The following is a 57,671-nucleotide window of genomic DNA, read 5'->3' as shown; positions in this document are numbered from 1 at the left end:
GGCTGAGCGAGTCGGAGGGATGGCGGGCGCAGGATCCCGAACGCACGGGCCGCGTACTGGAGTACGGCATCCACTCGCTCATCGCCGCTCCGCTTCGCGCACGGGGCGTGCTGCTCGGCGTGGTCAACTTCTGGCGTTCGGAAAGGCCCGAGCCGTTCGAGGACGACGACGTCTCGCTCGCCTCCGAACTGGCCGCCCGCGCCGCCGTGTCCATCGACAACGCCCGTCGCTACACCCGCGAGCACGGCATGGCCGTCGCGCTCCAGCGCAGCCTGCTGCCGCGTGCGCTGCCCGAGCAGAGCGCGGTCGAGGTCGCGTCGCGCTATCTGCCGGCGCAGGCGGGGGTCGGCGGCGACTGGTTCGACGTCATCCCGCTGCCGGGGGCGCGCGTCGCGCTCGCCGTCGGGGACGTCGTCGGTCACGGGCTGCACGCGGCGGCCACCATGGGACGGCTGCGCACCGCGGTGCACAACTTCTCCGCCCTCGATCTGCCGCCCGACGAACTCCTCAGCCACCTCGACGAGTTGGCCTCCCGCGTGGACCAGGACGCGATCGAGGCGGGCGACGAGACCGCCATCACCGGCGCCACCTGCCTCTACGCGGTCTACGACCCGGCCTCCCGCACGTGCGTGATCGCGCGGGCGGGCCATCCGACGCCCGCGCTGGCCCGCCCGGACGGCACGGTGGAGTTCCCGGACGTGCCGTCCGGACTGCCGCTGGGCATCGGCGGACTGCCCTTCGAATCCCTGGAGTTGAAGCTGGAGGAGGGCAGCAGGCTCGTCCTCTACACCGACGGGCTGGTCGAGCGCCGCGACCAGGACATCGACGCCGGACTGCGGCTGCTGCGCGAGGCGGTGGCGCACGCGGGCCAGTCGCCGGAGGAGAGCTGCGACGCGGTGCTGGACGCGCTGCTCCCGCCCCGGCAGGGCGACGACATCGCGCTGCTCGTCGCCCGCACCCAGGTGCTGAGCGCCGACCGGGTCGCCGAGTGGGACGTGGCCTCGGACCCGTCCGCCGTGTCCGGTGTACGGGCCGCCGTCAACTCGCAGCTCGCCGAATGGGGCCTGGAGGAACAGGGATACGTCACGGAGCTGATCCTCAGCGAGCTGATCACCAACGCCATCCGCCACGCCGCCGGTCCCATCAGGGTGCGGCTGCTGCGTGACCGCTCGCTGATCTGCGAGGTCGCCGACCACAGCAGCACCTCGCCGCATCTGCGCCACGCGGCGACGACGGACGAGGGCGGGCGGGGGCTCTTCCTGGTGGCGCAGTTCGCGGACCGCTGGGGCACCCGCTACACCAAGGACGGCAAGGTCATCTGGACGGAACAGTCCCTCTCCGGCTCGTTCTGACGGCGCCCGCCACCGGCGACCGCGCCCGCCGCCCCTGACCGCGCCCGCCGCCCGGGCCACCGCTCACGCCCCTGACCGCCATCTGTTCCGGGCCGCCGCGTCGAGGCCCGAAGTGCCCCATCCCGGCGCTGAGTTCGCACCCCGCTCCGCGATCCCGGCCGTACGCACCACCGGTGAACCCGGCGCACCTGGTGCGCCCCGGGCGGTGAAGCGCCTGGTCATCCCGGAAGACGGCCGCACGACGGCTCCGATGAACTATGCACTCGATGTATACGTCGCGTGTATAGTGCCGAGTCGTGCAAGTGAGGGCGCGGATCCGGACCGCTGCCGACCGCCACCGCGGCGGCCGACCCGGCGCGGCCACCTCGGCGCCGGCTCGGCTCAACCGAGCCGCGGCCCGGGCCGTCACTTCAGTCAGCCGTCGCCTCACGTCCGCAGACCGGAGACCGGAGACCGGAGACCGTCCATGGCCCACACGTACCTGCTGCCGATCAAGACGGCCGCGGCGCTCTTCCCGCTGCTCGCGCTCTTACTCCTGCTCCCCACGGCCGTCGCCCTCTACCGGCGGCACGGCGTGCTGACCTCGGGCCGCTTCCTGTCGCTCTTCGGCTTCGGCCAGTACCTGTTCACGGCCGCGTGCATGACCGTCGTACCGCTGCCGAGCGGAGCGGTGGACGTGTGCACCGAGTACGCGCAGATGGCCGCGCCGCAGCTCACACCGGGCAACACCTTCGGCGACATATGGAAGGAGGCCCACCACCGGATCGGGCTGGGCCCGCTCGTGATCCACAACCCTGCCGTCGCCGGCGCGGTCTTCAACCTGCTGCTGCTCCTACCGCTGGGCGTCTTCCTCCGCTACCACTTCCTCCGCGGCCTGCGCGGCACCGCCTGCGCCGGGTTCGGCCTCTCCCTCGCCTTCGAACTGACGCAGTGGACGGGCGTCTGGGGCCTCTACGACTGCCCCTACCGGCTCTTCGACGTCGACGACCTGGCGGTCAACACCTCCGGAGCGGTGCTCGGTTGGGCGCTGACCGGGCCCGCCGCCCGGCTGCTGCCGGCCCTCGACGCGCTGGACGGCAGGGCGCTCTCCCGCGCGCCCGTGCCCTTCGGCCGGCGGCTGACCGCGCTGCTCGTCGACCTGATCGGGGTGTCGCTGACCGGTCTCTTCTGCGTGCTGGTGGTCGCGTACGGCGGCTACTCCGACGGGCCCGACGAACTGCTGGCGGTGCTGGTCGCGGTGTGCGCGGTCTGGTTCGTCGTTCTGCCGTACGCGACGGGCGGTACGCCCGGGAAGCGGCTGCTGCGCCTGCGCCTCGTCACGGAGCGCCGCGGGCCGCAGGTGGTGTGGCGGCTCGCGCTGCGGGCGGGACTGCTGGGCGGCGTGCTGCTGCCGCTGTTCTCCCTGCTGTTCGTCGCCGCGGTGACGCTCGACCAGCACCCCTGGCCCTTCGTACCGGCGACCGCGGTCCGGCCCGGCGGCCTCGGGGAGGCGGCGGTGCTGGCGGAGGAGTACGCCGGTGAGATCGCCGTGGCCGGTGTCGCGGCCTGCCTCAGCGTGCTGCTTCCGCTGACGTTGCTGCGCCGCCCGACGGGGGCGGGTCTGCACGAGCGGCTCTCCGGCGTACGGAACGCGGCGCTGCCGCCGACGCGGGCGGCCGTGCGGGGCGGGTCCGGGACCGTGGCGCCGGAGCCTCAACAGCCGCTGCCCGTAACGCCGTTGGTGCCCGTGTGGTCCGTACGGTCCCGGCCGTCCGTTCAGCTACAGGCCCGGCCGTCCGTACCGCCCTGGCCGTCCGTATGGTCCCAGCCGTCCGTGTGGTCCCGGCCCGGACCGCGCAGGCAGCCCCGTCACGCGCGCCCGAGGCCGCTGACGCTGAACGTGCCGCCGACGCCACCCGGCGCCCCCCGCCCCTGGCACCGCGCGCCCGCACCGGTACCGGATATGGCCCAGCCCGTACCGGACACGGCGACGCCCGTACCGGGCCCGGCTCAGCCCGCGCGCGACATGGCGCAGCCGGTACCGGACCGCGTCTGAGACGGCGCCCGCGGCGCCCGTGAGCCTCCGCCCGAGCCGGTCCGCCGGCGCCCCGTACACCGCCGTGCGAGGAGTACGGTCGGTAGAGGAAGCCTTTCAGCACGTCCCCACGCTGCTTCGGAGGCGGTCATGACGGTGGAGGCGGAGCGGCTGCCGGTCGAGCAGTCGGAATTCACCATCTCGGACCCCGGCATCGCGGAAGCCGTGAGCGCTGACATGTTCGGTGCGTTCCGTCCGCGTCAGGTACCGACCGAGGGGTTCACGTTCGGGGGGCGGCGCACGACGGCCGGAGACATGACGCTGGACCATCTCGTGCATTCCAGGATGAGCATCGAGTGCGCGCCTCTCGACTATCTGATGTGCACCTTCGTCACGGGCGGCACCCTGACCTTCGCGACGGGCGACACGGAGGCGCGGCTGGGCATCGGCGACACGGCGGTGTGCCCGGTGGGCGTGCCGATGACGATCAGCTGGGACCGGCTCAGCAAAGAGGTCATATCGGTGCCGGAGAAGGCGGTGCAGGACGCCGCGGCCGAGTACGGCATGGAGGAGGGTCTGCGCTTCGTCGGGATGACGCCGGTGTCCTCCGCGATGGACCGCTTCTGGCGCTCGACGGTCGGCTACGTCGCGGGCCAGCTGGAGTCCTCCGACAGCCCGCTCCGCGAGCCCCTGGTCTATGCGCAGACGCTGAACCTGCTCGCCACGGCCGCGGTGAAGACGTTCCCCAACAACACCATGACGGCCGACTACCGGCCCGGCCCGGGCGAGGTGTCGACGGCCGTGCTGCGCAGGGCGGTCGAGTTCATCGAGGCGAACGCCCACCGGCCCCTCGTCCTCGCCGACATCGCCGCCGCGGTGTCCGTCTCCCCGCGCGCCCTCCGGCACGGCTTCGTCCGCCAGTACGGCACGAGCCCCCTCGGCTACCTGCACCGCGTACGCCTGGAGCGCGCACGCCGCGACCTCCAGACCGCGGACCCCCCGGCGGGCCCGGCGGTCGGCTCCGTGGCGGCCGGCTGGGGCTTCCCCGATCCGGAGCGCTTCTCCGACGCCTACCAGCGGCAGTACGGCCAGCTCCCCGGCCCGACCCTGCGCACCTGACGGGCGGGCGGGACGGTCAGTCCCCGGCGGTTCCCGACGGGTCGGGCCGCTTCCGCATGGGCGGTGGCTCCTCGCCGAACACCCATGGCGCGAGGACGAGTTCACGTCCGTCGGGATCGGCGAAGGTCACCGCTTCGTTGAGTTCCCAGTAGCGGTACTGGCGTACGGGCTCGTACCCCGCGTCCGCGATACGGCCTGCCACGACGTCCCGCGCGGGCCCGCCCGCGAAATAGAGCACTAGCTCTTCGTGGCGGTCGACCGGCACCGGTTCGAGCGCCTCGACCAGTTCGAACGTGGCCGCGGTGCCCGGCAGTCCGAAGATCGCGACGCGGAAGCCGTCCGGGCCCTTCTCCGAGGAGCGGTACACCAGAGGCAGCCCGACCACGTCACGGTAGAAGGCGACGCACTCGTCGTAGCTGTTGCAGCGTCTGCCGATCCGGGTGGCGCCGACCGCCAGGCCCTCGGGCCAGCCGTCCTGCTCGTTCATCCGCGAACGCTTCATGACTTCCCCCCGTCGACCGTCCCCGTCGAATGTGCTGTTTGCGTCCGAAGTGACCGTAGACGAGGGGGAGTCGGGGACGGAACGGGGAGTCGGGGACGGAACCGGCTTCCGTCATGACCGCGCAACCGAAGGGGTCGGGGCCCGTCCGTGACGCCGTACGGCACGCCCCCTCCGTGAGACCGGAGACGCGAGACGCGAGACGTGACGCGGGTGCCCGCGTGCCGCGTGCCTAGGCCAGCAGCCCGACGAGCCTGTCGTCCACGTCCTCCCTGCCCTCCGCCCGGCTCGGCACCAGACGGTCCTGATCGCGCGGGTCCCGGGACAGCACGTGCAGCCGCCCGTCGCTGCGGGCGAGGACCAGGTCGGTGCTGTCCTCCGCGACCTCGGCCGAGCCCTGCGCGGTGTAGCGGGTGACGGTGACGAGCGCGGAGCGTTCCGCCGCGGCGAGCATGCCGTCCACGTCCACGGCCTCGTCGGGGTCCGCCGAACGGCCTTGCGGCAGCCAGTCGGTGAGCATACGGAGCGCCTCGTCGAGCTTGTACAGGCCGATCTGGTGTACGCCGAGCGCGTCGATGCGCACCATCATGCAGATCCGCTCGGGCTGGGGGAGCAGCAGGATCCGCCACGGCTCGCCGGGGCCCGTACCGGTGGTACGGGCGTCGAGCACCTTACGGGCCCTGCGCTGGAACGCCACGATGATCCCCAGGTCGCCCCGCACCTGCACCTGCTCGCCCGAGGAGCCCGCCAGCAGCAACTGGCGTGCGGCCAGGGAGCGTACGGCCTCGGCGAGCACGTCGTCCGGCGGGCGGGCCTCGAGAAAGTCCACGATGGCGTCCACGGCGGTGAGTTCGGCGACGGTGTACGCGCCGAGCAGTACCGGGCCCGTGCCGACCAGATGCTCCACGGCCGAGACCAGCCCCTCCGGGACGGACGCGTCCCCCATCTCCCCCACGTCGGTCGGCGGTCCGGGCGGCGGCTGCTGTCCCGAAGGCCGCCCCGAGCGCTGTCCCGGCTGCTGTCCCGGCTGCTGTCCCGGCTGCTGTTCCCAGCGCTCTTCCGGCCGTTGTCCTGGCTGCTGTCCCGAGTGCTGCCGCTCCGGCGAACGCCGGTCGCGCCGGTGGTCGTTCATGCCGCCTCTCCCTCCGGCCACTGTCCGTCCGACTGTCCCCCCTGCCCCGACTGCCGTTCGCCCGGCGGCTGTTCGCCCGGCGGCTGCTCGCCCGGCCGCCGTACCTCGCCCTTCGCGCCCAGCGCGAACACCGGCTCGGGCCGCTCCCGCAGAACCGCCGCGGCGACGCTCGACGGTGTCTGCGTGACCCACACCTCGGAGTTGCCGAACAGTCCCCGGCCGGCCCTTCCGGACAGCGAGCGGCCCAGCTCGCCCGCCAGGTCCTCACGGTCCGGCGGCGGGAACCGCGACGCCAAGTCCCCCGAGACGGCCGTGACATCGTCGTTCTGCTCGATGCTGCGCAGCGCACGCGTCAGCGCCCGCGCGACCGGTGGCGTCAGCGACGTCGGCACCGCCAGCGCGGGCGACAGATACATCGGGCGCCGCTCCGTCATCCGCGACAGTCCCCAGGGGCCGACGTTGCTGCGGGTCACGCGGTAGACGATGTAGTCCATGAGGTGCCGCAGGTCGTTCGGGCCGGGCAGCTTGTTCTTGCCGAAGGCCGCGGGAGTCTTCTCCAGCTGCACCCAGGTGCCCTGGGCGGTGCGTCCGTGCAGCTTCTCCCGTACGACCTGGCCGCGCATCCCGATGTCGGGATAGCGCGTCTTGTCGATGTCGCGGTGGTGGCTGGACATGCGCGGACGGCTGCCTCTGGCGGCTCGCCACTCCTCGTACAACTGCGGGTCGTCCACGAGGACATGGCCGCCGCAGAGCACGTCGTGCAGCTGCGGCACTTGCAGTCCGTGCTGTTCCAGATCCGCGAGGATCTCCGCCTCCTCGGGGCTGAGGCGGCGGACCGCCGCCACCAGTCCCTTCCGGTACGATCCCGCCCGGGCGGTGATCTCGATCATGAGCCCGACCCTGCGGCGCTCCTCCTCGGCCTGCTTGGCCCGTACGGAGCGGGAGCCGTTGCCGGCGCCGGTCCCGGTCCGCGTCCTTCCGGACCGGTCGGCGCGCGGGCGGTCGGAGCCGGGGCGGTGCACCGGCGTGTGCTTGCGCTTCACGTGACCAGTGCAACACGCGCTCCGGCGGCCCGCACGGCCACCGCTCACGGGCCCGCCGGCGCCCGCCCGGCCCACCCGGCCGCGCCCGGCGCACCGGGTGCGGAAGGCGGAGGCGCGGAGAGCTCCCCGGGGGGCGCGGAAGCGGGTGTTCACCCCTGGGTCATCGGATGTTGACCTCTCGCGGTCTCCCCGTTGGCTGGCGGACGGCAGCCTTCCCCCATGACCGCAAGGCGCCGTCGTTCCGTACGTCTGGCCACAGCCGTCTCCGCCGTGGTCTGCTCCGCGCTGCTGGGCGGCTGCGGGGCGGTCCCCGGCACGGCCGCCGACGACGAGACGGTCACCGTGATGACCTGGGCACCGCAGGACACCGAGGCGACGAACATGCCGGGCATGCCAGCGATGGCACAGGCGTATGCGCGCTGGGTCAACTCCCAGGGCGGCGTCAACGGCCACCGGCTGCGCGTGCTGACGTGCAACGACCACAACGACACCGTGCGGGCGGCCCGTTGCGCGGGGCGTGCGAAGAAGGCGGGCGTGGCCGCGGTCGTCGGCTCGTACAGCCAGCACGGCCGCTCCTTCATGCCCGCACTGGAGAGCGCGGGCATCCCGTACATCGGCGGATACGGCGTCGCGGACCAGGAGTTCACCAGTCCGTTCTCCTATCCCGTCAACGGCGGGCTTCCGGCCCTCGTCGCGGGGAACGGCCGCCAGCTGGCCGCCGGTTCGTGCTCGCACGTCTCGCTCGTACGGCCCGACACCACCGTCGGCGACCAGCTTCCCCGGCTGATCAACGCGGGCCTCGCGGACGGCGGCGCCGGGCCGGTCACGGACGTACGGGCGCCGGAGGGCGCCTCCGAGTACACCCGTCAGGCATACAAGGCCCTTGAGGGCGCCCGTACTTACGGTGCCGCGGAGCCGGGTGCCGGCACGGCGGGCGGGAACGCTGCGGGCGGGGACACTGCGGGTGGAGAGACCGCGGGCGGAGAGACGGCGGGCGGAGAGACGGCGGCGCAGGGCGCCGACGCCAAAGGGCCCTGCGTCACGGCCGTGCTGGGCGGGCGCACGAGCACCTTCTTCGAGTCGTTCAGACAGCTGCGCAAGGACAGCCCCAGCGTGCGGACCGCCTCGGTGCTGGGCAGCGTGCGGCAGTCCCTCGTGGACCAGTCCGGAGGACCGGGCAGCCCGCTGGAGGGCGCGTTCGCGACGGGCTGGTATCCGCCGGGCGACGACCCGCGCTGGAAGCCGATGAAGCGGGTCATCGAGGAGCACGCCTTCGGCGACAACCGCGTCGACGCCTCGGACCCCGGCGTACAGACGACGTGGATCGCCTTCACCGTGCTGCGCCAGGTGCTGAAGTCCCTGGAGCCCGGCGAGGCCGTCACCGCCAAGTCCGTGCGGCACGCGCTGGATCAGGGCGAGCCGGTCGACACGGGCGGGCTCACGCCGAAGCTGAACTGGAACTACGGGAACATGCTCGCCGCGCGCGACTTCCCGCGGATCGTCAACACGATGGTGACCTATCAGCAGGTACGTGACGGCCGGCTGAAGCAGGTGCACGACGGTTTCGTGGACGTCGAACGGACGCTGGAGGCCGGGGCGTCGGAGTCCTGACGGCGGGCGCTCACGGGCACGGCACCCGTGGCATCCATGACATGCGTGGCATCCGCCGGTGCTTCCGTGGCGGGAGCCGGGAGCCGGGAGCCGGGAGCCGGGAGCCGGGAGACCGAGGCCGTCAGCGGCGGCGACCGGGCGGCGGCCCTGCCGCGGCCCGGCAGAGCGGTGGCCCGCGAGACGGTCGTGTGCTCGCGGGCCACAGCGGTCCGTGGGGAGACCCGGGGACCACGCCCCGGGCCGGCCGGTCAGGGCCTGAAGTCCTTGAAGACCAGCTTCCGTTGATGCTCGGCGGCGCCCGAGGAGCCCTCGCCGAAGTTCTTCTCGACCTCGGCCTTCTCCGAGGCGTCGGGGTTGGCGTTGGTGCAGGACGTCCCGGCGCTGGCACCGGACATCAGGCTGGAGCAGGGCCCCGGCTTGATGTCGGGCAGACCGAGGATGTGCCCCAGCTCGTGGGCGGCGATGCGGGTGGTGTTGTAGCCCTCGTCCACCGCCTCGCGCCCGAAGTAGACGGTGCCGTTGCCGAGGCTGGTGGTCTGCGCGCGCGGCCACCCGTCGTCGGCGACGATGCGCACGTTGGCCTGCTCACCGGCGTCGGCCTTCTCCAGGCGTACGGAGGTGACGTTCTCGTTCCAGACCTTCACGCCACTGTCCACCGCCTCGGCGAACTCGGCGGACTCGGAGGAGTCGTAGGTGAGCACCTTCGGCTCGGCTGCGGCCTTGGTGGCGGCGGTGTGGCCGGGCGAACCGGCAGGTGCGGCCACTGCCTGGCCGCCCAGCAGCGCGAGAGCCGCCAGCGCTGCGGCGAGGACCGCCCTTACGGCGTTACGGAATAACACATCAGCCTCCTGGTGGGGGACAGAGCTCAAGTGTCGGCGTGTTCATGCCCAATACGGCCGCGCGGGACTCCTCCGGGACGCGGGTCTCTGCCGCCGTAGATTCCGCCTGAGACCCCACCGGCCGCGAGTCTTCGAGGGCGCGGCGGCGACCGTGGTGCCGCGGAGCACCACGAAGGCCCGGGTCCGCGTGGGACCCGGGCCTCGGTGACTCATGCGGCGGGCGAGGGGCGTCGGCCCGGTGGAACCGGATCTGCCCGGCGGCACCGGACCCGCGGGCTTCGGGCCCTGGCCGGGGCCGCGCATGCGGAGCCGCGAGCGGTCACGGCTGCGCGCACCGCCGCGGAAGCACGACCTTCCCCGGCTTGTGCTCGAACGTGTCCATCTTCAGCCACTCGTCCAGCTCGGGGTCGTACAGGTTCTGGATGCCGAACTGAAGCACCTGCCAGAACGTGCCCCGGTTGCGCTGGTCGACGTAGATGTCGCCGAGTGCGAACGGGAAGCGCAGGTGGAGTCCCGGAGGCCGCTTCGGCAGTACGACGCCGACCCGCCAGTGGTTCACGTGCCGCCGCGGATTCCCCTCCAGGGTCTCCCGCCCGACGAACCGGGAGCCCTTGAGGAACTGGTTCAGCTGGCCGAGGCCGACGCCCGGAATCCGCGAGCACGAATGCACGTTCAGACCGGGCCACTTGTAGGTGAGCGTGTAGAGGGTGTCGTGGTAGATGAGGTTGGTGAACCAGATCGGGTACTGCGGTCCTCCCGCGGTCATCTGGCTGTCGCCGTTCTTCCCCTGCCAGCTGAACGGGACCGTGATGCCCAGATCGCGGACGATCCACTTGCCCTTCCCGCGGAAGTTGCGCGGGAGGCGCGGCGGTGCCGGCTTCTGCGAGCCGCTCCCCTTCGCGGCCACGGTTCCCGATGAGGCGGCGGCCGCGGCCTCCGTCCGTGTTCCGGCGCTGGCGCCGGTCGGCGGCAGCGCCGCGGAGACGATGGCGACCACACCGGCGAGAGTCGCCGACGCCGTCGTCCGACGTGTGAGTTTCCAGCCCATGGTTTCCCTCGGCTCTCGCGTCAGCGCCCTCGTGGGCGCGGGTACGAACGCGGTGATGCTCCCCGGGTCTCGAACCGTGGAGACATCTGCTGTCAAGTAGGACTTTTCCTATCAAAGAACGTGTGGGGCGACGGCAAGGCGCGTCGCCCGTCCCGGGAGGGGCCTGAGCTCTCGCCTGTACGGGCGGCCGGGGCTCCTGGGCGGCAGGGCAGGCAGGTCGGGCAGGGCGGGTCGGGGTGCCGGGCTCCTGGCCGGAGCCGCAGGGGCCGCTGACCGCCCGTCACGCTGCGCCCGGGCCCTGCCCTTGGCTTCCGGTGCCTCCGGTGCCTCCGGTGCTTCCCCGGCGCGCGGCTGGCGGGCCCGTACCCGACCGGCGGCGGCCCGAGGGACGCCCGGATCACGGACGCCGGCGCCCCGGGCCCCGCACCCCGACGAAGAACGAGGCCCAGGTCGCCGACCTGGGCCTCGTATGTCCGTCGCGGAGCGGTGGACGCGTCAGCTGCTCACCCCGCGGTCCAGCTCCCAAAGCTGAAGCAGGGACGAGGAGTTGAGCGCCCACTCCACGCCCGTGATGTCGTCGCGTGCTGCGATGTACTGCTTGCCCTGCCAGAGCGGCAGCACCGGAACGTCGTCGGCGACGATGTTCTGGGCGCGTATGAAACTCCCCGTGGCGTCGGCGCGTTCGGGCTCACGCCGGGTCCGCGGTATGAGTTCCCCGCTGATCTCCTTGTTGGTGTAAGGGGAGTTGAGGACGTTGTTCTTCTCGAGGAACGGGGCGATGAAGTTGTCCGCGTCCGGGAAGTCGGGGAGCCAGCCGAAGCCGTAGACCTGGTACTTCCCCTGCAACGCCGCCGAGCTGTAGGACGTCGGGGGCTCGCCCTTGACCGACGCGTCGAAGAGCCCGGACTCGTCCAGCTGCTTCTCCAGCACCGCGAACTCCCTGACGGACGAGCCGCCCTTGCCGGCGTGGGCGTAGTGAAGGGTGATCTTCACCGGCGTCTTCACGTGGGCCTTCGTCAGGATGCGCTTGGCGGCTCCGGCGTCGGGCTCGCCGTACTCGTTGAAGAAGGAGTTCGTGTGCCCCAGCAGCCCGCCGGGGACGAGGGAGTACAGCGGCTCCGCGGTACGCGCGTATACGTCGCCGACCAGCTGCTTCCGGTCGACGATCCGGGCGAACGCCTGCCGCACGGCGCGCCGGCCCACCGTCTTGTCCTTCGTGTCGAAGACGAGATAGCGCACGCCCTGTCCCGGCTGCTCGACCAGCTCGATGTGGTCCTTGCGGTCCGCCTCCAGCCGCTCGACGTACCGGGACGTGAAGCCGCGGTTCATGACGTCGATGCCGCCGGAGTCCAGCGCCTTCTGAACGGAGTGCGAGGTGTCGAAGAAGCGCAGCTCGACCTTGTCGCTCTTCGCCCCGGCGCTGCCCCGGTAGTCCTTGTTCCTGGTGAGGAGCGCCTTGCGTCCCTTGGCGTCGAAGTCGTCGAGTACGTAGGGGCCCGAGCCCGTCCCCTTGTAGCCCTTGGCGAGGCGGTCGGCGGGATAGGTCTGGCTGTCGACGATCGACGCGGCGGGGGTGGCGAGCTTGTACGGGAACGTGGCGTCCGGCCTCTTCAGCCGGAAGACGACCTTGCCGGCGCCGTCGGCCTCGACCTTGCCGACGTTGCCGAGCAGCGAGGCCGGACCGCCCCTGAGGTTGATGCGGAGCAGCCGCTCGATGGAGAACTCGACGTCTTTCGCGTCGAGTTCGTGCCCGTTGGAGAAGGTCTGCCCGTCCTTCAGGGTGCAGCTGTAACGGTCGTTCCGCTTGTCGGTGAAGCGGCACTTGTCGGCCGCGTCCGCGACCGGTTCGGTCCCCGAACGGGGCGGACGCAGCAGCGTCTGGAACGTGTTGCGCATGATGTTCCAGGAGCCGACGTCGTAGGAGGCGGCCGGGTCGAAGGGCGCCGGAGTGTCCTCCGTGACCTGGACTCTCGCCGTCGTGCCGACCACGATCGGCTTGCCCTCGTCCTCGCTCCCGTCCACCGCGCCGCTGCACGCCACCAGTGACGAGGCGAGCAGCCCCGCCAGCGCGGGCGGCGCAAGAATCCTGCGGTTCACGTTCGGCGCCCTCCTTCAATCCGGCCCGAGGCCGTCGCGCAGGTGAATGGCGAGGCGAGACGAATACTTCTGCGATGACAATCTGGAGCACGGCGGCGCGCAATGGCCACCCCGGTCCGGACGAGGGCTCGATGCGATCCGCAATGCGGACGCCGGAACGTATCGCACGTCAGCTGATCAATCCGGTCACAATGGTGCGCTGATCGCCCGTGCGGGCCCGTTTCCACCACATGCTCAGCAGGTTGTCGACGCCTCGCTCAGTGATAAAGGTCACGACACCAACTCTCGTACGAAGTTGGGGAGTTGGCATCCTGATTCGTCATCCCGGAGCAACTGGCGACACGGATTCCCTAGAAGCACTCGGAATCGCTCGGATGCAATCGCTCGTGATTCTCCGACCGTTGACGCATTGTCCAGAAATGGCAGGTGCATGGGAGCCGTAAGACCCGTGGAGGCTGGGCGGCTCGCCGACGCCCCGATGCCGCCGGCTCTTACGCCGGCCCGGCGAGCCGCATGGTGCCGCCCGATTCGGGAATGCAGCCGGGCCGGGCCCCTTCACCTCGGGGTTTCCGACGCGGACCCGGAGAGTTGGAGGAGGACGATGGCCGCGCCAGGCGCCGTGCGCACCATGATCCTGCGCCGCGTTCGCCCCGCGGCGTGGCGGCACGCGCGATGGGTGCGGCCCGTACGTGTGCTGGCGTGCGTCGTGGCGGTCCTGTGCGTGACGGCCCTCGTCGGTGCGGCGACGCTGCGCGCCACGGTGCTGGAGCGCGGGTACTACCAGGCTGCGCTCGACGACGAGCGGGCGTACGACCGGCTCTACGACGAGGTCCTCGTCGACCCGGGCTCGCGTCCCGTCACCAGGAGCCTGCTGTCCCGGCTGCCCGTACCGGAGCCCGTGGTGACGGCCAATCTGAAGACAGTGCTGCCTCCGGCCACGGTGCGGCAGCTGACGGACGAGCAGATCGCCGCCCTGGTCGGCTACTTCCGCGGCGACTCGGACGCCCTGGGGGTGTCGGTGAACCTGCGGCCGGTCCTCGCGAACGTCGGCGAGCTCGCGCACGTGTACCTGGGCGAACTGGCCTCCGGAGAACGGGCCGGACACCGGATCCCCCCGGAGGCCGAGGTGTCGGCGGCGCTCGCCCGCGTGGACAAGGCCCTCGACAGCGTGGCGGCGGGCCGCAAGCCGGAAGGCCTGCCCAAGGTCGAACTCAGCGATAGGGACGCGGGGAAGGTGACCTCGGTGTTGCTGTCCCGCGTACCCGCGAAGGAACGGGCGCCGCTGCGGCCGCAGGTCGAGGGCGCGCTGGAGGCCGGTGACACGGGCACGGCCCTCGCGGCGGTGGGGCCGTATCTGCCGGGCGGCAAGGCCGACGGCGGCGCGGCGAAGAGCAGGCGGGAGCTGCTGCGCATGGCCGACGGCGGGCGCTGGAACGTCGTACGGGACCTGAAGGGCTCGGGCGTGGACACCGCCGCGCTGGACTCGGCACGCGACGCCACCCGCCTCATGCAGGGCCTGGTGCAGACGCTCGCGGTCGCCGTGGGGCTGCTCGCCCTCGTCTTCCTGTGGATCTCCGGGCCGCCGGGCCGCCGGACACGCAGGCTGCGCACGACCGGCTGGATCCTCGCCGCGGGCGGCGCATTGCCGGCCGTCGCGTTCTGGGTGGTCCGCTGGCGGGCCGGGGCTTTGCTGTGGCAGCCGCCCGCATCGTGGCCGGCGTCGCTGTCCGGCCTGGTGGAGGACCTGGAGCGGAACGCGCTCACGGCGCTCACCGCCGCCGGACTGTCCGCGGCCGCCGTGCCGTTCGCCATCGGTGCGCTGCTGGTGGTCGCGTCCTTCGTACGGGAACGGCACCGGGCCGTGCGCACCGCTCTGCGGGCGCTGACCCGGCGTACGCGCACACGGCTGGTGGGCTGCTCCGCTGCCGCCGTCGCCACCGCGGTCGTGCTGGGCGTCGTACTCGCTCCCGCCGCGGCCGGCCAACCGGAGCGGACCTACTGCAACGGGTCGGCCCGGCTGTGCCACCTCCGCTACGACCAGGCCGCGTATCTGACCACGCACAACTCGATGTCCTCGACCGCGGACCGGTTCATCAGCCCGCTCCAGGACGGCGACATCACCACGCAGCTGGACGACGGCGCCCGCGCGCTGCTCGTGGACACCCACACATGGGAGCGCTCCGACCAGGTCGCCGAGCGGCTGAAGGTGTCCGACCTCGCACCCGGCATGCGGCGGAAGGTCGCGGACGTCATCGACAGGACCGGCCCCGCGCGGCCCGGTCTGTGGCTGTGCCACGCGACCTGCCGCGCGGGCGCGCTCCCGCTCGTCGGCACGCTGCGCGAGATCCGCACATGGATGGACCAGCACCCCTCGGAGGTCGTCACGCTGGTCGTCCAGAACGGCATCAGCGGCGAGCAGACGGCCTCCGCGTTCCGCAAGGCGGGCCTGAAGCACCTGCTGTACACCCCGGACCGCGACCCGGGGACGCCGTGGCCGACGCTGGGGGAGATGGTCGACGACAACAAGCGGCTGGTCGTCTTCTCGGAGGGGTCGGGGGGACCGGCCCCGTGGTATCGCGGCTTCTACCGGTACGGAATGGAGACGCCGTACGACTTCCGCGATCCCCGGAGCATGAGCTGCGCGCCCAACCGCGGCGGCACCGGCAAACGGCTCTTCCTGCTGAACCACTTCATCACCGACGCGGGCGGCAGCCGGCTCGACGCGGGCGAGGTCAACAGCAAGGACCTCGTGCTCGACCGCGCCCGCCGCTGCGGGATCCAGCGCGGCCACCCGGTGAACTTCGTGGCCGTCGACTTCGCCAACCTCGGCGACGCCCGCGGTGCCGTCGCCGCGATCAACGCGGCGCGCGCCCGGTGACGGCCCTCGCCGGGAGTGCGCTCGCCGGGGGGTGCGCTCATCGGGAGCCCGTACCGGGAGCGTCGACGTCCCGCAGACCGTCCCGCAGGCCGTCCCGCAGGCGGCCGCTATCGCTCGGCGGCCACCCGGACGATCGAGTGGACCTGCTCGATGATGTCCCGCCGGTTCCGGAGGAACTCCGGGTCGGTGATCGTGCCCGTCGCCGGGTCGGTGTTGCCCTTGCCGAACTCGAGTACAGGGGTGTGCACATGGCCGCCGGGGATGTCCAGACCGAGCCGGTCGCGCAGCAGCGTCGCACGGTAGGCGATCTCGTTGGACAGGTAGTCACCGCCGCCGCCCTCACGTGCGGTGGAGCCCTCCGTCGGACCGTCCGGGCGCGTGACCGGATCGCTCCCGCCCGCCGGGATCTCGACCACCTCCGTGTGGTCCTCCACGGGGAAGCGGCCCGTGGGCGCGGAGACGATGTCCTTGTAGGGAAGCGTGGTGGCCGTCCACTGAGGCTGCGTGGCGTCGTCCGACACGGGGACGGTCCCGGGGGCCGAGACGTCGTCGTTGTCGGGGAAGGTCCCACGCCAGGCGCCGTTGTAGCGCTCGACGTCGAACCGGCCCGGCCGGCCCTGGCTGACCGTGGTGAACAGGTCCACCTTCGGCAGATGCGGCCGCAGCGTCCGCTCGACCGTTCCGCGGGTGAAATCCGCCCAGCGCACGGGGAACATGGCCGTCTCGATCCTGACCTTGCCCGCCTTCGTACGCAGCACGGTGCCGTCCAGCGTCAGCGCGTCGGCACCGGACGGATTGCTGATCCGGATGTCCTCGTCCAGCGTGAACGGGTCGAAGCCCGTGACCAGCATCCGCTTCAGGCCCTTGCCCTTGCCGTCCTCCGGGCCACCGGCCTTCCCCGCGCTGAAGTCGATGGCGTCCTGACCGCGCGAGCTGCGTTCCAACCGGTCGAGCAGCGCCGTACGCCGGGCATCGGAGAGCTCGAAGTCGGGCCGCCAACGCCGCAGTTGACTCGTCATCCCCAACCGCGCCCAGTACAAGGGGCGGTCGTCCAAGCGGTCCAGGTCTCCGCCCGCCGGGCCGCGTCCCTGCGCCCGGTCCACCGCGCGCCGCCACAGCCGCTGCCCGTGCCGCAACACCGACTCCCGTGCCTGGCGGTACGAGTCGGCACCGCACAGCGCCCGGGTGAACTCCGAAGGCACAGAGTCGAAACCGGAACGCCCGAGGATCTCCTGGGGCTCGGACCGGGCCAGGCGCTGCTCCTCCACGGTCAGCGGCACCGACTCATCGGTGCACCCGGAGCCGGAGGCGGAGCGCTGCCCGGCCACCGCAGGCGTCACTGGAAGAACCATGCTCGCGACCACCAACGCGGCCGGCACCACACGCAGTCTGCGCATCCCGGTCTCCTCTGCTCGCCCGGCATTGTCGACTGGGTAAGGGCCGTGCCACAAGAGAGCGGTCCGGCGACAGGCGGCGGAGCGGGAGCGGAGCGACATGACGGAACCACCGGGCACCGGTGAGGACATGGACACGGGGCCGATACTCGAGCAGGCGGGCATTCCCCGGTCACGGGTGGCCTCGCTGGAACCGGTCGGCGGCGGTACGTACAACACCCTGCTCCGCGTGTGCACCACGGACGGGACGCGCTCGATGCTCAAGCTGCCGCCGCGCTCACACACCGCGGGGCTCGAATACGAACACGGGCTGCTCACAGGGGAGGTCACCTACTACCGCAGGGCCGCGGGCCTCCACGGCGTGCCCGTGCCGTCCGTACTCCACTGCCGGCTCCACGACGAAGACGGCCTGCGCAAGCACCTGCTGATGTCGGAACGTCCGGGCTCGGCGTGGAACACGCTCGCGGACACCATGCCCGCACACGAACGGTCAAGGCTGCGGCGGTCGTTGGGGCGGACACTGGCGCGGGCGCACTCGGTCACCGGGCCGGGCTTCGGCTATCCCGCGGAGTCCGTGGCCGCTCTCTCCCCGGGCTGGCGGACCGCGTTCACCGCGATGCTGGAAGCCGTACTGCGGGACGCCGACCGCTACTCCGCGTGGCTTCCCGTCCCGCACTCCGCGGTCCGCTCCGCACTCCGGTCGGCGGCTATGGCCCTGGACGAGGTGGAGACACCGGTCCTCGTCCACTTCGACCTCTGGGAAGGCAACATCCTGCTTCAAGGCCCCCCGGGTGAGCGGGAGATCAGCGGAATCGTGGACGGGGAGCGGATGTTCTGGGGCGACCCGCTCGCCGAGCTTCCCTCGCTGCACGTCACCGGCGCCGCCGAGGACGACCCCGATCTCATGGCCGGCTATCTGGGCGCCACCGCTCACCGGCTCGACGACTCCGCCAGGGCCAGGATCCAGCTCTACCGCAGCTACCTCTACCTGATCATGCTCGTCGAAACGGTGCCGCGCCGTACCTCCAGGAAGGAGACCGAGTGGCTCCGTACCCACATCGGCGGCGCGTTGAAGGCCGCCCTGAGCACCGCCGCCCGGCTCACGGGGAGTTGACGGCGCGCGGTGGCTCGGGTGGCCGAGAGGGCGAAGCGAAGCCCCTGCGGGCACCGGGCCGTTGGGCGGAACGTGAGCCGGAACGTCGGCCGTTGGGCGGGTCGCGCCGTGTTCCCCGGCCCGTGCTCCCGGTCCTAAGCTCGGCGGGTTCACCAACTCGGCGGCGGAGGACGGGACATGGGCTTGCAGCGGGTCGGGACAGGAGCGCACACCGTACTGGTTCTGCACGGCTGGTTCGGGTCGTCGCGGTCGTGGCAGGCCGTGCTGCCGCACCTCGACCGTGATGCGTTCAGCTATGTGTTCCTCGACTACCGCGGCTACGGCGACCGTCGCGGCGAGACGGGCCGGTACTCGGTGGCCGAGGCGGCGGCCGACGTGCTGACGGCCGCGGACGAACTCGGGGCGGAGCGCTTCTCGTTGCTCGGGCACTCCATGGGCGGGTCCGTCATGCAACGGGTGTACGCCGACGCGCCCGAGCGGGTCCGCGCACTCGTCGGCGTCTCGCCGGTGCCCGCCGGCGGTGTCCCGTTCGACGAGCAGAGCTGGGAGCTGTTCGCCGGCGCCGCCGACAGCCCCGGAAACCGCCGCGCGATCATCGATCTCACCACCGGCAACCGGCTCACCGGCACCTGGCTGGACGCCATGGTGCGGCACTCGCTGGAGCACTCGGACCGCGACGCGTTCGCCGCCTATCTGCCCGCCTGGGCGCGCACCGACTTCCACACCGAGATCAAGGGCGCCGAGGTGCCGGTCCACGTGATCGCCGGGCGGCACGACCCGGCGCTGGGCGAGGAGACCATGCGGGCGACCTTCGGAGCCTGGTACCCGAACCTGGAGCTGGAGGTCTTCCCCGACGCCGGGCACTACGCGATGGACGAGTGCCCGGTGGCTTTCGCCGGCAGCGTCGAGCGCTTCCTCAAGAGGCACTGATGGCCGCTCCCGCAGGAGTTCCCGACGTCTTCGACCCCCGCGTGTTCGCGCGCGGCATCCCGCACGAGAGCTTCCGCAGGCTGCGCGACGAGGCGCCGGTCTGCCGCCAGGACGAGCGCGAAGTGCTCGACTGGCCCGCCGGGCCCGGCTATTGGGCCGTCACCCGCTACCAGGACGTACGTGACGTGCTGCGCGACCCCGCCGTGTACTCGTCCTGGCTCGGCGCCACCCAGATCCGCGATCCCGCCCCCGGCGACCTCGACTTCATCCGGCGCATGATCCTCAACATGGATCCGCCCGAGCACAGCCGGATCCGCCGCCTGGCCGCCGCCCTCTTCACCCGGCGGCGCCTGGAACGCTTCACGCAGCAGATCACCGCACGCGCCGCCGCGCTGCTGAACGCCGTTGCCGCGCGGGGCAGTTGCGACCTCCCCGTCGAGGTCACCGACGACTTCCCGCTCGCCAACCTCGCCGAACTCCTCGGCGTACCCGCCGCCGACCGCGGCCTGCTGTTGAAGTGGACCAACCGGGTCATCGGCTACCAGGACCCGGAACACGCCGACGTCGTACGCGACTCCGGCGGACGGCCGGTCGACCCGCGCTCGCCCGCGATGCTTCGCGACATGTTCGACTACGCCCACGAACTCGCCCGGCACAAGCGCAGCCACCCCGCGGACGATCTGATGACCGCGCTGGCCACCGCCACCGTCGAGGACGGCCGCCCGCTCACGGAAGAAGAACTGGCGATGTTCTTCTTCCTCGTCGTGATCGCCGGCAACGACACCGTGCGCAGCGCCCTGCCCGGCGGCGTACTGGCCCTCCTCGAACACCCCCGCGCCTACCGCCGGTTGCGCGCCGATCCCGGTCTCGTGCCGTCGGCCGTCGAGGAGATGCTGCGCTGGCACCCGCCGGTGCTCAGCTTCCGCCGCACCGCGGCCCGGGACACCGAACTCGCCGGGCAGCGGATCGCGCGAGGGGACAAGGTCGTCGTCTACCACGCCTCCGCCCACTTCGACGAGCGTGCCTTTCCCGATCCGTACCGGTTCGACATCGCCCGCACGCCCAACGACCATCTGGCCTTCGGCCAGGGCCCCCACATGTGCCTCGGCGCCCACTTCGGCCGTCTCCAGATGCGGATCTTCTTCACGCAGCTGCTCACGCGCCTGCCGGAACTGGAACTCGACGGCCCACCGGTCCACTTGGTCTCCAACTTCATCAACGGCATCACGCATCTGCCGGTGCGCTGGGTGCCGTCGCCGTCGCCCGCCTCGGCACCCCGTCGTCCGTGAGCGATCCGGCCGCCCACCTCGGCGGTCACATTGGAGGTCACCTCGGCGGTCACCTCCCCGCCGATTCCGCTACCAGGCGGGTACGGCCCCGGGCGCGTACCGCCGGGCGCTCCGGGTTCCGGGGCTCGTGACCCACGGCCCACCGGCCCACCGGCCTACCGATCCACCGACGGACCGGCCCAGGTCCCCGCGTCAGGGTCCCTCGTCGCCCTGCACCGTCGTCTGCGCGCCGTGCCGCTGCACGGGAGCCACGGGGGCCTCCTCGGCAGCCGGGAGCGTGCCGCCTCCGCCGTGTTCCCGGGTACCGGCGCCGGCGACCCGGCGCGGCAGCTTTGCCGCGACGACGATGGTCACCACGGCGAGGGCGGTCGCGACGCCGAAGGCGAGCCTCATCCCGCTGACTTGCGCGGGCACCGCGGCGACCCCGTCGGCGACCAGATGGCTCGTACGGGCGGACATCACGGTCACCACGAGCGCGGTCCCGAACGCCGCGGCCACCTGCTGCATCGTCCCGAGCATCGAGCTGCCGTGCGAGTACAGGTGCGGCGGAAGCCCGCCCAGGCCGAGCGTGAAGACCGGGGTGAACGTCGCCGCCAGGCTGACCATCAGCAGCGCGTGCAGTCCGAGCACCTGCCAGTACGGCATCGTCAACGAGACCTGCGTGAACCCCGCGAGGGCGAGCATCGTGGCGATCGAGCCGGGCAGCACCAGCGGGCGGCTGCCGTACCGGTCGAACACCTTCCCCACGGTCGGCCCCAGCAGGCCCATGGCCAGACCGCCCGGCATGACCAGCAGGCCCGTCTCCAGCGGGCTGAGCCCGCGCAAGTTCTGTAGGTACAACGGCAGCAGGATCATCGATCCGAGCATCGCCAGGAACCCGATGGACATCAGGAGCAGGGACAGGCCGTAGGCGCGGTTCCCGAGGATGCGCATGTCCATCAGGGGCTCACCGCCGCGTTGCAGCTTGAGCTGGCGGACCACGAAGACGGTGATCGTCACGACCCCGGCCAGGACGATGCCGATGCCGGGCCCGATCCTGCCGGCGCCCTCGCCGAAGAGGCTCAGGCCGTACACCAGGCCGCCGAAGCCGAGCGCCGCGACGCCCACGCTTAGCCAGTCGATGGAACTCGCCTGCGGTTCGCTGATGTTGTCCATCTTGCGCAGCCCGAAGACCGTGACCAGGGCCGCGATCGGCAGCACGGCCACGAACAGCAGCCGCCAGGAGCCGGCTTGGAGGATCAGCCCGGACACCGCGGGGCCGAGCGCCGGCGCCACCGAGATCGCCAGGGAGACGTTGCCCATCACGCGGCCGCGGTCGTGCTCGGGGACCACGATCATCAACGAGGTCATCAGCAGGGGCAGCATCACGGCCGTGCCCGCGGCCTGCACGATCCGGCCCAGCAGCAGCACCCCGAAGGACGGCGCGACGGCCGACAGCACGGTGCCCGCGATGAACACTCCCATCGCCATCGCGTACGCCTGGCGCGTGGTGACCCGTTGCAGGAACCAGCCGGTGACCGGGATCACGGCGGCCATGGTGAGCATGAACGCGGTGGTCACCCACTGCGCCGACTGCTCGGTGATCTTCATCGAGACCATCAGCCGCGGAATGGCGTTGATCATGATGGTCTCGTTGAGGATCACCACGAACGTGGCGAGCACCAGCAGCCGCACAACCGTGGGTGTGCGGCCGGCCCGTATGGCAGGTCGTTCGTCGATCGCAGCTGACATGGCGGCACCTCGTCGGGGTTCCTGGTCACAGTCGCCTCGGAGCCAAGGGGCCGTCGGCAGGGACGCGGGCATGGGCACCGGTGACGACCGGCACGCCTGCCAGAACTCATCGCCCGCCCCGAATGTTCCGCATCGTCGCGCGTATCTCCACCGAATATGTCCCACCTGTGCCAGGGCGCGTGCCCGCGGACAGCGCGGGCGGCGGCCGCCTCGCCCCTTCCCCCTCGGCCCCCGCCCTCGGCTCCCCTTCGCCGCCGCCCCCACCTTCGCCCCCCGGCAGCTCGATCGACGGCGAGCACGAACCGGTCCCGGTACCCGGCCCGGCGACGCTCCCGTGGCGGGACCGCCGTCCCGTTGGGAGGTTGGTGGGGGAACGCACGGGCTCTCAGCCGGTTCGGAGGTGACGTGGTGGCCGTGGATCGCCTGCGAATCGGCGACGGGTACGCGACCGGTGTGCGGGACGAAGGTGCGGGAGAGCCGTATGTGCTCGTGCACGGTACGCCCTTGGACCAGCGCTCATGGGACGGGATGGTGCCGCTGCTGGCCGCCGGGGCCCGGGTGATCACATACGACCTGAGGGGCCACGGCACCGCCGCGGACGCCCCGCCCGCCCGCACATGCGACGACTTCGTCGACGACCTGACGAGGCTTCTGGACCTGATGGGGATCGAGCAGGCACATCTGCTCGGCCACTCGTTCGGCGGCCAGATCGCGCAGCTCTTCGCGGCCCGCCGGGCGGAGCGGACGCGGGGGCTCGTTCTGCTGTGCACGCGGGCGACACCGTTCCCGGCCTTCGCGGACGCCGCGAGCGCGCTGGAGAAGGACGGCCCGCCGGACAGTGCCGCCGTCCTCGCCCGCTGGTTCCCACCCGATGCGATCAAGGCCGACACGGAACCGGTGCGCTATGCCAGGTCCTGCCTCCTCGAAGCCGATCCGGCCGTCTCGGCACCGGAGTTGAGGATGATCGCCGGGTTCGAGGGCCGGGACGCTCTGCGGGCGATCACAGCACCGACGTCGGTCATCGCCGCGGAGCACGACCACGTCGCTGCCCCGGAGGTCATGAAGGACATGGCGGGACTCCTGCGCGCGGCACGCTTTCATCTGCTGGAGGGCTCGTATCACCTGGCGCCTCTTCTCGAACCCGGAAGGGTCGCCGCTCTCGTCCGCGAGGAGGGACCCGCACACGCCCGCGGATGAGCGTTCCGCCCGTCCATTCCGCCCGTCCATTCCGGCCCGTCGCCCACGGCGCCCGGCTCCCCGAGGGACGGGACGCCGGGGCGGAGAGCCCGGCGTGCGGTGGCGCGGCTGAGGCGGCACCCGCGCTGTGACACAGACCACGCAACGCCGCCCGGCGCCGGGGTGGTCCCCGACGCATGCTGTCCTTTCCCGCCGACCCGCAACGGGCCGCCTGGCCGAGGGTGGCCGCCCCGCAGGTCGTCGACCTGTCGGTCGTGGTCCCCGCGTACGACGAAGAGCACCGGCTGCCGCCTGCCCTCGACGCGATCTGCCGCTACCTGCGCTCCTCGCCCGCACGGCAAGCCAGTTGGGAGCTGATCGTCGTCGACGACGGTTCCACCGACGGCACGGCGGCCGTCGTCCGCGCGGCGGCGTCGGCCGATCCGCGGGTACGCCTGCTCGCCGCCCGTCGCCCGCCGGGCGGCGAGGGCGCCCGCCACGGCGGCAAGGGCCACGCGCTGCGGACCGGGGTGCTGGCCGCGCGGGGCCGACGGGTGCTGCTGACCGACGCCGATCTGGCAACGCCGATAGGGGAGTTGGCGTCGCTGCACGAACGGCTCGACGAGGGCTTCGCCGCCGCGATCGGTTCCCGCGCACATCCCGGGGCACGGATCGGGACGCCTCAGCCTCCGCTGCGCCGGCTGCTCGGCAAGGCGGGAAACCTCGCCATACGGGCCACGCTCCTGCCCGGCGTACGCGACACCCAGTGCGGTTTCAAACTGTTCGACGGCGACTGCGCACGTGCGGCGTTCGGCCGGTCGCGGAGCGACGGCTGGGACATCGACGTCGAGATCCTCCGGATGTTCCGTCAGGCGGGGCTGCCCGTCGCCGAGGTGCCGGTGCGCTGGTCGCACCGGAAGGGCTCCAAGGTCACCGCCGGCACATATGCGGAGGTGGCGCTGCAACTCGTACGGCTGCGGGTGCGCGACGTCCCGCGGCCGACGCTGCCCGCGAAGAGCCCGGCCCTGCCCGCGAAGAGCCCGGGCCTCCCCGCGGCGGGCCAGGCTGTTCCGGCACGTCCGGCCGGGCCCGCCCGTACCGGCGTAGGCAGCGAGCGGGAGGGCGGCCGGACCGGCCGATGGGCCCTCGCGGCCGGGCTGTTCGCCCTGTACGCGGCCCTCTCCGTCCGCAGCCACCTGCGCCTGCGTACCACCGGATACGACCTGGGGATCTTCGAGCAGGCCGTGCGCTCCTACGCCCAAGGGCGGCTCCCCGTAGCCGAGTTGAAGGGCCCCGGATTCGCCCTGCTGGGCGACCACTTCTCGCCCGTGATCGCCCTGCTCGCACCCGCCTACCGGGCGTGGCCCTCACCCCTCACGCTGCTGGTGGCTCAGGCCGCGCTGCTGGCCGTCGCCGTCGTCCCGCTCACCGCCTGGGCGCGGCAGGTCGCGGGCCGGGACGCGGCCGCCGTCGTGGGCTTCGGCTACGGCACGTCGTGGGGCATCGCTCAGGCCGTCGGCTTCGACTTCCACGAGATCTGCTTCGCCGTACCGCTGCTGGCCTGGTCCCTGACCGCCCTGGGACGCGGCCGGCCGCGCGCGGCGGCGCTGTGGGCGTTGCCGCTGCTGCTCGTCAAGGAGGACCTCGGCCTCACGGTCGCCGTCATCGGGCTCCTGATCGCACACCGCGGCGCACGCCGATGGGGGCTTACGACGGCGGCGGCCGGACTTGCCGGCACCCTCCTGACGGTGCTCGTCGTGATACCGGCCTTCAACCCGCAGCACGCCTTCGCCTACTGGGACAAGCTGCCCGGCTCCTCCGCGGGCGGCACCGGCCTCCTCCCGTTCCGGCTCCTGACCGGCGTCCTGGGAGTCATCACGCCCGAGACCAAGGTGTACACGCTCCTGCTCGTCATCGCGCCCTGCGTGATCCCCGCCCTGTCCTCCCGGTTGCTGCTCGTCGCGGTACCGACGCTGCTGTGGCGCTTCGTCTCCGCCAACCCCGCGTACTGGGGCACCGACTTCCACTACAGCGCGACCTTGATGCCGGTCGTCTTCGCCGCGTTCGTCGAGGGCCTGGCGATCCGCCGCGACGCTCCGCGCACCGTGCGGCAGGGCCTCACCGTGTGCACCGTCGTCACCGCCCTGCTGCTGCCCCAGTTCCCGCTGTGGCAGCTCACGCAGTCCGGCACGTGGCGCACTCCGCCGCGCGTCGCCGTCGCGCACCGGCTGCTGGCGCGCATCCCGGACGGCGCGACCGTAGCCGCGTCCAACCGTCTCGTGCCGCAGCTCACCGGCCGGACCCGGGTCAGCGTCTTCGGCCTGTACGGAAGCCGCCCCCGCCCGCGGTGGATCGTCGTCGACACCGCCGACCCTCAGGGCTGGCCGGTCTCGCCGCGGCGTGAGCGTGCCCTGTTGGAGACCGCCGCGGAGCGCGGATACCGGACGGTCGCCGAACGAAGCGGCTACGTGTTGCTCAGGAGTTGACCGGTGGCCGGGCCTGAGGAGGGCTCAGCACCCTTGCGGACGGCTCCGGTTGGCCGGGCGCGCACCGGGATGTGACGCAGCACACGCAACGCGGCGGTGCCCCGCCGTGGTCCCCGTCGTGTGCAGCACTCTCCTTGCCACCCGACGCCACGCGCCGCCGGCCGCCGCCCGCCCGTACCGCCCCGGTGCGCCTCGCCGCTCGGCCACCCGTACCGGCGGCGCCGCGGCGCGGATCCCCGACGCCCGGGCCGTTGTGCGTTCCTGAGCACGACGCAACCGCGGGCCGCCCGGTCACGTGTGAATCGGGCGGGGCCGGGGCCGCGCCGGGCGTGCGCGTACGGCGGCCCGGGCACGTACGGCGGCCGGGGCACGTGCGGGAGTCCGCGGAACGGTGAGTGGAGGTGTGCGTGAGGGCGTGGGCAGGACCGTGAGGGACCGGGAAGAGTCCGAGGCCGAGGCGGAGCAGTCGTACACCGCGTACGTCTCCGTACGGCTGCCCGCGCTGCGCCGCATCGCGCACCTGCTGTGCAAGGACCCGCACCGCGCCGACGACATCGTCCAGACCACCCTCACCAAGCTGTACGTCCACTGGCGCCGGGCCCGCGAAGCGGACGACCTGGACCGCTATGTGAACACCATGCTCGTCCGGTCCTTCCTCAACGAACAGCGCCTAGGCTGGGCGCGCGTGCGGCTCTCGGGCGTCCCTCACGACACCCCCAACCTGCCGGCCACCGCCGGGCCGGACGTGGAGATGCGCGCCGTCGTGCACACGGCGCTGTCCCGCGTCGCCCCCCGGCAGCGCGCCGTACTCGTGCTCCGCTTCCTGTGCGATCTGCCGGTCGCCGAGGTGGCCATGCTGCTCGGCTGTTCGGAAGGCAACGTGAAGAGCCAGTCGAAGCGGGGCATCGAGCGGCTCCGCAAGGTCCTCGGCGGACAACTCGGCCCGCTGAACGAGTCCGTGGGGAGGGAGTAGCCGCCGTGCACGACGATGACGAGCTGGAGCAGGAGGCGGCGCGGCTCCTCGGGCCGCTGCGCGGTGCCGCGCCGGAGCACGAGGACCGCGACGGTGCGTCCGGAGTCGACGTGCGGCGGGCCGTACGCGACGGGCGGCGCCGGATCCGGGTACGGCGCGTGACCGTTCCGGTGGCGGCCGCGGCGCTGCTCGTAGCGCTGATGATCACGGTGGCCCTCGCCGTGCGGGGAATCCCGGACGGACGGGAGGCGCCGCCGGCGCACCGTCCGTCACCCGGGCCCACCCCCACGCCGACCGGCACCTTCACGCCGACCCCGACCGGCGCCGCCGACCCGGCGGGGACTCCGACGGGTACTCCGACGGGTACTCCGCCCCGGACGCCGACCGGCACTTCGGCAGCGCCCCCGTCGAAGTCGCCCGGGGCGGGCGCGGGTTCGAGCTCGGCACCGGCGACGGACTCAGGCGGCGGCCCGACGGGGACTCCGAAGGGTTCGCCCGTCGCGGGCACCCCGTCGTCCACGGGCACGCCCACCCGTTGACGACCCCGGCCCGCCCGCCGAGCCGCTCGCCGGTCCGTCCGCCGGTCCGCCCGTCAGGGAGTCCGTCGCGCGAGGTCCTCCAGCACCGCGACCGCCCGGGCTGCCCGCTCATGCGGCACGAACAGATGGTCGTGGTGGAAACCGGCGACCACGTTGCAGCTCATACCGGAATCGGAGAGCTCGCGCGCCACGGCCGCGGTCAGACCGACCGCGTCGAGCGCCGAGTTGACCCGCAGCGTGATCCAGGCCGCCACGTAGTCGTACGCCAGGCCCGCCGCGTCGGCCTCCCCCTGCGGCAGGACCAGCGTCAGGCCCTCCTGTTCGGCGACCGTGACGACCGGGTTCACGCCCGGTGGCACGACCCCGTCGTCGGCGGTGGCGAACACGTAGCGGCCCGGGTTCAGCTCAGGACGCATCCCGGACAGCAGCTTTCGCAGATCGCTCTCGCCGGGCACGACCCGCACCTTATGTGGACGGCTGCCGCCCGGCCTCCCCGGCCTCCCCGGCCTCCCCGGCCTCCCCGGCCGCACGCCCCGGCGCGGAGCCGAGACGGAGCACGGAGCAGGATGGGGTGAAATCCATAGGTTTCATAAAAAAGAGTGTCTTGTGAGGTGCAATGCGGCTTTTGATCTCAATCCGGGCCGATCCTTGGTGAGATCCATTCACGCGGACGTCTCGCGTCCGCTGCCATAGGAGGTCCCATGCGGGTATCCCGCTTTGCCGTCACGATCGGTCTGGCGGCCGTCGCGATGCTGGGTGGTGCCGGAGTCGCCGGCGCCGTTCCGGCGCCGCCTGCCCACAGCGCGTACGACCACGGCTACCGCCACGCCCAGGTGCGGGACGGCTACCACCACCGCGGGTGGGTCCGTCACGACCACCGCGGGTGGAACCGTTACGACCACCACCGCGGGTGGGTCCGTCACGACCCCCGTGGGTGGCACCGTCTCCACCGCTGACGCGGCCCACTGAACCTGCGGCGTATCGAAGTTCGACCCGACAGCCGGACAGCTGGGGCGCATGTGCCCCAGCTGTCCGGCTGTGTTTCATGGCCTGTTTCCCGGCGAACGGCCGGTCCCGAGCCCGGGGATCTCTCCCGTCGGCCCCACCCCGCCCGTGGCGGAACAGCAGCGTGCGGCGGACGTACCGGCCACCCGGCAACGGAACGCCCTCAGCCCGTGGCCCAGACGTCCTCGATCGGTACGGAACGGCCGAGGACGTCGCACGCGGCGCGATGCCCGGAGCGGAGCGCCGCGTTGACCGTCGCAGGATCATCGGTCCACGTCGCCTCGCCCGCGAGATGCAGCACGCCGCCCACGGGAGTCGCGAGAAGGTCGTGGTCCTCGGGCGCCGCTCCCACGGTCATGTACGCATACGACCCCCGCGAGCAGGGGTCGTCCTGCCACGACGTCACATGCACGCCGACGGGGTCCTCGACGCGGTCGCCGTAGAGCCGGCGCAGTTCGCCGAGGACCGAGTCGACGATCTTCTCCCGCTCCCAGCCTCGCGTCCGCTTCGCGGCCGGACCGGCGGCGAACGTCAGGAGCGTCGGCACGCCGTGCACGGCGGTGAGGTCGTACCAGGAGTGCCACCAGACCCCGTTGGGCCCCTGCTGACGGACGGCGTACACCTCCTCGTCCCAGAACTTCGAGCTGAAACCGAGGAAGACCTTCTCGAAGGCGTTCATCTCCAGTCGCGCCAGCGCACCGGCCACCGGCTCGGGCAGCGGGGGTTCGATGCCGAACTCCGCGGACTTCAGCACCCCGACCGGGACGGTGACCACGGCACGGTCCGCCGTGAACTTCGCCCTGAACACCCCGTGCCCGGCGGTGACTTCGACTCCGCCGGAGGACCAGCGCACCGCGGTGACGACGTGCCCGGGCCTGATGTCGAGTCCCGTGGCGAGGTGGGTCGCGAGAGCGTCGTAGCCGTCGGGGAAGACGACCTCGTCGCCGTCGATCGCATCGTCGTCGAGCCCGTGCGCGTCGAGCTCGTCGATCCAGACGCCGTACTGCTCCTCGGTCCGGTGGCGCAGGTACTCCCGGACGCGCTCGGCACGTTCCGCTTCCCAGCCCTGTGCGGCCAGGGCCGACTCCACCGCCTCGCCGTAGGAGCGCCCCGGCGCGAAGTCGGCCACGACGCGGGCGAGTTCGGCATCCACCGCTTCGATGTCCGCTACGAAGCGCTCCACCTCGTCGTCGGTGAGACGGACGCCCGAGGGTCCGTAGTACGCGATGGGCCTGCTGTACGGCTGGTACCCGCCGACCGTGAACTCCGCGGTCCGCAGCCCGAACGCGGCCGCCGCCGCGGCGACCGGACTGCCGTCGACCCCGTGGATCCAGGACGCACCGAGATCGGTGACGACCCCGCCCTCCCGGACGCTCCACACACGTCCGCCGATGCGGTCACGAGCCTCCAGCACGACGACCCGCCGGCCGCTCCGGGTAAGCAGTCGCGCCGCGGTCAGTCCCGCGATCCCCGCACCCACGACGATCGTGTCGACCCGATCCATCGCACCCGCCCCTTCCCGGCGCGCTTCGCGCAGCGCGCCTGGTCAGCGTAGTGGCCGGTGCGGCCTCTCGGCCGGTCTCATGTCCCACCGCCGGCGGCGATGCTCTTCTGCGGCGGTATCCGGTCGAGCTTGTTCCGGACGTACGACGACATCTTCTCGTCCAGCTGCACGTGGAGTTGGGTGTGCCCGCAGGCCGCGCAGATATAGGCGTCGAACACCGGCTGCCTCGACCCGAACTTGCCCGCTCCCGTCCGCCGGAGCCCGGCCTGCGCCACGTACTCGCCCCGGTACACCTCGCCGCCGCCGCACACCCCGCAGCGTCCGTAGCGCATGTCCCCATCAGTCATGGGGAGGAGCCTAGATCCTGCCGTGTCCGGCTCGCCGGGCCTGCCCCGGGCTCACACCGCCGAGGTGCGCTCACACCGCCGAGGTGCGCCGCCACAGCTCGACGAGCGAGGCATCCCCCGTCACGTCCAGGTCTTCATAGCGCCCCCGGTTCCACAGGGCGCGGTACAACATGGGCGACGGGCCGCTGACGGTGCAGTCGGCCGATACATCGCCGACGTCGGCCGGTTGCTCCACCCGCAGCGGCCCGGACGAAAGGCGGAGCAGCCATGCGCGCGGCTGCCCGGGGTCCAGGCCGTCACCGGTCGCCTGCACGAGCAGGGAACGCGGTTGTTCCGTACGCACCTTGCTACGGGGCCGGACGTGGAATCCCGTCAGGAGCTCATCGATCCCGTCCTGGGCGAACCGAGCGGTGAACTCCCTCGGCCGGACCCCCAGTGCGCTCTCCGCGTCCAGACGGTGAATCGCGGTCTCGTGGGCCTGGCGCCTGGCCCAGAAGGCCAGCGGCGTCGGCGCGGGGAGGAACGTCCAGCACTCCAGGTCCGCGGGGGCCGTGGTGAGCCGGTTCAGCAGTTCCCGGTGCCCGTGGCGGAACCAGTCCGCGAGGGACCCGTCGTCGTCGGGAGCGCAGATCTCGACGGGACGGCGTTCGGCCTGCCCGTCGAGATAACCGACGGCCCAGCGGTGGACGCTTCCGGTGTGTGCGACGAGGTCACGGACCCGCCACTCGGGACAGGTGGGCACCATGGCGTCCCACCCGGAGCGTGCCGAGCAGTCGATCAGATCCTCGCCGTCCTGGCGGAGCGCTTCGACGAAGCCGGCGATTTCCACGGGCGTGCACCTTCCTCGGTCACTGATCGGTGATCCCCGCTGCACAGGACAGTAGGCGTACGTATCCACTCCATGGCAAGGGGCCGACCGGGCGCGGAAATCCGGTGGCCCGGTCCATGCGGACAGTGAAACGGTCCGGGGATGCCGGGCGCGACCGAATTGCCAGAGTCCTCCGAGTCGTTCGACTCTTTCGAGTCCTTCGACGGAACCGTCATCGGCTGCCGGCGTACCGGATCCGGTCCGCCGGTCGTCATGCTTCACGGTTCCGGCGGCGGGCTGCACTCCTGGCAGCCGGTGGCCGAACGGCTCGCGGACCGCTTCGAACTGTGGCTGCCGGCCCGGCGCGGGTACGCCCCGAGCGGGCCGGGCCCGTCGGCCAAGCGCTTCGCCGACGAAGTGGGGGACCTCAGGGCACTGATCGACAGGATCGGCGGCCCCGTGCACCTGGCCGGCATGTCGTACGGCGCGACCGTCGCCCTGCACGCCGCGGCGGCCCGACTCCCGCTCCGCTCCCTCGTGTTGTGGGAACCGCCGCTCTATGCGGCGGGCGAGAAACTGCTCCCGGTCCTGTCCCGGTACGAGCAACTTACCGCGCAGCGCGACCGGCGGCGGGCCGACCGGCTGCTGGCGGAGGAGGTGGCCCGTATCCCGGCCGCGCTGCTGGACTCGATGGACGCGGGCGAGCCGACGGAGCCGACCGAGCCGACCGGCAACGAGCCCGCCGACGCGCCCGGTTGGCGTGGGGACCTGGAAGCGATGGCCGCCGACACGGCGGACGTGCGCCGCTGGTCCGCCGTCACCACGCCAACGTTCCTGATGCGTGGAGCCGACACCTGGCAGCCGATGCCGAAAACCCTCGACCACCTCGCAACGACCCTGCCCCACGTCACCCTCGCAACGTTCCCCGCCCAAACGCACTTCGCCCCGTCGGCGATCCCCGAAGAGATCGCATCGGCGATCGCCGACTTCTTGCTGCGGTCGTGAAGTTCGGGGCACGCGGCCGACCGCCGTGCTCCGCGAATGCGATACGGCCTCGCCGTACGACCCCTTGCACCGCGGCCGGAAGGTCCCCGGGGATCAATCCTTCGCCGACAGCCCATGGCGGCGAAGGAAGGTGTCGACGAGACGATCGGTGAAGTCCTGGCCGACGGACTGGCCGGTCACCAGCACGCGGTAGTAGACGGGTCCCATGAGCTGGTCGGTCTCAGCCGTCAGATCCAAGTCCGGCGGCAACTCCCCCCGCTCCACGGCCCGTTCCATCGGGAGACGGTCGCGGCGGCGCTGCTCGTCGAGGTATCTGGACCGGAAGTCCCGGGCGAACTCCGGATCGTGCTGAGCCTGGGCGATGAGCGCCTTGAAGACGGCGCCGGAATCGGACGCCCCGAGGAACGACGCCAGTCGGCGAAGATAACCGCGCAGGTCGAGGGCGATGTCACGGTCGTCGGGCGGAGTGAGGTCCTCTGCCGCGTCCTGGAGGAAGGCGTCCATGAGGACGTCGGTCTTGGTGCTCCACCAGCGGTAGACGGTCTGCTTGGCGACACCTGCCCGCTTCGCGATGCCCTCCATCGTGACGCCCGCGAAGCCCTTCTCGACCAGCAGGTCGTCGGCGGCGTTCAGCACCGCCAGTCGTGCGAGCTCGCTGCGTCCGTGCCGGTTGCCGTGGTGACGCGGTGCCGATCGGCGGGTGCTGTCCGTCTCGGCGCTGTGTGTCGCAGGTGCCATCTCGCCTCCCTGGCATCAGCCTATCCGCGTCCCTGGAGCGGGATTTCTAGACAAGACGCAACGGTGCGTCTACTCTAAACCCATGGCACTTACCCACACCCTTGCCGACCCCCGGGTCGAGTCCGCGATCAGCAGGATGTTCGAGCTGGCCGAGCAGGACGACGTCAACGCCGCACACTTCGGGCCGGATCCGGCCTCCGTAGGCTCCGCGCCGAGAACTCCGCAGGAACTCGCTGACGCCGCTGCGGCGATCTACATGCCGATATCCGCGGAGGGCGGGAAGCTCCTCTACAACCTGATCCGTGCCGTCCGCCCGGCCACGGTCATCGAGTTCGGCATGTCCTTCGGAATCTCCACGCTCTATCTGGCGGCCGCAGTGCGGGACAACGGCACCGGGCGCGTCCTCACCACGGAAATGAGCAGGAAGAAGATCACGGCTGCCCGACAGACCTTCGCGGACACAGGACTTGACGACCTGATCACCGTGCTTGAAGGGGACGCCCGGGAGACTCTCGCCGCCGTCGAAGGCCCCGTGGAACTCGTCCTTCTCGACGGCTGGAAGGACCTGTGTCTGCCCGTGCTGCGGCTACTCGAACCGATCCTGCGCCCGGGCGCGCTCGTCGTGGCCGACGACGTCGACCAAGGCGAAGGCGAGGGTGCACTGCGTCCTTACCTCGACTACGTACGCGACCCCGCGAACGGCTATCAGAACGTGACCTTCCCCGTCGAAGACGGCATGGAGATCAGCTGCCGCCTCTGAGCCGTGCGACAGAACCTCTCTGCCAGGGGGACGCCGCCCAACTGGAGCGGGTCACGGGAATCGAACTCGGCAAAGTGCACTGAGCTACGGACATGGCCGCATGCACATCACTGGAAGAGGTCCTGCCTCGGCCGGTGTTGAGCGAAATACTCCGTCACTTCCGGCACGCATCACCAACGCCGCCGACAGACTCTCTCGGACACCTGATTCCCGTCGAATATGAAACCGTCATGACCAAGCCAGCACTCTTCACGCCGCGTGACCGAACGCGTCACCCAAGCCTGTAGCAGACCCCACACGAGCGGTGGGGATGCGGTGACGGATTACGGAGCGTCGACGGTCAGCGTTTGCGTACAAGCGTGATTCCGTCGCGCACCGGCAGCATGACCGACTCCACTCGGTCATCACCCGCGATGAATTCGTTCAACTGACGCACAGCGACGTGGTCCTGCTCCTGGTAGGCGGGATCGAAGACACGGCCGCCGAGGAAGACGTTGTCCAGGACGACCAGACCACCGGGGCGCAGTCGTGCGACTGTCTCTTCGTAGTAGGCAGGGTAGTTGGCCTTGTCCGCGTCGATGAAGGCGATGTCGATGAGCGGTTCGACCGGTAGAGAGCGCAAGGTCTCGACGGCCGGGCCGAGCCTGAGGTCGATCCGGCCGGCCACGCCCGCACGTTCCCAGGATGGGCGGCCGATCAAGGTCCACTGGTCGCTGACGTCGCAGGTGATCAGACTGCCGCCATCGGCCATGCCACGAGCGATGCACAGGGTGGAGTAGCCGGTGAAGGTGCCCACCTCCACGGCGAACCGGGCGTCCACCAAGCGAGTCAGCATCGTCAGCAGCGCTCCCTCGTCGTGGGCGACCTGCATCCTCGACGCGTTCCCGGTGGCCTCCCGTGTCCTGGTGGCCAGTTCCTGGAGTACATCGTCGGGCGGCGTGCAGTGGGACAGCAGGTAGTCGCCGACCACTGTGTCGAGGATCTCCAGATCCCCGCCCGCGGCCGGCGCGGTCCAGTCGACGCTCAGATGCTCCTGCGTGGCGAAGCGCACCAGGTGCCGAGCGACCACGTTCTGGACCCGGGCCAGGCCCTCCGCGTCCGCAGCGCCAGCGATCAGGCTGAGCCCGTCCGGTGTGGCGGCGAGGGCACAGGTTCCGGAGCCGAGAGCGACGGTGCCCCGGCCGTCACCCCTCAGCCGGGTGGTGGCCCTGTGGCCTAGATGAGAGACAAGTTGCTTGAGGTAACGCATGGGGCGATCGGTGATGACCAGGGCCGTCGACAGGGGCATCGCTAGTCCTTCCAGGTAAGCGTTGAAGATAATCAACACTTGGCTGCGAGTGAGTCTGTTGCCCCACTGAGTCGCTTGTCAAAGCGTCGAGTTGTATGGACACTTGCGGCCATGTCAGACGACCAGGCCGAGCCGCTGGCGCTCCGGTCCCCCGAGCAGTTCAAGGCGCTCGGTCACCCCGTCCGCCATCGCATCGTGAACGTCCTGCGCCAGCGGCCAGCGACGCTGCGTCAGTTGTCAACGGCGCTGGGGCTGGCCAAGGGAACCGTCGGCTACCACGTGCGGGTGCTGTGTGAAGCCGACCTGATCCACCTGAAGCAAACCCGGCAGGTACGCGGCGGTACAGAGCAGTACTTCGCACTGGTCAGCCACGACTTCACCTTCCACGAAGACGCCCACAACGGTCCCCAGTTCCTCATCAACGCCGCGCTCGGGGAGATGCTGCCCGCCCGCCCAGGCCAGGCCGAGCACACCGCGTTGCGCCACCTCTGGCTGTCCCAGGAGCAGGCTCACGCCCTCGCCGCCCGGCTGGGCGAGCAGGAGGCTGAACCGCACGCGGCCGATGGCACACACCGCGAGCCCTACGGCCTTCTCGTCAGCCTGTTCCCTGCCGACATCCCCACCCTGGAAGACGACACCATCGCCCCCGGCGAAGGGGCCTGACCTGTCCACCGACCCCAACATCAGCGGTGGCGGCTCACACGTCATCCGCCAAGCCGAACTGCCGGGGACGCTGGGTCGGTTCCACGGCTTCAGCTCAAGACCGGAAAGTTGGGAGACAACAAACAAGGCCCGGGTCTGTGACCTGGGCCCACTTCCTCGTGGCGCGGGTGGCGGGAATCGAATCCGCGTCGTGACCGCTGACGACCCCGGTTCTCTGCCTGTTCCGGCGCACGTCCGGCACGCACCTGGCATGGCTGGCTGCACTCCGTGGACCTACGAGCTCCTGTCCACGTGGGGTCCGAGGTCGTGGAGGATACGGCCGAGTTGGTCGGGGCTGAGGGGTGGTGCGGGAAGCGGTCGCGCGGCTTGGGCGCGGAGGCTGTCGAGGAGGAGCGCGAGGTAGCGGCGCCATGCGTCGGGAATGACGGCAGCGGATGCCGGCACGACCCTGCCGAGCGCGGCCAGAGCGAACAGGAGGTCCTCGGCCACGATGTCACCGCGCATGGTGCCCTGTTGCTGGGCGCGCGAGATCAGGATGTCGATCGTCTCGCGGTTGTGGACGTGGAGCGCATCGAGGGAAGCGACACCCTGGATGCCCGTGGTCATCAGGTCATTGGCTGCCCTGTTCGCTGCCAGCCCTGCGAAGATCTCCTCCAGATAGCCCGTCAGCCCGGCCCACGCGTCGGCGCTGGTGCGCGCTTCTTCGCCCATGCGCCGGGTCTCTGCCAAGAGATCGTGGAAGACCGACTCGACCAGGGCGGCCCGGTCCGGGAAGTGCCGGTACAGCGTGGCATTGCCGACTCCGGCACGGCGCGCGATCTCGTCGAGCGGAGCCTCGAGCCCCGACGCCGCGAACACTTCGAGCGCGGCGGCAAGTAGCGCTTCCCGGTTGCGTTGTGCGTCGCGGCGCAGGGTCACCGGACTTCCTCGCCGACCGTCATCTGCACTCCAACTTTTGAACCATGGAACCGTGGACCACTCCCCGGTTGTGATGTTAGCGTCAACCTAACCGGGGAGTGCTCCCCGGTTAGGGGGGAAGGTGGGCGTGACGGAGACGGCACTGGTATTCGGAGGGGGCGGACTGACCGCATACGCGTGGGAGGTCGGCGTGCTGGCAGGGCTGGCACAGGCCAGTGTGGATCTCAGCGGCGCCCACCTGCTCGCCGGTACGTCGGCCGGCGCGCTGCTTGCGGTGCAGCTGGCCGCAGGAGCAGCGCCGGCCGACCTGTACCGGGAGCAGATCAACCGCGAACGGCCGGTACTGGAAGTGGACTTCACGCTCGCCATGACTTTCAGGTACTTGTGGGCGGCGCTCGGTTCACGTGATCCGCGCACTGTGGTCATGCGGCTGGGCAGGCTGGCGCAGACCGTACGCGACGTGCCGGAGACAGAGGTCCTCGACGCGATCGGTTCCCAACTGCCCGTCCTCGACTGGCCGAAGAGGCCGCTGCGGCTCTTCGCGGTGGATGCGCTCACCGGCAATCCGACCGGCTTCAGTGCCGACAGCGGAGTCGATCTCGTACGGGCCATGGCGGCCACCTGCGCACTGCCCCCGCTGTACCCGCCGATCACGATCGGAGACGGACGCTGGATGGACGGCGGCGTACGCTCCACGACCAACGCCGACTTGGTGCCCGGCTGCCGGAAGGTCGTCGTGCTGGCGCCCATCCCCAAGGGACCTGGGGCAAGTCCGAGCGCCGCGGACCAGGTGCTCACCCTGGAGACGGGCGGAGCCCGGACCGCCTTGCTGACCCCGGACAAAGCAGCCCGCCGCGCGTTCGGCCGCAATCCTCTCGACGCGTCCCGCATCCCTGGCGCGGCCCAGGCAGGACTGCGCCAAGCCACCGCAAACGCCGAGCGCATCCACGCGATTTGGCACAGCTGACCTACCAACAGTTCGCAGTGGACGACGACAGAAAGAGCTGCTGGAGCCGGACTCCGACTGGTGCGAACCGAGCGAGACAGGACAGAGACCCACCGGGAGATCTATCCGGCGGGGGGAGAGAGGTTAGAGGTCGCCCACGCCGTTCGACCGGCGACGCCCGTATCTCTCAGCGGTAGCCTGAGAAGTTGCACGGAGTGCCTGCTCGATGATCTGCCTGTGCGCCTGCTCACGCTCACGCGTTCTTGCAAGCATCTGCTTGATGTGACCAGCCATGAGCAGCGCGAGTCCCACGATTACGGCCATCGCATCGAAGACGGCAAGCCACACCCATGAGGGCGACTTGGGAAGGCCCAGCCAGTACAGGGTGGCCAACTCCGCGACGGACATGTACGCGAAAACGACCAGCCAAGCTTTCGCCATCCAACGCCACAACTCCACTGACGGCATCCGTGCAGTCAGAGCTTCAGCGGCGTTACTGAATTCCTCATCAACCTCCTCAGGAGGAAACAGCTCCCCTAGCTGGGTTCCGTGCACCCTTGCTGCAGCCCGCACGAAGGCTTCTGCGGAGGGCTGGATCTTGAGCTCCTCTTCCAACTCGTACGACTTCTTGTGGAACTGATGGAGGTCCACCACTCCAACAAGCATGATCACCGGTAAGAGAGAGACCACCGCCGTAGCGAATTCTTCGGTGATCGTAAAACCCGAGAGCCCCATCCATCCCCCTTGTCCCCGATGCTTCAACCATGACGCTCCCGAGGGAAACACGCTCGCGAAACGTCGCTCCAACCGCTGCCGTAGGTGGGCATCGCACCGCTGGTCGCCACTGGCAGCCCCACCTCCCGCGCCGATGTGATCCGAGCGAGAAAAGCACAGAGAGAAGCGCCACAAGATCCATCTAGTTGTGCGGAGGTGGTGCGAGGTGCCTGAATCGCTCTGGACAACAAGCAAGGCCCAGGTTTTCGACCTGGGCCTTCGTCGTGGAGCGGGTGACGGGAATCGAACCCGCGCGCTGAGCTCGGGAATCACCGGGTGATCGGGCCTGAACAAGTGTGCTGAGCTGCGTAGATGGCCACTGAAAGCCCACTGGTGGAGTACTGGTCGTGACCGGTGTTGACCGGGGTTCTCTGCCTGTTCTGGCACGCACCTGGCGCGGTTCCCCGGCAGTGGAGGTGCTCTCAAGCCACCGCCCTCCGCGTCAGCCCCACCGGTGCGGGCTCGGTGTGCCCGGGGACTACGACTTCGCTCGCGGCTTCTGGTCAGGGGCACCGTCCGGGAGGCGTGGGCTCGAACACTTCAGCACCGTGGAGCTGACGTAGCGGGCCGTGTCCGCCGCGAGCTCTGCGGCGCCCTTGGCCAGCTCGGAGCGGCCCGAATCGGCGCTGTCGGGGTCGTCTAGCTGGACTACTTCGACCGATACGCCGAGGCCGCTGTTCTTTGAGGTGCGCTTCTTCGGGTGTCGGCAATCAAAGGCGAGCACGGCGTCGTTGGATGTCGTATACCCCTTGGCCGGACCCAGTTCGAGTCGTTGCTTCGGTTGAGCCGGGAAGAAATTCTTGTAGCGCTCGAAGAGGTCATCGACGGATCGAGGTTCCGCTCTGACGAGAGTGGTCACCAAGGTGGATGTGTCCTTCCCCTTCTTGGTGATCCGGACATCGCAGCCTCTCTCGGTATTCCCCTTGGTGCCGTCAATCCCGTCGATGCCCCCGTGCTTGGAGGGGATCATCTCGGTGCTCAGGTAGGGGCCTGGGTGCATCTCGCGCAACACCCTTGTGCTGATTCCGGTTTCACAGAGGGAACCCTTCAGATGCCCCCTCCGTACGGATTCGGAATCGTCTCCTTTTCCGGATGAGCAGGAGGTGACAAGCAGACAGCCAGCCGTCGCGGCGATCATTGCTGCGCGTATGGCTCCGATTTGCCGCAAGCCGATCAACCCCTACTGTGAACGCCGGCAGCGGCGGAGCCGAAGGTTTGGCGGGCCTCGTCCGTCACGTGGGTTCCCATCTTCTCTGCCTGGTCTGCGCTGTAGCCATGCGCCTGAGCCGACCTCTGAACAACGGAATTGAGTGCATCTTCGTGGGCATCTGCGCCGGAGGCGTAGGTCTCGACGGCGCGAAGTTTCCCTCGGCCGTGTTGTCACGGCTGATGTGCTGGACGACGAACTGGCTGAGTTCGTCGTAACCGATGCTCGTCGCGGCACCCGCGGCCGGTGAGGCGATGCCCGCCCCGTAAATGCAGTCGCTACCGGACTTCACGTGTGCCGGAGGTCGGTCGCCCCCGAAAGCTTCTCCGGGGCAACACACTTGAGCAGGTGCTCGTTGAGATAACGGGCAATGCGCACCGCGAACGTGGCGCTGGTGGTCGTGATGAGGCGCTCGCGCTTGCCCGTGATGCCTGGCTCGTCCGGAGTGAAGTCGACCGTGACCCTGACGCCCCGTTCCTGGTTCTTGCGCTCGTCGCAGGTGAAGGCCACGGCGGCTCCTTCCGGTCCGGAGACACCCGCGATTTCTCCGGACCGAACAGTGTCCAGCACCGGGAAACCGAACTTCCGGGAACTGGCAACGAGTTGGTCCGCAGAGTCGTGATCGGACACCGTTGCGTCGATGTTCACGTTGGTGTTCTTTTCGGCACCGTTGCTGGCGTAGGTGAGCCACACGACGCACTGACCCGACTTCTTCCCACGCTTCAGAGCGTTCAGCGAATCGCGCGAGGAATACTGCTGAAAAGCTTCACTGTACGGCCCCGGGAACATCTCCTTGATCGGCGCGGTGGACAGCTGGGTGTCGCACAACCTTGGGGCGAGCACGGTCCTTCTCGCGCTCGGTTCCTTCTCGGAACTGCATCCCGCCGCACCCAGAACGAGAAGAACCACCGCTGTTACGGATATGGTCCTGCGAGTCTTCATTTGTCTCCGCTCAGCTACGACTTGCGGCACCTTGGGCGCCGGCCGCGAAGGTCTGGTTGGCTTCCTTGGCGGCAGTGTTCCCGAGGGCGGTGGCATCCGCTTCACTCATCCCGGCTTCTCTGGCGGCTGCGGTCGTGTTGGCCTTGACGGCGTCCATGTGCGACTTCGCACTGTCGGCCCACGTCTCGCGCGCGTCGAAGTCCGCCTCGGCAGTATTGTCCTTCTGTATGTGCTCCATCACGGCGCCGCTGACATCGCTGTAGAGCCAGTCCGCAGCGACACCGCCCGCGGGGGAGGCGATTGTTCCGATGGCGATCCCCGCACCTCTGCCGACCCACTTGTTCACTTCCTGAGTGGTCGCGTTGAAGTCGTCCGCATCGGCGATCTGCTTGTCGTGGACGGCTTCGGCCCGGGCCTCGCTCAGGATGCCGGCGATGTTGGATCCGGGACTTCCGGCCACGGAGATGTCGTCCGACAGGCTGGTGGCAGAGTGAGGATCGTGGTGAGCGATGACATCTTCGACGTGCGCGGCGCTGTAGGCCTGCTGGGCGGCGGTGATGCTCTTGTAGGCCTCCGGATCCTGACCTACCGAGGCGAGGAAGTTGTTGACTTCGCCAGGTCGTAGGTTCACGTCCGCGCCGTTAGTCGGGAGGTCTTCCGACGACCAGGCTTTCTGGAAGTCGCCCATGTAGTTGGCGGTGATGTCGCCGAGGCTGCCCTTGATGGGGGCGAGGCGGCCGTCGCCGTCGATGAGGTCGGCGTTCTCGGAGTCGCCGAGCGTGGTGACGAGTTCGTTCACCAGGTGGGACTGGGCGGGAGTGTGCGGGGGCATGGTCGACCCCTCGTAGTCGTATGCCGCGCCTGTGGTGGCGGATTCCAGGGCGTGGCCGAGGGTGTAGATGCCCTTGGGGTGCTTGTCATCGCCGGTGAAGCCCGCGCCCTCGGGCCAGTGACGGTCCTTCATGAGGTAGTCGAGGTTGTCGACGCTTTCCCCGTTCTGCGTGTGGGTCTTGCCGTCGAGGAATTCCAGCGAGGCGTCCGGGTTGTGCCCCAAGGCGTCCATGTAGCCGGTCATGGGGTCCAGAGCGGGAATGCCGGAGATGCCGACCGTCTTGTTCTGGCCCCAGATGGCGTCCGGGTTCTGCATTCCACCGCCGCCGAGTTGCTTCTCCTTGGCTATGAGCTGCTCGCCGTAGTCCTGGAGGAGGTTGTCGTCCCAGTCGCCCTTGCTCATCAGGCTGCTGGTGAGCTGGTATCCGCTGAAGCCGTACGGGGTTTCGGTGGGGTTGGCGTTGTACTCGCGGTCGGAGGCCTTCAACAGGTCCTGCTCGAACTTGTCCATCTCCGAGGAGTGGACCGTCGTAGCTGTGCCGAGGGTTGAGCCCAGGTTGCCTTGCAGGGACTGGATCCGCTTGCGCTGGGCGTCGCTGAGCTGCGTGCCCTGCGGCGGGTTGATGATCTCGTTGTACTTGTCCAGGGTGTTCTCGGCGCCGGCTTTCTGCGCGAAGCGGGCCGCGAAGTCGGGGTCGCCCTTGTGCGCGGCGAGGAGCTTGTCGAGCTGGTCCAGTTCGGTGCCGGTGAGGCGGCCGTCCTTGTCGATAAGCTTGGCTGCCTGGTCGGCATCCTCCTGGGCCTTGCGCGCCTCGTCGTCCGAGGAATAGCCGGACTTGTTGAAGCCCATGTCGTCCTCGCCGTTGAAGTCTGCCTTCAAGGCGGCTGCGTAGCCCTGGTCGATCTGAGTGGCGTGCTGAAGTATCCCCTTCAGGCGCCGAGCATGTCCCTCCAGCTTCCGACGACGCTCCTCGGCGAAACCGGGCTGCGCCGACGCCGTGGGACTGTCCCATCTCGAGTCGACGTCTTCGATGGCGCCGGTATCGTGAATCTTGAAGTGGTCGGTACCAACGTCCTCTTGGAACGTGCGCAGCTGCTTCTGGGCCGCGGTGAACTCGCCGTGTGCGTCGGAAATCAGCTTGCTCATGCGGGCGGCTTCGGTGCCCGCGGCCTCGTACTGCTTGCTGACTGTGCTCATGCGGCCGAAGGCCTTGGTGGCGGCCTCGCCATGCCACGTCCCCTTGAGACGTTTCACCACCTGCTGCTCGAACTGCTCCCCGATCCCCTGATACTTCTTCTGCATCGACTTCCAAGAGCTCGCGCAGTGCGAGAGCTTGGAGAAGTCCGCCTCGTTCAGATACGCGTAGGACACCATCGCGTCATGACCCCCCGTGGTCGCTCAGCCGAAATCGTCGTACATCGAGCGGTTGCCGCCGCTGTTGGCGTACTTGGCCTTCTCCTCCTGCTCGGCCTTCGTGTAGCCCTTGTGCGTCTCGTGGATGTTGCCGCTGATCTCGCCCAGCAGCCACTTCAGGTGGCCGACCGCATCGCTGAAACGCTCACCCATCGCGACCAGGGCGTCGGCGGATGCCCAAGTGCCGTCGCCGGCGCCACTGTGATTGAAGGTGTACTTGTTCAGCGCCTGCGCTGCTTCGACCGTCTCGTCGATCGGGCCGTTGTCCGCCCGGTCGGTGTCCCCGCGCAACCCCACCAGCGCATCCGCAGCCTGCTTGAGCGCTGCGGTCTCGACTTTCGTCTCCCCCATGCCTGGCCCCCCCATGGCCTCACCGGCCGGACCATGCCCCGGCCGCGCGTGCCCACTGTAGCGGCGTGCCACGCTGCGTGGGCGGGGGTACCTACCTTCCGAGGCGACTTTGGTGTCGGCTGCTTGGAGCGGCGTGGCCAACAAACAAGCCCCAGGTCTTCGACCTGGGGCTTCGCGCTGGAGCGGGTGACGGGAATCGAACCCGCGCTCTGAGCTTGGGAAGCTCATGTTCTACCATTAAACTACACCCGCGAAGGAGCCGTCTGATCGTCGGCTTCGACGCCGATACTCTACCCCATCGTCGACCCCCGCCGCATAGGCCGAGGGGTCTTTTTGCTGCTCCGGGAGGGGGTACGGGCCCTCGGGGCAAGGGAGTTGGGGCGTAGCGTGGGTGGAGGGGAGGCCCGCGGAAGGCTGTCAGTTTGATCCCCTAATGTGGCTTTCGTCGACCACGTACTTGGGGAGAGGAGAGCGATGGGGGCCACCGTCGTTGAGTGTGCCGAGGGGCATGTGTTCACTGCCTCGACGTTCCCGATGCAGAACCTGCGGAGCGGGCGCATCGGTCCAGGGCGGCTGCTGAGGTGTCCGCGGTGTGCGCGGTTGCGGCAGGCGGTGCCGGTGGCCGTACCCGTGCCGGCACCCGGACGGGCTCCCGCGCGGGAATCGGTGCCCGGAGCCCCGGCCGTACCACGTCCGGCCCGTTACGAGCAGTGACCGTACGAGCGGCATCGCAACGAGCGGCAGACGCCGCAAGTAGCAGTCTCCGCGGAAGGGGGCGGGGCGGGCGGTTCGCCCGCCCCGTGGCCGCGGGGGCAGGTGCGATTGGGCCGGCCCCTCGCCGTACGCGTAGTCTCTGGCCGTGCTTCTCTCTGACAAGGACATCCGGGCGGAGATCGACGCCGGCCGGGTGCGGATCGATCCGTACGATCCCGCGATGGTGCAGCCCTCCAGCATCGATGTCCGACTGGACCGCTATTTCCGGGTGTTCGAGAACCACCGGTATCCGCACATCGATCCCGCCGTCGAACAGCCCGATCTGACAAGGCTGATCGAGGCGCAGGGGGACGAGCCCTTCATCCTGCACCCCGGCGAGTTCGCGCTGGCGTCGTCGTACGAAGTGGTCACGCTGCCCGATGACATCGCCTCCCGTCTCGAAGGGAAGAGCTCGCTGGGGCGGCTTGGGCTGCTGACGCATTCGACCGCCGGCTTCATCGATCCGGGCTTCTCCGGGCACGTGACCCTTGAGCTGTCGAACGTGGCGACGCTGCCGATGAAGTTGTGGCCCGGCATGAAGATCGGGCAGTTGTGCATGTTCCGTCTGACGTCGCCCACGGAGAATCCGTACGGGTCGGCGGTGCACGGTTCGCGCTATCAGGGGCAGCGGGGGCCGACGCCCTCGCGTTCGTACATGAACTTCCACCGGACGCAGGTCTGACGGGTCCGGTCCGGTCTGATCGGAACCGAGCAAGAGGGAGGCACGGGCGTGAGCGGTGAAGAGCGGGAGAACCTGACGTATCCGCTGTTCGGTGAGGCCGTACGGGAGTTGGCGCAGGCCGTCGCCGACGACGGGTACGACCCGGACATCATCCTGTCCATCGCGCGTGGTGGCCTCTTCGTCGCGGGCGGGCTCGGCTACGCCCTGGACGTGAAGAACCTGCATGTGATGAACGTCGAGTTCTATACGGGCGTCGGGCAGACGCTCGACATGCCCGTCATGCTGCCGCCGGTGCCGAACGTCGTCGATCTGAGCCAGAAGAAGGTGCTCATCGCGGACGATGTCGCGGACACGGGGCGGACGTTGAAGCTGGTGCAGGACTTCTGCGCCGAGCACGTCGCCGAGGTGCGCAGCGCGGTGATCTACGAGAAGCCGCACTCCGAGGTGAAGTGCGAGTACGTGTGGCGGCGTACGGACCAGTGGATCAACTTCCCCTGGAGCGTGGACCGTCCGGTCGTACGGCGAGACGGACAGGTGCTCGACGCCTGAGACCCGCAAGCCCCCGACTCTCCGCGCGCCCGGCGGTGTTCGTCGGGTCGCGTCCGTCCCGGTACCGGCGGACTCAGGTCGGCGGGAAGTCAGCGGGAAGTGCCGTGCCAGGCCGGGGCGGCGATGCCCGTGGCGACGAGGATCTGCTGGCCGGTCTCCGTGTTGCCGATGTGGGTGGCCATGGTCATCGCGGCGTGGGCCTCGTCGACGCTGGCGTCGGGGGCGATGGCGAGCAGGGCGAAGTTGTCGAGTCCGCCGCGGGAGACCAGGATCGTGTCCTCGCCCACCGGGAACCACTCGACCTCTACGTGGCGGCCCTCCACTACGAGGGGCTCGCCGAGACCGTCCCAGGCGTCCGCGTCCAGGCCGACCCGGTCGATCGGTCCGAGGTGCTCGCTCAGTACGGTCACCAGGCCCGGCAACTCCGCGTGCACGTCGCGGGAGTGGGGCCACCATGCGCCGTCGAAGAGCCCCTGGCCGGACGGTTCGGACTTCAGCCGCAGCGCCAACAGGCCTGGTTCTACGGGGAGATGGAGTGCGCTCAGCGCTGAGAGGTCGACGACCGGAAGGTTGGGCTCGGCGTCCGCGCTGCCCGCGATGTGGACCGCGGAGGCGGGAGGTGTGCCGGAGTCGCGGGGTGCCAGTTCCGTGCTGCTCGGTTCGACTCTCATGGGGACCGCCCCTCTGTCGCCCGGGAGCTGATGTGAACGACAGTCGGCCGACGCTGGGAACGGCCGCCGCCCGAATGGGCGATTTCGCCCATTTTTTCCCAGCGTACTACCGACGAGTCCGGGCGCTCGCTGTCTCCCGGGCAGCGCTTCTACCTGGGAAGACGCCGGGTCCAGGCTTCGAGGGGCGGGCGGTCGGGCGCGGGCGTGATCTTGCCGAGGCTCTCCCAGCCCCACGAGGAGAGCGCGCCACGGGCGGGGGCGTCGTCCTGATCGATCAGCGTCACGGCGAGTGCGATTCCCGACGGGGTCAGCAGGTGCTCCTGGAGGCGGGTGGCGATGCCGGCCCGCCGGAACGACGGCAGCACCATCAGCTCGGTCATCACGAACACCCGGCCGGTGGCGGTGAGTTCGGCCATCTCGGCGGGCAGGTCGCCGTGGAGGCCGTGCCACCACTCGTCCGTACGTTCAGCGCGGTAGCCGTACACGCTGCCCACCAGTGACCCCGCGGCGCTCGCGATCACCAACTCGAAACCGGTGCGCTCGACGTGCTCACCGAGGCGGTGCAGATACCCCTGGCGGTCGCGGAACTCCTCGCCCGCCGTGCCGCGGTAGGCCTTGACGTACAGGTCGGCCACGGCCTCCCGCTCGCGGTCCGCCTGCCACCGGCTGAGCCGCCGCAGGAACACCTCTGTCATGTGTGCGCCCTCCCCGTCTCGACCGCCACCGCTCCCGTGGCGGACCGGTCCCGATCGGCTGTGAGTGGCCTTGACCGGCAGTGACCGGATCCCGACAGGGAGAAGCGGGAAATACTGAGAATACTTCGTTTCAGGAGATTCGGGATCGCTCGTCACATGCGAAGTGGCCGCCGGAGGCGCTGAGTTGCGGCCGGTCGCCGGGAGCCGGATGCCGGGCGGTGGATCCGGGCTGTGTTTCGTGTGGGGATTGGGCACTCGCTTGGCGTGCGCACTTGTCGCGTACCGCGTGTATACGACGCACATACGCATGCCGGGTGCGGTGGCAGATAGCGCACACGATGTGTATACCGCGTGCATGCGTGCAGCCAGCGCGCTCGTACACGGTGTGTATACGCCGTACATGCGCACCCCGCGCAGGTACGCGCCTCGCGCTCGCATGCACCCCGCGTTCGTACACAGCTCGTATACGAACGCATCGCACGAGCCGGAGGGGAGGAGCAACCGTGCTGGACATCCTCGTGACCGTCGGCGTCATCCTCGTGCTGATCGCGCTGGCGGCGCTGCTGCTGCATCTCATCGGCGCGCACCATCGGCAGGACGTCGCCACCGCCCACTACGAGAGCTTCCACCCCGGGAACCCGCCGAGGGCCCGGGAGCGAGAGCAGGGGGACCTCCCCGAGACCCGCGAACGCCGGGACGAGGGCGGCGCCGGACCGCCGCCCGGCCGGGATTCCTAGGGGCAGGCCCCCGCCGCCTGCTCTGCACCCGGGGGCTGGCCCCGTACTCAAGAGAGCAGTCAGCCTGCCGGGCCATGACTGACGTATCCGGCTCCGAGCCGTGCGGCGTCCGAGCGGTACCGCTGCCCGCGCCGTACGGCCGCCGGACCTTAGGAACTCCGGACCGTACGGCCGCCGGGACGCCTGCGGCGGTTCAGCCGCCCGTCTGGCTGAGCAGCAGTGCGAGCAGCGCGGCGAGCTCCACGGCCGAGGCGCCGAGCGCGCGCGGCCACCGCACGTCGTGCGACCGGCTGACCATCATCGTCAGCAGCGCGCCCGCCGCGAGCCAGGTCGCCCAGCCCAGCACCTGCACGACCTGATTCGTGGGGCCGAGGAAGATGGCGAAAAGGAGGCGCGGTGCGCCGGTCAGCGACATGATCAGCATCGACAGGCCGACCGTCGGCGCCCATGTGCCGTCGCCCCCGAACTGCCGGGCGAGCGTGTGCGTCACCGCGCCCAGGATGAGTCCGGCGAGCATGACCGCGACGCCCGTGCTCAGCACGTACGGGATCGCGCTGGACAGAGTGGTGTTGATGACCGCGTCGCGGCCGCTGTCGAGACCGAAGATCGAGAGCAGCCCGTAGAGGAACGTGACGATGATCGCCGGGCCCCACATGCTGTGGTCGCGCATCTGCCAGAAGGTCGCGCTGGGCCGCAGCACGATGCCGCTCAGCAGGTCCCGCCACTGGAGGCGCGGGCCGGGGGGCGGTGCGGGGCGGCCATAGCCGTAGCCGTCGTCATAGCCTCCGCCGGGACCGTGCCCGTAGCCGTCGTCGTGGCCGTAGGCGCCGCCGGGGCCGTACGGGTCGGGGACGGTGAAGGAGCGGGTGTGGCCGGCCGAGTTCGCGTACGGGTCGCCCGCCGGGCCTCCGCCCCTCATCTGGCCGGGCTGCCCGGCGCCCCCCGCGTACGGGCCCGGGCCGAACTGCGGCCCCTGGCCCCGCCCTTGGGGATGGCCGCGGTGCTGGTCGCCGAAGTACTCGGGCTCGCCACGGCCGCCGCCCTGGGGCCACTGCTGCGGCGGGCGCTGCCCGTACGCTCCGGCTCCCGGCCCCGGGCCCGGTCCGGGAGCGTCCCGGCCCGGCCCCTGCGGTCCGCCGTACTGCCCTTGCTGCTGCGCGTTCCGGGAGGAGCCCCGGCCGCGTCCCATCCTGAAACCAGCCACGCCTTCGAACGTACCTTGTCCGCGAGGCGCCGTAGCCGGGCCCGTGGGATTGGACCGGTCTTTGTGGCCGATCCGGTACAACCCGTAGGGCTCACCCCTAGGGCATCGGCGGATCCGGGCAGGACCTGGGCAGGGTCCCGGTCCCGGCAGGGTGAGGGCGGCGTCACGTCAGGGCACGCACCGGTAGTCGTACGGGGCCGGTGGCCGTGCGGCGCCGGTGGTCGTACCGCACCCGTAGGAGCACGGAGTCCGTGACGGTACGGAGTCCGTGACGGTACGGCGCCCGCTCCTCTGCCCCCGGCTCAGCCGCCGGGAAGCTTCACCGCCAGCGTCACCACGGCGCCGGACTCCGGTCCGGCCGGTTCGACGCTGAGCCTGTCGGTGACCAGACGCGCCAGCCACAGGCCGCGTCCGGCGGTCGCGCCCGCGACGCCCGGGGCCAGTTCGGGGATGACGTCCTCGGAGAAGCCGGGGCCCGAGTCCTCGACGCGGCACTCCAACTCGCCCGCGAGGTGACGCATCACCAGTCGGCCGGTGCCTCCCGCGTGTTCGACGGCATTCGTCGCCACGGCGTCGACGGCCACCACGAATTCGCCTCTGCGCGGCTCGGCGAGCCCGGCATGGGCCGCGCACTCCTCGACCTCGATGCGGATACGCGGGAGGTCGCGGGAGGTGAAATGCAGTCGGCACAGGCGCTCGTTGGTCAGCATGCGCCCATCTCCTCGACGGTGGTCGGCGTACGGACCGGGTCCTCCCCTTGCCTGTACGGCGTGCGGGCCCGGTCGCTTGTGCCCCGCACGGTATCGGGCGAACTGCTGTGGGTGCAGCGGCCTAAGCGCCGGGCTTCCGCGAGCAGCGTACGGCCGGAGCCGGGCAGCGCGTCCCGTCTCGCCCCGGGCGGTGAGACAGGGGTGACCCGGGAGACCGGAGGTCTCTCCGCCACCACGTCGCCGCCGTCCAGCAACAGGGCCGCCTCCCTCCTCGGCTCGGTGCGCTTCTGCTGCCGCTGGTCAGCGAGGCTAAGGCGCCGGGTGCCGGTTGGGTATCCCCCGAAGGGGATTGACGTGTGAAGAACGCTAAGTGACTGATTCCGAACGGAGGTTGCCGCATAGGAGCGTGATGCATAGCGCAATCGCGGTGCAATGCAGTCGCAACCTGACTGTCGACGAGTCGTATACCGCGCGCATACGGCTCGCCATGTCGAGTGCGTGCCGTATGCCCGCGGTATACACGGCGGAGACAAACGAGCGGGGCCCGCCGTCCCGTAGGACGACAGGCCCCGCTCGTTCACACCCGTCTGTGCGTTCCGCCCCGTCGGCCGGCCGGCCGGACCCCGACCCTTACTTCGCCGGCTCGGGCTCCGGGCTCGCCTCCGTCTCCGACTCGTCCGAGGGGCCTTCGTCACGGGGCGTCCGTACGGAGTCGAGCAGGAGTTGTGCGACGTCGACGACGCGGAGGTCTTCCTTCGCCTGCTGGTCGTTCTTCTTGCCGTTGACGGAGTCGGTGAGCATGACGAGGCAGAAGGGGCAGGCGGTGGAGACGATGTCGGGGTTGAGGGAGAGGGCCTCGTCGACGCGTTCGTTGTTGATGCGCTTGCCGATGCGCTCTTCCATCCACATGCGGGCGCCGCCGGCGCCGCAGCAGAAGCCGCGTTCCTTGTGCCGGTGCATCTCCTCGTTGCGCAGGCCGGGCACCTTGCCGATGATCTCGCGCGGGGGTGTGTAGACCTTGTTGTGCCGTCCCAGGTAGCACGGGTCGTGGTAGGTGATCAGGCCCTCGACCGGTGTGACGGGCACCAACTTGCCCTCGTCGACGAGGTGTTGCAGCAGCTGGGTGTGGTGGATGACCTCGTAGTGTCCGCCCAGCTGCGGGTACTCGTTGGCGAGGGTGTTGAAGCAGTGCGGGCAGGTCGCGACGATCTTCTTCTTCGACGCGGGCTTCTTCGTCGACTCGTCCTCGTCATCTTCGCCGAAGGCGGCGTTGAGCGTGGCGACGTTCTCCTCGCCGAGCTGCTGGAAGAGGAACTCGTTGCCCAGGCGGCGGGGCGAGTCGCCGGTGCACTTCTCGTCGCCGCCCATGATCGCGAAGTTGACGCCGGCGATGTGCAGCAGCTCGGCGAAGGCCTTGGTGGTCTTCTTCGCCCGGTCCTCCAGGGAGCCGGCGCAGCCGACCCAGTAGAGGTACTCGACCTCGGTGAGGTCCTCGACACTCTTGCCGACGACGGGCACCTCGAAGCCGGTCTCGGCCGCGAGCTCCTTCGTCCACTCCAGGCGCTGCTTCTTGGCCAGGCCCCAGGGGTTGCCCTTCTTCTCCAGGTTCTTCAGCATCGTCCCGGCCTCGCTCGGGAACGCGGACTCGATCATCACCTGGTAGCGGCGCATGTCGACGATGTGGTCGACGTGCTCGATGTCGACGGGGCACTGCTCGACGCACGCGCCGCACGTGGTGCACGACCACAGCACGTCCGGGTCGATGACGCCGCCCTCCTCGGCGGTGCCGATCAGGGGGCGTTCGGCCTCCTCGAGCGCCGCCTGCGGTACGTCCTTCAGCTGGGCCTCACTCGCCTTCTCCTCGCCCTCCATCGTCTTGCCGCCGCCGGCGAGCAGGTAGGGGGCCTTGGCGTGCGCGTGGTCGCGCAGCGACATGATCAAAAGTTTCGGCGAGAGGGGCTTGCCGGTGTTCCAGGCGGGGCACTGCGACTGGCAGCGGCCGCATTCGGTGCAGGTGGAGAAGTCGAGGATGCCCTTCCAGGAGAAGTCCTCGACCTGGGAGGCGCCGAAGCGGACCTCCTCCTCGTTGTCCTCGTCGAGGGCCGTCTCGAAGTCGATCTCCTTGCCTCCGGAGACCATCGGCTTCAACTCGCCCAGCGCGGTGGCGCCTTCGGCGTTGCGCTTGAACCAGATGTTGGGGAAGGCGAGGAAGCGGTGCCAGGCCACACCCATGTTGGTGTTGAGCCCGACGACGATCATCCACACGAAAGAGGTGCCGATCTTGATGGTGGCGACGAGGTACGTCAGGTTCTGCAGCGCGCCCGCGCTCAGCCCCTTGAAGGCCACCACGAGCGGATACGACACGAAGTACGACGCCTCGTAGCCGTGCACGCCGTGCAGGGCGCCCTCCAGCCCGCGCAGCACCAGAATCGCGACGCCGATGGTGAGGATCACGTACTCCACGAAGTACGCCTGGCCCGCCTTGGATCCGGCGAAGCGGGACTTGCGGCCCGCGCGCGAGGGCAGGCTCAGCAGCCGGATCACGATGAGCGTGGCGATGCCCAGCGTCGTCATCAGCCCGATGAACTCCGTGAAGATCTCATACGGCGCCCACGTGCCGATCAGCGGCAGCGTCCAGTCGGCCCGGAAGAGCTGCCCCATCGCGTGCACCAGGGTCAGTACGAGCGCGAAGAAGCCGACGGCGACGAACCAGTGCGCGAAGCCGATGACGCCCCACCGGTTCATCCGGGTGTGACCGAAGAACTCCCGCGCCACGGTCAGCGTGCGTGCCCCCGGATCATCGCTGCGTGTACCGGCCGGCACCGGCTGGCCCAGCCTGACGAAGCGGTAGATCTGCGCGATGGCGCGTGCGAACAGCGCGATGCCGACCGCGGCCAGCACCAGCGAAACGACGATCGCGGCGAGTTGCATGGGGGCTCCTCGGGCGGCCTTGGGCAGAGACCTGATCGGGGCTTACTAAGCGGTAACTTTTCGGATCCGTACGAGACTACCCACTCCGCGGGGCCCGCTGGTACCCGGGCGCGCGGTGATCTGCGTCGCGGGGCGCCCCGCGGAGGCCGCGCGCCGGCTGTGCTGTCGCATGCGCCTGCTCCGTCCCTGGTCAGCGACGGGTGCGCATGGACACGGCATAAGACTTGAGCGGATCCGACTCATGTCGTTTGACGTTCTCGGATCGGCCAGGCACTCTTGAGCCAGCTTCACTCAAGACATCAGCTGGAGGAAACCGAAATGGCACGTGCGGTCGGCATCGACCTGGGCACGACGAACTCCGTCGTCAGTGTTCTCGAAGGCGGTGAGTCCACCGTCATCACCAACGCCGAGGGCGCCAGGACCACGCCGTCCGTGGTGGCCTTCGCGAAGAACGGCGAGGTGCTCGTCGGCGAGGTGGCCAAGCGGCAGGCCGTCACCAACGTCGACAGGACGGTCCGGTCGGTCAAGCGTCATATGGGCACCGACTGGAAGATCAACCTGGACGGCAAGGACTTCAACCCGCAGCAGATGAGCGCCTTCATCCTTCAGAAGCTGAAGCGGGACGCGGAGTCCTACCTCGGCGAGAAGGTCGAGGACGCCGTCGTGACCGTCCCGGCGTACTTCAACGACGCCGAGCGTCAGTCCACCAAGGAGGCCGGTGAGATCGCGGGCCTCAACGTGCTGCGCATCGTCAACGAGCCGACGGCCGCCGCGCTCGCCTACGGCATGGAGAAGGAAGACCAGACGATCCTGGTCTTCGACCTCGGTGGCGGCACCTTCGACGTCTCGCTGCTGGAGATCGGCGACGGCGTCGTCGAGGTGAAGGCCACCAACGGCGACAACCACCTCGGTGGTGACGACTGGGACCAGCGCATCGTCGACTACCTGGTCAAGCAGTTCCAGGCCGGGCACGGCGTGGACCTGGCCAAGGACAAGATGGCTCTCCAGCGCCTCCGCGAGGCCGCGGAGAAGGCGAAGATCGAGCTGTCCAGCTCCACCGAGACCACGATCAACCTGCCCTACATCACGGCGTCCGCCGAGGGCCCGCTGCACCTGGACGAGAAGCTGACGCGCAGCCAGTTCCAGCAGCTGACCGAGGACCTGCTGGAGCGGTGCAAGACCCCGTTCCACAACGTGATCAAGGACGCCGGCATCCAGCTGTCCGAGATCGACCACGTGGTGCTGGTCGGCGGTTCCACGCGTATGCCCGCCGTCGCCGACCTGGTCAAGGACCTGACCGCCGGCAAGGACGCCAACAAGGGCGTCAACCCGGACGAGGTCGTCGCCATCGGCGCCAGCCTCCAGGCCGGCGTGCTCAAGGGCGAGGTCAAGGACGTCCTGCTGCTGGACGTCACCCCGCTGTCCCTCGGCATCGAGACCAAGGGCGGCATCATGACCAAGCTCATCGAGCGCAACACCACGATTCCGACGAAGCGTTCGGAGACCTTCACCACGGCCGAGGACAACCAGCCGTCGGTGCAGATCCAGGTCTTCCAGGGCGAGCGGGAGATCGCGGCGTACAACAAGAAGCTCGGCATGTTCGAGCTGACGGGTCTGCCCCCGGCGCCGCGCAACGTGCCGCAGATCGAGGTCACCTTCGACATCGACGCGAACGGCATCATGCACGTCTCCGCGAAGGACCTCGGTACGGGCAAGGAGCAGCGGATGACCGTCACCGGCGGCTCTGCGCTCCCGAAGGAAGACATCGAGCGCATGATGCGCGACGCCGAGCAGTACGCGGACGAGGACGCGAAGCGCCGCGAGTCCGCGGAGACGCGCAACCAGGCGGAGCAGCTCGTCTACACGACCGAGAAGTTCCTCAAGGACAACGAGGAGAAGGTCCCGGGCGAGATCAAGACCGAGGTCGAGACCGCCCTGGAGGACCTTAAGGAGAAGCTGAAGGGCGAGGACACCGCGGCCATCCGCGAGGCCAGCGAGCAGGTCGCGGCGACGAGCCAGAAGCTCGGCCAGGCCATGTACGCCGACGCGCAGGCGGCCCAGGGCGAGGCCGGCGGTGCGCAGGCCGGCGCCGAGGGTGCCGCGGGCGCCGGTGAGGGCAAGGCCGAGGGTGACGAGGACGTCGTCGACGCCGAGATCGTGGACGACGAGCAGAAGCCGAAGGATGGTGCCGCGTGACGGAGGAGACTCCGGGTTTCGAGCAGAAGCCCGATGTCCCCGCCGACGCCGTACAGCCCGATGACGCTGCGGCGCAGGCCGCCGGACCCGCTCCCGCCGACGAGGCGGGGGGTCCGGCGGAGCCGGCCGGGGACGTGACCGAGAACGAGCAGGAAGGCCGGCCCGGCCCGGCGCAGTCCCAGGGCGCGGGTCAGAACGCGCAGGAGGCGGCGCTCACGGCTCAGCTGGACCAGACCCGTACGGCGCTGCACGAACGGACACAGGATCTCCAGCGGCTTCAGGCGGAGTTCCAGAACTACCGCCGCAGGGTCGAGCGGGACCGCGCGTCCGTGAAGGAAGTGGCCGTCGCGAACCTGCTGACGGAGCTGCTGCCGGTACTCGACGACATCGGGCGGGCCCGTGACCACGGCGAACTCGTCGGCGGCTTCAAGTCGGTGGCCGAGTCGCTGGAGATGGTCGCGGCCAAGATGGGTCTGATGCAGTTCGGCAAGGAGGGCGAGCCCTTCGACCCGACCGTGCACGAGGCGCTGATGCACTCGTACTCGCCCGACGTCACGGAGACGACGTGCGTGCAGATCCTTCAGCCCGGGTACCGAATCGGCGAACGGACGATCCGGCCCGCCCGGGTCGGCGTCGCCGAGCCGCAGCCGGGGGCACAGGGCGCGGCAGGCGAGGAGTCCGCCGACGAAGAGGAGAACGGTGGCCCCGACCAGGGCTGACCACACGGGCCGCGCCGGGCGCACCGGCCTGGCCGGCCACGGCACCGCAAGCGGACACGGCACCGGGGAGGAGGGACGCCGCGGATGAGTACCAAGGACTTCATCGAGAAGGACTATTACAAGGTCCTCGGCGTCCCCAAGGACGCCACCGAGGCCGAGATCAAGAAGGCGTACCGCAAGCTCGCCAGGGAGAACCACCCCGACGCCAACAGGGGCGACGCCAAGGCCGAGGAGCGCTTCAAGGACGCCTCCGAGGCGTACGACGTGCTCGGTGACGCCAAGCGCCGCAAGGAGTACGACGAGGCGCGCGCCCTGTTCGGCAACGGCGGCATCAGGACCGGCGGTCCCGGTGGCCCAGGCGGGCCGGGCGGCTTCAACTTCGATCTGAGCGACCTCTTCGGGGGCGGTCAGCCCGGAGGCACCGGCGGTCCGGGCGGTGCGGGCGGCTTCGGCGGCGGTCTCGGCGACGTGTTCGGCGGGCTGTTCAACCGCGGCGGCGCCGGTACGCGTACGCAGCCCCGCCGCGGCCAGGACATCGAGTCCGAGGTGACGCTCAGCTTCACCGAGGCGGTGGACGGGGCCACGGTCCCGCTGCGGATGTCCTCCTCGGCGGCGTGCAAGGCGTGCGCCGGCACCGGCGACAAGAACGGCACGCCGCGTGTGTGCCCCACCTGCGTCGGCACCGGCCAGGTCTCGCGCGGCGGCGGGGGCGGCTTCTCCCTCACCGATCCCTGCGTCGACTGCAAGGGCCGCGGTCTCATCGCCCAGGACCCGTGCGAGACGTGCAAGGGGTCGGGCAGGGCGACGAGTTCGCGCACCATGCAGGTCCGCATCCCCGCGGGCGTCAGCGACGCGCAGCGCATCAGGCTGCGGGGCAAGGGCGCCCCGGGCGAGCGCGGCGGACCCAACGGCGACCTGTATGTCGTCGTGCACGTCGACCGGCACCCGGTCTTCGGCCGCCGCGGGGACAACCTGACGGTGACCGTGCCCGTCACCTACCCGGAGGCGGCGCTCGGCGGCGAGATCAAGGTGCCCACCCTCGGCGGGCCGCCCGTCACGCTCAAACTGCCTCCGGGCACGCCCAGCGGCCGTACGATGCGGGCCCGCGGCAAGGGCGCCGTACGCAAGGACGGTACGAAGGGCGATCTGCTGGTCACCATCGACGTATCGGTTCCGAAGGATTTGAGCGAGAAGGCGAAGGGCATCCTGGAGTCCTACCGCGACGCGACGGCCGCGGAGGACCCGCGGGCGGCCCTGTTCAAGGCCGCGAAGGGAGACTGAGGTGAACGGCCGAGGCGGACGACGCAATCCCTACCAGCTGACCGACGACTCTCCCGTCTACGTCATCTCGGTCGCCGCTCAGCTCTCGGGTCTGCACCCGCAGACGTTGCGCCAGTACGACCGCCTCGGCCTGGTCTCTCCCGACCGCGCGGCCGGGCGCGGCCGGCGCTACTCGGCGCGCGACATCGAACTCCTGCGTCAGGTGCAGGAGTTGAGCCAGGACGAGGGGATCAACCTCGCGGGCATCAAGCGCATCATCGAGCTGGAGAACCAGGTCACCGCACTCAAGGCCCGCGTCGTGGAGCTCCAGCAGGCGGTCGAGGGCGCGGCGGCGGCCATGCAGCAGCGCGAGGCCCAGGTCCACGCCTCCTACCGCCGCGACCTGGTCCCGTACGAGGACGTCCACCCCCAGTCCGGCGCACTGGTGGTCTGGCGCCCCAAGAAGCGCCGCGACTGACGACGGCGAGCACGGCGACCCGCGCGCACTCCAGGCCCCCGGCGGGCAGCGGTCCTCCGGGGGCCTGCTGCTGCCCGGGCTCTTGGCTCTTGGCTCCGGGCTCTTGGCTCCGGGAACCGGGCTCCCGGTCGGCGGGTCCGCGCGCGGAGCACATCAAGCCCAGGCTCACGGCGCGTGCCGTGCTCGGAATCGCCGCCCTGTGCCGGGAATTGCCCTCGTTAACCCGATCAGGTGTCTGCGGTTGGCCCCGGGGACGGCGGCCGACGAGCGTGGGTGCATGACGTCGACTCGTGCGGCGCTCGCCGCTCTCGTGACCTGCACCACCGCGCTGGCGCTCATGGGCGCGAGCGCGCCCGCGCCCTATCCGCCCGCCTCGAAGGGCGGCCCATGGCCGCAGGGGACGGTCAGGACCGTCGGCAAGCTCGTCGCCAAACTGCCGGGCCGGCAGGCGGAGTCGTGCTCGGCCGCGATCGTCGACTCGCCCAGCGGCAGCGTGGTCGCCACAGCGGCGCACTGCATCGCCAGCCCGGAGCGTCCGCGCGAGCCCGAGGCGATGTACTTCCAGCCCGCGTACGAGGGGAAGGGCGCCAGCACCCGCGGCAAGGGGGAGGGCCCGAAGACCGTGCTCGCGCACGGCTGGAAGGTCACGTCGTGGCGTACCGCGCCCGGCTGGGACACGGACAAGAGCCTGGAGTCGGTGCTTCCGTACGACTGGGCGTTCCTGCGGATGGAGAAGCGCGGGGGCCGGACGATCCAGGACGTGTACGGGGCGAACAAGCTGCGGACCGAGCCGGTGCGCGGCGGGCGCACGGCGACGCTGGGCTACCCCGCCTCGTCCCCGTACGACGGCGAGACGCTGGACTACTGCGCCGGGAAGGCCCACCTCTACGAGCGCGGCGAGATCCCGGCCGCCAACGTGGGCGCGCTGTCGCTGCGGCCGTGCCGGCTGACACAGGGCGTGAGCGGCGGTCCGTGGCTGCGCGGCATCGACAGGAAGCGGGGTTCGGGGACGCTGGTGGCGGTGACGTCGGTGGGTTCCGACGACGAGCTGCTGGGGCGGCCGTATCCGAAGTCGGCGAAGGCCCTGCTGAAGAAGTTCGGGGCCGAGCACGGGCGTTGAGGGACCTGCGCCCCGACTCCTCGGCGGCCCGGCCCCTCGGCTCCTCGGTGCTGTGACTGCCCGGCCCCTGACTCCGCCGCCCCCATTACCTTTTTCGTGGCCCTGCAACGGGGCTCCCGGTCTCTGGAGCTGGCATGACTGAGTCCCCCTGTCGAGTGCATGGCCTGGGGGGTGGTGTCACCGGTTCCGGAGGCACTGACA

Annotated in this window: 50 protein-coding genes and 1 tRNA gene (1 of these 51 running past the window's edge); 25 read left to right on the top strand and 26 right to left on the bottom strand. The window is 70.3% G+C overall.

Going from position 1 to position 57,671, the window contains the following annotated elements; genetic code table 11:
- The 3 genes from HCC61_RS25490 to HCC61_RS25480 form a co-directional block, all read left to right on the top strand.
- Positions 1-1,352 carry the 3' portion of a SpoIIE family protein phosphatase/ATP-binding protein gene (locus HCC61_RS25490; protein ID WP_169139316.1) on the top strand. It extends 1,351 nt beyond the left edge of the window, so the window shows 1,352 of its 2,703 coding nt (coding positions 1,352-2,703); its start codon lies off the left edge, out of view; it ends in the stop codon at positions 1,350-1,352.
- A 466-nt stretch (positions 1,353-1,818) separates the two neighbouring features.
- Positions 1,819-3,387: a VanZ family protein gene (locus HCC61_RS25485; RefSeq protein WP_240969286.1), complete on the top strand. Its 1,569-nt coding sequence runs from the start codon at positions 1,819-1,821 to the stop codon at positions 3,385-3,387.
- A gap of 129 nt (positions 3,388-3,516) precedes the next feature.
- On the top strand, positions 3,517-4,485 hold the full coding sequence (locus HCC61_RS25480) for an AraC family transcriptional regulator (protein ID WP_169139315.1): 969 nt from the start codon (positions 3,517-3,519) through the stop codon (positions 4,483-4,485).
- 16 nt (positions 4,486-4,501) lie between these two features.
- Here HCC61_RS25480 and HCC61_RS25475 read toward each other — a convergent pair whose 3' ends face one another.
- From HCC61_RS25475 to HCC61_RS25465, 3 genes are all read right to left on the bottom strand, one after another.
- Entirely contained in the window at positions 4,502-4,972 is a 471-nt protein-coding gene (locus HCC61_RS25475; protein WP_169139314.1) for a VOC family protein, read from the bottom strand.
- 244 nt (positions 4,973-5,216) lie between these two features.
- Entirely contained in the window at positions 5,217-6,116 is a 900-nt protein-coding gene (locus HCC61_RS25470; protein ID WP_169139313.1) for a hypothetical protein, read from the bottom strand.
- Positions 6,113-7,159, bottom strand: a complete 1,047-nt coding sequence (locus tag HCC61_RS25465; RefSeq protein ID WP_169139311.1) for a hypothetical protein — start codon at positions 7,157-7,159, stop codon at positions 6,113-6,115. Before HCC61_RS25465 ends, HCC61_RS25470 begins: the two co-directional genes overlap by 4 nt.
- A 219-nt stretch (positions 7,160-7,378) precedes the next feature.
- Here HCC61_RS25465 and HCC61_RS25460 point away from each other — a divergent pair, with 219 nt between their 5' ends.
- The gene (locus tag HCC61_RS25460) at positions 7,379-8,770 is read left to right on the top strand and encodes an ABC transporter substrate-binding protein (protein WP_169139309.1); all 1,392 of its coding nucleotides are present in this window, start codon (positions 7,379-7,381) and stop codon (positions 8,768-8,770) included.
- Positions 8,771-9,018: 248 nt separating this feature from the next.
- Here the strand turns inward: HCC61_RS25460 and HCC61_RS25455 are convergent, their stop codons facing one another.
- The 3 genes from HCC61_RS25455 to HCC61_RS25445 form a co-directional block, all read right to left on the bottom strand.
- Positions 9,019-9,609 carry a snapalysin family zinc-dependent metalloprotease gene (locus HCC61_RS25455; RefSeq protein WP_169139307.1) on the bottom strand — a complete coding sequence of 197 codons (591 nt, stop codon included), beginning with the start codon at positions 9,607-9,609 and terminating at the stop codon, positions 9,019-9,021.
- A gap of 319 nt (positions 9,610-9,928) precedes the next feature.
- Complete coding sequence (locus HCC61_RS25450; protein ID WP_206323006.1) at positions 9,929-10,657, bottom strand: hypothetical protein; 729 nt, start codon at positions 10,655-10,657, stop codon at positions 9,929-9,931.
- A gap of 495 nt (positions 10,658-11,152) precedes the next feature.
- Positions 11,153-12,754, bottom strand: a complete 1,602-nt coding sequence (locus tag HCC61_RS25445) for an ABC transporter substrate-binding protein (RefSeq protein ID WP_169139303.1) — start codon at positions 12,752-12,754, stop codon at positions 11,153-11,155.
- A 601-nt stretch (positions 12,755-13,355) separates the two neighbouring features.
- On the opposite strand from HCC61_RS25445, the gene HCC61_RS25440 reads away from it, so the two are divergent.
- The gene (locus tag HCC61_RS25440; RefSeq protein ID WP_240969285.1) at positions 13,356-15,632 is read left to right on the top strand and encodes a hypothetical protein; all 2,277 of its coding nucleotides are present in this window, start codon (positions 13,356-13,358) and stop codon (positions 15,630-15,632) included.
- Between the two features lie 107 nt (positions 15,633-15,739).
- Here HCC61_RS25440 and HCC61_RS25435 read toward each other — a convergent pair whose 3' ends face one another.
- Entirely contained in the window at positions 15,740-17,029 is a 1,290-nt protein-coding gene (locus HCC61_RS25435; protein WP_169139301.1) for a pyroglutamyl peptidase, read from the bottom strand.
- A gap of 97 nt (positions 17,030-17,126) precedes the next feature.
- Between HCC61_RS25435 and HCC61_RS25430 the strand changes: the two genes are divergently transcribed.
- The 3 genes from HCC61_RS25430 (at position 17,127) to HCC61_RS25420 (ending at position 20,359) form a co-directional block, all read left to right on the top strand.
- Positions 17,127-18,140: an aminoglycoside phosphotransferase family protein gene (locus tag HCC61_RS25430; RefSeq protein WP_169139299.1), complete on the top strand. Its 1,014-nt coding sequence runs from the start codon at positions 17,127-17,129 to the stop codon at positions 18,138-18,140.
- Between the two features lie 177 nt (positions 18,141-18,317).
- A complete protein-coding gene (locus HCC61_RS25425) occupies positions 18,318-19,070 on the top strand; it encodes an alpha/beta hydrolase (RefSeq protein ID WP_169139297.1) in 753 nt (250 codons plus the stop codon).
- Positions 19,070-20,359, top strand: a complete 1,290-nt coding sequence (locus HCC61_RS25420; protein WP_169139295.1) for a cytochrome P450 — start codon at positions 19,070-19,072, stop codon at positions 20,357-20,359. Before HCC61_RS25425 ends, HCC61_RS25420 begins: the two co-directional genes overlap by 1 nt.
- 192 nt (positions 20,360-20,551) lie before the next feature.
- On the opposite strand, the gene HCC61_RS25415 is transcribed toward HCC61_RS25420, so the two are convergent.
- Positions 20,552-22,090, bottom strand: a complete 1,539-nt coding sequence (locus HCC61_RS25415; protein ID WP_169139293.1) for an MDR family MFS transporter — start codon at positions 22,088-22,090, stop codon at positions 20,552-20,554.
- A gap of 414 nt (positions 22,091-22,504) precedes the next feature.
- On the opposite strand from HCC61_RS25415, the gene HCC61_RS25410 reads away from it, so the two are divergent.
- From HCC61_RS25410 to HCC61_RS25395, 4 genes are all read left to right on the top strand, one after another.
- Positions 22,505-23,287 (top strand): alpha/beta hydrolase, encoded by a 783-nt coding sequence (locus tag HCC61_RS25410; RefSeq protein WP_169139291.1) that lies wholly within the window; start codon positions 22,505-22,507, stop codon positions 23,285-23,287.
- 176 nt (positions 23,288-23,463) lie between these two features.
- Positions 23,464-25,752, top strand: coding sequence for a DUF2079 domain-containing protein (locus HCC61_RS25405; RefSeq protein ID WP_169139289.1), 2,289 nt, complete (start codon positions 23,464-23,466; stop codon positions 25,750-25,752).
- Positions 25,753-26,167: 415 nt separating this feature from the next.
- Positions 26,168-26,725, top strand: coding sequence for a SigE family RNA polymerase sigma factor (locus HCC61_RS25400; protein WP_346777382.1), 558 nt, complete (start codon positions 26,168-26,170; stop codon positions 26,723-26,725).
- 5 nt (positions 26,726-26,730) lie between these two features.
- Positions 26,731-27,264, top strand: a complete 534-nt coding sequence (locus HCC61_RS25395; protein WP_169139287.1) for a hypothetical protein — start codon at positions 26,731-26,733, stop codon at positions 27,262-27,264.
- A gap of 53 nt (positions 27,265-27,317) precedes the next feature.
- Here the strand turns inward: HCC61_RS25395 and HCC61_RS25390 are convergent, their stop codons facing one another.
- A complete protein-coding gene (locus tag HCC61_RS25390; protein WP_169139285.1) occupies positions 27,318-27,719 on the bottom strand; it encodes an ACT domain-containing protein in 402 nt (133 codons plus the stop codon).
- A 246-nt stretch (positions 27,720-27,965) separates the two neighbouring features.
- Between HCC61_RS25390 and HCC61_RS25385 the strand changes: the two genes are divergently transcribed.
- Positions 27,966-28,220: a hypothetical protein gene (locus HCC61_RS25385; RefSeq protein WP_169139283.1), complete on the top strand. Its 255-nt coding sequence runs from the start codon at positions 27,966-27,968 to the stop codon at positions 28,218-28,220.
- A gap of 212 nt (positions 28,221-28,432) precedes the next feature.
- On the opposite strand, the gene HCC61_RS25380 is transcribed toward HCC61_RS25385, so the two are convergent.
- The 3 genes from HCC61_RS25380 to HCC61_RS25370 all read right to left on the bottom strand — a co-directional run bounded on the left by HCC61_RS25380 (position 28,433) and on the right by HCC61_RS25370 (position 30,949).
- Positions 28,433-29,773 carry an NAD(P)/FAD-dependent oxidoreductase gene (locus HCC61_RS25380; RefSeq protein ID WP_169139281.1) on the bottom strand — a complete coding sequence of 447 codons (1,341 nt, stop codon included), beginning with the start codon at positions 29,771-29,773 and terminating at the stop codon, positions 28,433-28,435.
- A gap of 77 nt (positions 29,774-29,850) precedes the next feature.
- On the bottom strand, positions 29,851-30,120 hold the full coding sequence (locus HCC61_RS25375; protein ID WP_169139279.1) for a hypothetical protein: 270 nt from the start codon (positions 30,118-30,120) through the stop codon (positions 29,851-29,853).
- 70 nt (positions 30,121-30,190) lie between these two features.
- A complete protein-coding gene (locus HCC61_RS25370; protein WP_169139277.1) occupies positions 30,191-30,949 on the bottom strand; it encodes a maleylpyruvate isomerase family mycothiol-dependent enzyme in 759 nt (252 codons plus the stop codon).
- Positions 30,950-31,090: 141 nt separating this feature from the next.
- Between HCC61_RS25370 and HCC61_RS25365 the strand changes: the two genes are divergently transcribed.
- Positions 31,091-31,933, top strand: a complete 843-nt coding sequence (locus HCC61_RS25365) for an alpha/beta hydrolase (RefSeq protein ID WP_169139275.1) — start codon at positions 31,091-31,093, stop codon at positions 31,931-31,933.
- A gap of 93 nt (positions 31,934-32,026) precedes the next feature.
- Here HCC61_RS25365 and HCC61_RS25360 read toward each other — a convergent pair whose 3' ends face one another.
- Complete coding sequence (locus HCC61_RS25360; RefSeq protein WP_169139273.1) at positions 32,027-32,671, bottom strand: TetR/AcrR family transcriptional regulator; 645 nt, start codon at positions 32,669-32,671, stop codon at positions 32,027-32,029.
- Between the two features lie 82 nt (positions 32,672-32,753).
- Here HCC61_RS25360 and HCC61_RS25355 point away from each other — a divergent pair, with 82 nt between their 5' ends.
- Positions 32,754-33,431, top strand: a complete 678-nt coding sequence (locus tag HCC61_RS25355) for a CmcI family methyltransferase (RefSeq protein WP_169139271.1) — start codon at positions 32,754-32,756, stop codon at positions 33,429-33,431.
- 340 nt (positions 33,432-33,771) lie between these two features.
- Here the strand turns inward: HCC61_RS25355 and HCC61_RS25350 are convergent, their stop codons facing one another.
- Positions 33,772-34,719: a DUF2218 domain-containing protein gene (locus HCC61_RS25350; RefSeq protein ID WP_206323005.1), complete on the bottom strand. Its 948-nt coding sequence runs from the start codon at positions 34,717-34,719 to the stop codon at positions 33,772-33,774.
- A 111-nt stretch (positions 34,720-34,830) separates the two neighbouring features.
- Here HCC61_RS25350 and HCC61_RS25340 point away from each other — a divergent pair, with 111 nt between their 5' ends.
- Positions 34,831-35,382, top strand: a complete 552-nt coding sequence (locus HCC61_RS25340; protein ID WP_169139269.1) for a winged helix-turn-helix domain-containing protein — start codon at positions 34,831-34,833, stop codon at positions 35,380-35,382.
- 273 nt (positions 35,383-35,655) lie between these two features.
- Here HCC61_RS25340 and HCC61_RS25335 read toward each other — a convergent pair whose 3' ends face one another.
- Entirely contained in the window at positions 35,656-36,294 is a 639-nt protein-coding gene (locus HCC61_RS25335) for a TetR/AcrR family transcriptional regulator (protein WP_169139650.1), read from the bottom strand.
- 133 nt (positions 36,295-36,427) lie between these two features.
- Here HCC61_RS25335 and HCC61_RS25330 point away from each other — a divergent pair, with 133 nt between their 5' ends.
- Positions 36,428-37,267, top strand: a complete 840-nt coding sequence (locus HCC61_RS25330; protein WP_169139267.1) for a patatin-like phospholipase family protein — start codon at positions 36,428-36,430, stop codon at positions 37,265-37,267.
- Between the two features lie 123 nt (positions 37,268-37,390).
- On the opposite strand, the gene HCC61_RS25325 is transcribed toward HCC61_RS25330, so the two are convergent.
- The 6 genes from HCC61_RS25325 to HCC61_RS25300 form a co-directional block, all read right to left on the bottom strand.
- Positions 37,391-37,981, bottom strand: a complete 591-nt coding sequence (locus tag HCC61_RS25325; protein WP_169139265.1) for a hypothetical protein — start codon at positions 37,979-37,981, stop codon at positions 37,391-37,393.
- Positions 37,982-38,498: 517 nt separating this feature from the next.
- Positions 38,499-39,158 carry a hypothetical protein gene (locus HCC61_RS25320; RefSeq protein ID WP_169139263.1) on the bottom strand — a complete coding sequence of 220 codons (660 nt, stop codon included), beginning with the start codon at positions 39,156-39,158 and terminating at the stop codon, positions 38,499-38,501.
- Positions 39,159-39,515: 357 nt separating this feature from the next.
- Complete coding sequence (locus tag HCC61_RS25315) at positions 39,516-40,136, bottom strand: hypothetical protein (RefSeq protein ID WP_169139261.1); 621 nt, start codon at positions 40,134-40,136, stop codon at positions 39,516-39,518.
- A 43-nt stretch (positions 40,137-40,179) separates the two neighbouring features.
- On the bottom strand, positions 40,180-42,375 hold the full coding sequence (locus HCC61_RS25310; protein ID WP_169139259.1) for a DUF6571 family protein: 2,196 nt from the start codon (positions 42,373-42,375) through the stop codon (positions 40,180-40,182).
- A gap of 24 nt (positions 42,376-42,399) precedes the next feature.
- The gene (locus HCC61_RS25305; protein WP_169139257.1) at positions 42,400-42,765 is read right to left on the bottom strand and encodes a hypothetical protein; all 366 of its coding nucleotides are present in this window, start codon (positions 42,763-42,765) and stop codon (positions 42,400-42,402) included.
- Between the two features lie 178 nt (positions 42,766-42,943).
- Positions 42,944-43,017, bottom strand: a tRNA-Gly gene (locus HCC61_RS25300).
- 607 nt (positions 43,018-43,624) lie between these two features.
- Here HCC61_RS25300 and dcd point away from each other — a divergent pair.
- Entirely contained in the window at positions 43,625-44,200 is a 576-nt protein-coding gene (dcd, locus tag HCC61_RS25295) for a dCTP deaminase (RefSeq protein WP_169139254.1), read from the top strand.
- 48 nt (positions 44,201-44,248) lie between these two features.
- Positions 44,249-44,749 (top strand): phosphoribosyltransferase, encoded by a 501-nt coding sequence (locus tag HCC61_RS25290; RefSeq protein WP_169139252.1) that lies wholly within the window; start codon positions 44,249-44,251, stop codon positions 44,747-44,749.
- An 89-nt stretch (positions 44,750-44,838) separates the two neighbouring features.
- On the opposite strand, the gene HCC61_RS25285 is transcribed toward HCC61_RS25290, so the two are convergent.
- Both HCC61_RS25285 and HCC61_RS25280 read right to left on the bottom strand, forming a co-directional pair.
- Positions 44,839-45,420 carry a DUF5994 family protein gene (locus HCC61_RS25285; protein WP_169139251.1) on the bottom strand — a complete coding sequence of 194 codons (582 nt, stop codon included), beginning with the start codon at positions 45,418-45,420 and terminating at the stop codon, positions 44,839-44,841.
- 149 nt (positions 45,421-45,569) lie between these two features.
- A complete protein-coding gene (locus tag HCC61_RS25280) occupies positions 45,570-46,115 on the bottom strand; it encodes a GNAT family N-acetyltransferase (RefSeq protein ID WP_169139249.1) in 546 nt (181 codons plus the stop codon).
- 503 nt (positions 46,116-46,618) lie between these two features.
- Between HCC61_RS25280 and HCC61_RS25275 the strand changes: the two genes are divergently transcribed.
- Positions 46,619-46,852: a hypothetical protein gene (locus tag HCC61_RS25275; RefSeq protein ID WP_169139247.1), complete on the top strand. Its 234-nt coding sequence runs from the start codon at positions 46,619-46,621 to the stop codon at positions 46,850-46,852.
- A gap of 193 nt (positions 46,853-47,045) precedes the next feature.
- Here the strand turns inward: HCC61_RS25275 and HCC61_RS25270 are convergent, their stop codons facing one another.
- From HCC61_RS25270 to HCC61_RS25260, 3 genes are all read right to left on the bottom strand, one after another.
- Positions 47,046-48,056, bottom strand: a complete 1,011-nt coding sequence (locus tag HCC61_RS25270) for a Yip1 family protein (RefSeq protein WP_346777381.1) — start codon at positions 48,054-48,056, stop codon at positions 47,046-47,048.
- A gap of 302 nt (positions 48,057-48,358) precedes the next feature.
- Complete coding sequence (locus tag HCC61_RS25265; RefSeq protein WP_169139245.1) at positions 48,359-48,766, bottom strand: ATP-binding protein; 408 nt, start codon at positions 48,764-48,766, stop codon at positions 48,359-48,361.
- A 630-nt stretch (positions 48,767-49,396) separates the two neighbouring features.
- Positions 49,397-51,697: a (Fe-S)-binding protein gene (locus HCC61_RS25260; RefSeq protein WP_169139243.1), complete on the bottom strand. Its 2,301-nt coding sequence runs from the start codon at positions 51,695-51,697 to the stop codon at positions 49,397-49,399.
- 318 nt (positions 51,698-52,015) lie between these two features.
- Here HCC61_RS25260 and dnaK point away from each other — a divergent pair, with 318 nt between their 5' ends.
- From dnaK to HCC61_RS25235, 5 genes are all read left to right on the top strand, one after another.
- Positions 52,016-53,893, top strand: a complete 1,878-nt coding sequence (gene dnaK, locus HCC61_RS25255; protein WP_169139241.1) for a molecular chaperone DnaK — start codon at positions 52,016-52,018, stop codon at positions 53,891-53,893.
- A complete protein-coding gene (gene grpE / locus HCC61_RS25250) occupies positions 53,890-54,612 on the top strand; it encodes a nucleotide exchange factor GrpE (protein ID WP_169139239.1) in 723 nt (240 codons plus the stop codon). Before dnaK ends, grpE begins: the two co-directional genes overlap by 4 nt.
- A gap of 84 nt (positions 54,613-54,696) precedes the next feature.
- Positions 54,697-55,893: a molecular chaperone DnaJ gene (gene dnaJ, locus HCC61_RS25245; protein ID WP_169139237.1), complete on the top strand. Its 1,197-nt coding sequence runs from the start codon at positions 54,697-54,699 to the stop codon at positions 55,891-55,893.
- A 1-nt stretch (position 55,894) separates the two neighbouring features.
- Complete coding sequence (locus HCC61_RS25240) at positions 55,895-56,350, top strand: helix-turn-helix domain-containing protein (protein ID WP_169139235.1); 456 nt, start codon at positions 55,895-55,897, stop codon at positions 56,348-56,350.
- Positions 56,351-56,627: 277 nt separating this feature from the next.
- Positions 56,628-57,470, top strand: a complete 843-nt coding sequence (locus tag HCC61_RS25235; protein ID WP_169139233.1) for a hypothetical protein — start codon at positions 56,628-56,630, stop codon at positions 57,468-57,470.
- Positions 57,471-57,671 lie beyond the last annotated feature (201 nt).

The organism is Streptomyces sp. HNM0575, assembly GCF_012726265.1.
In the GTDB taxonomy this organism is placed as follows: Bacteria; Actinomycetota; Actinomycetes; order Streptomycetales; family Streptomycetaceae; genus Streptomyces.
This window is presented reverse-complemented; position numbering and strand designations above follow the sequence as displayed.

Coding starts and splice junctions, on each gene's coding strand:
- HCC61_RS25485 (WP_240969286.1), top strand. CDS start 1,819: ATGGCCCACACGTACCTGCTGCCGATCAAGACGGCCGCGGCGCTCTTC.
- HCC61_RS25480 (WP_169139315.1), top strand. CDS start 3,517: ATGACGGTGGAGGCGGAGCGGCTGCCGGTCGAGCAGTCGGAATTCACC.
- HCC61_RS25475 (WP_169139314.1), bottom strand. CDS start 4,972: ATGAACGAGCAGGACGGCTGGCCCGAGGGCCTGGCGGTCGGCGCCACC.
- HCC61_RS25470 (WP_169139313.1), bottom strand. CDS start 6,116: ATGAACGACCACCGGCGCGACCGGCGTTCGCCGGAGCGGCAGCACTCG.
- HCC61_RS25460 (WP_169139309.1), top strand. CDS start 7,379: ATGACCGCAAGGCGCCGTCGTTCCGTACGTCTGGCCACAGCCGTCTCC.
- HCC61_RS25450 (WP_206323006.1), bottom strand. CDS start 10,657: ATGGGCTGGAAACTCACACGTCGGACGACGGCGTCGGCGACTCTCGCC.
- HCC61_RS25440 (WP_240969285.1), top strand. CDS start 13,356: ATGGCCGCGCCAGGCGCCGTGCGCACCATGATCCTGCGCCGCGTTCGC.
- HCC61_RS25435 (WP_169139301.1), bottom strand. CDS start 17,029: ATGCGCAGACTGCGTGTGGTGCCGGCCGCGTTGGTGGTCGCGAGCATG.
- HCC61_RS25430 (WP_169139299.1), top strand. CDS start 17,127: ATGACGGAACCACCGGGCACCGGTGAGGACATGGACACGGGGCCGATA.
- HCC61_RS25425 (WP_169139297.1), top strand. CDS start 18,318: ATGGGCTTGCAGCGGGTCGGGACAGGAGCGCACACCGTACTGGTTCTG.
- HCC61_RS25420 (WP_169139295.1), top strand. CDS start 19,070: ATGGCCGCTCCCGCAGGAGTTCCCGACGTCTTCGACCCCCGCGTGTTC.
- HCC61_RS25415 (WP_169139293.1), bottom strand. CDS start 22,090: ATGTCAGCTGCGATCGACGAACGACCTGCCATACGGGCCGGCCGCACA.
- HCC61_RS25405 (WP_169139289.1), top strand. CDS start 23,464: ATGCTGTCCTTTCCCGCCGACCCGCAACGGGCCGCCTGGCCGAGGGTG.
- HCC61_RS25385 (WP_169139283.1), top strand. CDS start 27,966: ATGCGGGTATCCCGCTTTGCCGTCACGATCGGTCTGGCGGCCGTCGCG.
- HCC61_RS25380 (WP_169139281.1), bottom strand. CDS start 29,773: ATGGATCGGGTCGACACGATCGTCGTGGGTGCGGGGATCGCGGGACTG.
- HCC61_RS25375 (WP_169139279.1), bottom strand. CDS start 30,120: ATGACTGATGGGGACATGCGCTACGGACGCTGCGGGGTGTGCGGCGGC.
- HCC61_RS25365 (WP_169139275.1), top strand. CDS start 31,091: ATGCCGGGCGCGACCGAATTGCCAGAGTCCTCCGAGTCGTTCGACTCT.
- HCC61_RS25360 (WP_169139273.1), bottom strand. CDS start 32,671: ATGGCACCTGCGACACACAGCGCCGAGACGGACAGCACCCGCCGATCG.
- HCC61_RS25355 (WP_169139271.1), top strand. CDS start 32,754: ATGGCACTTACCCACACCCTTGCCGACCCCCGGGTCGAGTCCGCGATC.
- HCC61_RS25350 (WP_206323005.1), bottom strand. CDS start 34,719: ATGCCCCTGTCGACGGCCCTGGTCATCACCGATCGCCCCATGCGTTAC.
- HCC61_RS25340 (WP_169139269.1), top strand. CDS start 34,831: ATGTCAGACGACCAGGCCGAGCCGCTGGCGCTCCGGTCCCCCGAGCAG.
- HCC61_RS25325 (WP_169139265.1), bottom strand. CDS start 37,981: ATGGGGCTCTCGGGTTTTACGATCACCGAAGAATTCGCTACGGCGGTG.
- HCC61_RS25320 (WP_169139263.1), bottom strand. CDS start 39,158: ATGATCGCCGCGACGGCTGGCTGTCTGCTTGTCACCTCCTGCTCATCC.
- HCC61_RS25310 (WP_169139259.1), bottom strand. CDS start 42,375: ATGGTGTCCTACGCGTATCTGAACGAGGCGGACTTCTCCAAGCTCTCG.
- HCC61_RS25305 (WP_169139257.1), bottom strand. CDS start 42,765: ATGGGGGAGACGAAAGTCGAGACCGCAGCGCTCAAGCAGGCTGCGGAT.
- HCC61_RS25285 (WP_169139251.1), bottom strand. CDS start 45,420: ATGAGAGTCGAACCGAGCAGCACGGAACTGGCACCCCGCGACTCCGGC.
- HCC61_RS25280 (WP_169139249.1), bottom strand. CDS start 46,115: ATGACAGAGGTGTTCCTGCGGCGGCTCAGCCGGTGGCAGGCGGACCGC.
- HCC61_RS25265 (WP_169139245.1), bottom strand. CDS start 48,766: ATGCTGACCAACGAGCGCCTGTGCCGACTGCATTTCACCTCCCGCGAC.
- HCC61_RS25260 (WP_169139243.1), bottom strand. CDS start 51,697: ATGCAACTCGCCGCGATCGTCGTTTCGCTGGTGCTGGCCGCGGTCGGC.
- dnaK (WP_169139241.1), top strand. CDS start 52,016: ATGGCACGTGCGGTCGGCATCGACCTGGGCACGACGAACTCCGTCGTC.
- dnaJ (WP_169139237.1), top strand. CDS start 54,697: ATGAGTACCAAGGACTTCATCGAGAAGGACTATTACAAGGTCCTCGGC.
- HCC61_RS25235 (WP_169139233.1), top strand. CDS start 56,628: ATGACGTCGACTCGTGCGGCGCTCGCCGCTCTCGTGACCTGCACCACC.